We start from the raw sequence: 43,975 nt of genomic DNA, 5'->3' as shown, positions 1-43,975 counted from the left end.
TGCTGCCGACTGCATTGGTGCAGCCCGCCAGCATCAGGGAAGCCGCGCCGCCAGCCAGAAGGCCCCGGCGCGTCAGGATTGGGGAATTGCTCATCTGTCGCCTCATGTCGTTGTCCAAGGCTCTCACCGGCCTGCTGGCGGGCATAATACCCGTCCGCGCGCTATCGCGCCAGCATCTCAGCCACCGTGGGCGCAAAATAGCTGAGAATCCCGTCACATCCTGCCCGGCGGAAGCATAGCAGGCTTTCCAGCATCGCCTCGCGCGACAGCCAGCCGTTGCGGATCGCGCCCTCCAGCATCGCGTATTCACCGCTGACCTGATAGGCAAAGGTGGGGGCGCCGAACTCGTCTTTGACCGCGCGGCAGATGTCCAGATAGGGCATGCCCGGTTTGACCATCACCATATCCGCACCTTCGGCCAGATCGCGGGCGACGCAGCGGATCGCCTCGCCGCGATTGGCGGGGTTGATCTGATAGGTCTTCTTGTCACCCACCAGCCGCCCCGAGGCGCCCACCGCATCGCGGAACGGGCCATAGAAGGCAGAGGCGAATTTGGCCGCATAAGACAGGATCGAGACATGCTTGTGCCCCTCGCTTTCCAGCGCGCGGCGCAGGGCCCCGATGCGGCCATCCATCATGTCGGACGGCCCCAGCACATCGGCGCCACATTCGGCCTGCACCAGCGCCATGCGCACCAGCGCCTCGATCGTTTCGTCGTTCAGGATCTCGCCGTCCACGACCAGCCCGTCATGGCCGTTGGCATTATAGGGGTCCAGCGCGATATCAGTCATCACCACCAGATCGGGGGCGACCTCTTTGACGGCGCGGATGGCGCGGTTGCCGATATTGTCGGGGTCCCATGCCCGCGCGCAATCATCGGTGCGAAGCGCCTGATCGGAATGGGGAAAGATGCAGATCGCAGGAATGTTCAGCGCAGCGGCGCGTTCGGCGGCCCGCTTGGCGCCGTCCAGCGTCAGGCGTTCGACGCCGGGCATCGAGGCGATCTCTCCGTCGGCGCCGGGCACTTCGGTCACAAAAATCGGCCAGATCAGGTTCGCAGGCGTCAGGCTGGTTTCGGCCACCATCGCGCGGATATTGGCGGTGCGACGCAGACGGCGCAGCCGGGTGGCGGGGAAGGGGGCGATGATCGGGCTGGCCATGGGGCCTCCTGTCGGGCTGGGGTTGCGGCGTGAGGGCGGCTTTCCCTTCTGTGCAACCCGTTCTAAGGTCAGCGGCAGCCAAGAACAAGGAACCACCCCTTGCCGCCATTCGACAGCCTGATCGGGGTGCTAGCCAGCCGTTCCTTCAGCACGATCTGGTTCTGGCTGGCGCTGATCGGGATGTGGTCGGCCACCGGGCGCACCGTTCTGGGCGTGCCGGCCGAGGTTCTGACCCGCGCCCGCACAGCGATCCGGCGCGGCACCGCCGAGGGCCCCGAGGTGATCACCCTGCTGGACTGGCTGTCGCTGACCCTGCCGCGCTGGCGCCTTGGCCCGCGCGAGGGGGCGGTTTTTCTGGCCATGACCAGTTTCCTGCTGACCTCGCTGGCGATTTTGGGCTTTGGCTTCGGGCTGGAACTGGCGCAGGCGCTGGTGCTGGTGGGGTTGCCGTTCTGGCTGCTGTTCTGGATGCGGGTCAGGCTGGCGCGGCGCCTTGCGCCCCTGCTGGAAGCCGCGCAAGAGGGGCAGACCCCGCTGGCCGAGGCCGCATCCGGCGCCATGCGGCAGATGGTCCGGCACCGGCTGTGGGTGACGCTGCTGTCGATGGCCGCCGTGCTGGTGACGCTGCTCTGGGGGATGTTGTGGGTTCTTCTGCATCCCTTCGGCATCTAGTGCGCTTGACTTCCCCGACCCGCAGCTTAGGTCAGCGCGAATGACCCAGCAGATCACCCTGTCCGGCGCCCCCGAGGGCTATGATGCCGCCCTGATCGCGCGCGAGGCCGCCCGGCCCGACAATCGCGGCGCGCCCGTCATTCATATCGCCCGCGACGACCGCCGCATGGCCGCGACCCGCGCCTCGCTGGCCTTTCTGGCGCCGGGTCTGCCGGTGCTGGATTTCCCGGCCTGGGACACGACGCCCTATGACCGCGTCTCGCCCGCGCCCGAGATACAGGCGGCGCGGATGGGCCTGCTGGCGGCGCTGGCGCAGGGGCGGATTACCGGGCCGTTCGTGCTGCTGACGACGCTGAGTGCGGTGCTGCAACGGGTGCCGCCGCGCGATCTGGTCCGCGCCACCGCCTTTTCCGCCCGCGTGGGCGAGCGCATCAACGAGGCGGCGTTGCGCGATTTTCTGGTCCGCATGGGGTTTTCGCAAAGCCCGACCGTGACCGAGCCGGGCGATTACGCCATTCGCGGCGGCATTATCGACATCTTTCCGCCCGGCGGGCAGGGGCCGGTGCGGCTGGACCTGTTCGGCGATGTGCTGGACGGGGCGCGCCGTTTTGATCCGGTCACCCAGCGCACCACCGACAAGCTGGACCGGGTCGAGCTGGCCCCCATGTCCGAGATCATCCTGGACGAGCCTTCGATCACCCGGTTCCGCCAGAACTACCGCATGGAATTTGGCGGCGGCACCAGCGATCCCTTGTATGAAAGCGTCAGCGCGGGCCGCAAGACGGCGGGCGCCGAGCATTGGCTGCCATGGTTTCACGACCGGATGGAGAGCCTGTTTGACTATCTGCCGGGCGCCTCGGTCGTGCTGGACGATCACATCGGGCAGGTGACCGACGCCCGGCGCAGGATGATCGAGGAACAGTTCGACGCCCGCCGCGCCGCCATGGCCGCCAAGGGCCGCGCCGATACGGTCTATAAGCCGGTGCCGCCCGATGCGATGTTCCCCTCAGATGCCGAATGGCAGGGCTGGCTGGCGGGCCACCGCGTGTTGCGGCTGTCGGCACTGCACCAGCCCCCCGGTCCGGGGGTTCTGGATGCGGGCGGGCGCGTGGGCCGCAATTTCGCGCCCGAACGGCAGTCCGAACAGATCAACCTGTTCGGCGCGCTGGCGGATCACGTCAAGGCGCTGGCCCGCGACCACCGCGTCGTCATCGCCAGCTTCTCGGACGGCGCGCGCGAGCGTCTGGGCGGGTTGTTGGCCGATGAGGGGCTGACGGGTGCCAGGCCCATCGACGACCTGCGCGGCCTGCCCGATCAGCCCGGCGCCATCGGCCTGACCGTCTGGCCGCTGGATGAGGGCTTTGTGGCGGACGGCACCGCCCTTGGCAAGCTGGCGGTGATCTCGGAACAGGACGTGCTGGGCGACCGGCTGATCCGGGGCGCCAAAAAACGCCGCCGCGCCGAGAATTTCCTGAAGGACACCCAGACCCTCAGCCCCGGCGATCTGGTGGTCCATGTCGAACATGGCATCGGGCGATACACCGGCATCGAGACGATCATGGCGATGAAGGTGCCGCATGACTGCGTGGCGCTGGAATATGCGGGCGGCGACCGGCTGTTCGTGCCGGTCGAGAATATCGAACTGCTGACCCGCTATGGCCATGAAGAGGGCATGCTGGACCGTCTGGGCGGCGGCGCCTGGCAGGCCCGCAAGGCGCGGCTGAAAGAACGCATCAAGCTGATCGCCGACAAGCTGATGCGCATCGCGGCCGAGCGCCTGCTGCGCCCCGCCCCGGTGCTGGAGCCCGACGACCACGACTGGCAGCAATTCGCCGCGCGCTTTCCCTATAGCGAGACCGACGACCAGCTGTCGGCCATCGAGGATGTCGCGGGCGATCTGGCCGCAGGCCGCCCGATGGACCGGCTGGTCGTGGGCGATGTGGGCTTTGGCAAGACCGAGGTGGCGATGCGCGCGGCCTTTATCGCCGCCTCGCAGGGGATGCAGGTCGCGGTGGTGGCGCCGACCACGCTGCTGGCCCGCCAGCACTATCGCAGCTTTGTCGAGCGGTTCCGTGGCACCGCGATCACGGTCCGTCCGCTGTCGCGCTTTGTCAGCACGAAGGATGCGGCGGCGACGCGCACCGGCCTTGGCGACGGGTCGGTCGATATTGTCGTGGGCACCCATGCGGTGCTGGCCAAGGGCGTGCGGTTCAGGAACCTCGGCCTGCTGGTCATCGACGAGGAACAGCATTTCGGCGTCGGCCACAAGGAACGCCTGAAGGAATTGCGCTCCGACATTCACGTCCTGACCCTGACCGCGACGCCGATCCCCCGCACGCTGCAGCTGTCGCTGACCGGCGTGCGCGACCTGTCGGTGATCGGCACGCCGCCGGTGGACCGTCTGGCGATCCGCACCTATGTCAGCGAATTCGACAGCGTCACCATCCGCGAGGCGCTGCTGCGCGAGAAATATCGCGGCGGGCAGTCCTTCTTTGTCGTCCCGCGCCTGACCGATCTGCCCGATGTCGAGCACTGGCTGGCCGAGAACATGCCCGAGATCAACTATATCGTCGCCCATGGCCAGCTGGCGGCGGGCGATCTGGATCAGCGGATGAACGCCTTTTACGACGGCAGCCATGACGTGCTGCTGGCCACGACCATCGTGGAATCCGGCCTCGATATTCCGACCGCCAACACCATGATCGTCTGGCGCGCCGATATGTTTGGCCTGTCGCAGCTGTATCAGATCCGGGGCAGGGTGGGGCGGTCCAAGGCGCGCGCCTATGCCTATCTGACCACCAAGCCACGCGTGCCCCTGACCCCGCAGGCGATGCGGCGGCTGAAATTCCTCGGTTCGATCGACGGGCTGGGGGCGGGGTTCAACCTTGCGTCGCAGGATCTGGATCTGCGCGGCGCGGGCAACCTGCTGGGCGAGGAACAGTCGGGCCATATCAAGGAGGTCGGCTTTGAGCTCTACCAGCAGATGCTGGAGGAAACGATCGCCAAGCTGAAATCCGGCGAGCTGGAGGGCACCCCCGAGGATGAATGGGCGCCGCAGCTGAACCTTGGCGTGCCGGTGACCATCCCCGACAGCTATATCCCCGATCTGGACGTGCGGCTGGGCCTTTATCGCCGTCTGGCCGAGCTGACCACCAAGGTCGAGCTGGAGGGCTTCGCCGCCGAGCTGATCGACCGTTTCGGCCCGCTGCCGCGCGAGGTGAACACGCTGCTGCTGGTCATCCGCATCAAGGCGATGGCCAAACGCGCCAATATCTCGCGCCTCGATGCCGGGCCCAAGGGCGTCACGGTGCAGTTCCACATGGACCGCTTCCCCAACCCCGCCGGTCTGGTCGACTTTCTCACCGACGAGCGGGGCAGCGCCAAGGTCACCGACAACAAGGTGGTGCTGAAACGCGAGTTCGCCAGCGATGCCGAACGGATCAAGGGCGCCTTTGCCGTCGCCCGAGATCTGGCCGCCAAGGTCAAGGCGGGCCGCGCGGCCGACAAGGCCAAGGCCGCGCCGTGATCCGCTTTGACACCGGGCCTCTGCCCGGCGGTACGCTGTTTGACGCGCCGCAGACGATCATCCGCGCCGACACGCCCGCAGGCACCGGCCCGGCGCTGGCCGCGATGCAGGCCGCACAGGCGCGGGGCTGCTGGCTGGCCGGATACCTGTCCTATGAGCTGGGCCATGCGCTGACCCCGCGTCTGGCGCCGCTGATGCCCGCCGCGCGCGCGATGCCGCTGATCCTGATGGGGGTGTTTGACGGGCCGCGCCCGGCGCCCCCCTTGCCCGACCCACAGGGCGTGACGATCGGCCCGGCCCGCCCGCTCTGGGACCGGGCGCGCTATGACCGGGCGATTGCGGCGGTGCACCGCCATATCGAGGCGGGCGACAGCTATCAGATCAACCTGACCTTCCCGCTGGAGGCGCCGGTGACCGGCGACCCGCTGGCGATCCATGCCGCGCTGGCCGCCCGCCAGCCGGTGGGCGAGGGGGCCTTTGTCGATCTGGGCGGCCCGGTCGTGCTGTCGCGCAGCCCCGAGCTGTTCTTTGCCGTCGACACCGCAGGCCGGATCGAGACACGCCCGATGAAGGGCACCGCCGCCCGGCTGGCCGATCCTGTGGCGGACCGGGCGGCCGCAGACGCGTTGCGGGCCTCGGAGAAGAACCGGGCCGAGAACCTGATGATCGTCGATCTGCTGCGCAATGACATCAGCCGCGTCTGCCTGCCCGGCTCGGTCCATGTGCCGCAGCTGTTCGGGATCGAAAGCTACGCGACCCTGCATCAGATGGTCTCGACCGTGGCGGGGCAGTTGCGCCCCGGTGTCGGGCTGGCGCAGATCCTGGGGGCGCTGTTTCCCTGCGGCTCGATCACCGGCGCGCCCAAGATCCGGTCGATGCAGATCATCGCCGAGCTGGAGGGCGCCGCGCGCGAGGTCTATTGCGGCGCCATCGGCTGGGTCGATCCGGCGGGGCCGATGCGGTTCAGCGTGGCGATCCGTTCGCCCTGGATGGTGGCGCCGGGGCGGTTGCGGCTGAATGTCGGTGGTGGCATCGTGCATGACAGCCAGGCGGGGGATGAATGGGACGAGGCACTGTGCAAATCCGCATTCCTGGACCTGTCCCCGAGGGGCTGACGGTCTTCGAGACGATGCGCGCCGGGGCGGATGGCTCCATTGCGCTGTGGCCGCTGCATCTGGCGCGGCTGCGGCGCGGCTGCGCGGCTGTGGGCTTTGCGCTGGACGAGGCACAGGTGGCGCAGGCGCTGGCCGCGTTGCCGCGCGGATCGGTGCTGCGGGCGCGTCTGGCGGTCGATCAGGCAGGCAGGGTGGCCGTGACCCATGCGCCGTTGCCGCCCGCGCCGCCCTTCTGGCGGGTGGCGATCTCGGATCAGCGGCTGCGGGCGGATGATCCCTGGCTGACGCTCAAATCCTCGCACCGCCCGGTCTATGACGCCGCGCGGGCCAGCCTGCCGCCGGGCGCCGATGAGGCGCTGCTGCTGAACGGGCAGGGCGCGCTGTGCGAGGGCACGATCACCAGCCTCTTTGTCGCGCGCGACGGCGTGCTGCTGACACCGCCGCTGTCCTGCGGGCTGTTGCCGGGCGTGCTGCGCGCCAGCCTGCTGCAATCGGGCCGCGCGGTCGAGCGGCGGCTGTCCCTGTCTGACCTGCCAGGCGCTGATGTCTTCGTCGGAAACGCGCTGCGCGGGCTGATTCCGGCGCGAATGCTGTGACGGACCCAGCAACACCCTTGCCGCCACCGCTCTGGCCGCATATTCCTGTGCGCGGCGGCCCCGTGGCTCAACTGGATAGAGCAGCCCCCTCCTAAGGGGCAGGTTACAGGTTCGAATCCTGTCGGGGTCACCAATAAAATCAGTTACTTATGGGAATTTTAGGGGTTTTCCCTCTTGTTCGTTGAACCGAAACTGGTCCACCGAACTCAAGCGCATCCGCTGCGCCGCGCAGATACTCGGGGGAAAACCGGGCATATGTTGAACGGGTGACGGATGGGTTTGTGTGGCCGAGGTACTGCGCAATCTCTTCCATCGGCACACCCGCCTCGGCCATCAGCCGCCCGGCCGTCCGGCGCAGATCGTGCGGGGTGCAGTGATCTATACCGGCGCGCTTCACCGCCGCGTTGAAGCCCGTCTTGATCGATCCGACCTGGTGCCCGCCCCATTCGATGACATAGGGGGAGAGGCTTGCGGCCCGCGCTGCTTGCAGCGCGCCCATGAGGGTATCGTTGATCGGGACGGTTGCGCGGCCCTTGCGGGGGCCGATGTCGTTGGTCGCCAGCTTGATCATGCGGCGGTCCAGATCGACGCGATCCCAAGTCAGTTCCAACAGCGCCCCGATCCGGCCAGCCGTGGTCAGCATCAGAAGCATGGCGAGGCGGATATGCGGATCGCCCGCAGCTGCCAACAGGCGGGCAACCTCATTGCGGTCCAGATAGCGTTCGCGTGGGGGCGGGGTCTGCGGCATCTCGATGCGGGGCGCACTGCGGATCAGCTTGGCGGTGGCGCCCCAAGTCAGGGCGGTGCGCAGGCATCCCATTTCAGTCCGGATCGTGGCGTCCTTGCGGCCTTGGGCGCGCCGTGCCGCGATGTAGCGCCGGCAGTCCTCGACAGTAATCTGATCCGGTGTCAGGTGCCCGAATGTCGGCAGGACGTTCTTTCCGGTTTGCGCGAGCTTCGATTCCTGACGGCGCCCTGCGACCTCTGCCTGATAGGCTGCCCATATCTGCGCAATGGTTATACCGGCGGCGGGTGATGTCTGACGCAGGATCAGGTCGCGGGCTTCGCGCTCTGCATCCTTCTGCGTGTGTGCCGCAAGGCGATAACGTCTCCGGGTTCCGTCCTCGTCATTCCACATGACGACAAAGCGGCCGTTGAGGCGTCCGATTCGATAGTCCCGCATTCGTAATCCTCTACCGCCTTGGCTGTGACCCGCATCATTTTTCCGACTCGGAACGCGGGCAGGGTCCCGCTGCGGATCATGGCCCGGACAGTCTCGGCGCTGCAATCCCAACGCTCGGCCAGCATTTCGGGCGTATAGGGTCTTGCCATCAGATCAGCACCTCTTGCCGCGCTGGAAGGATGCGCCCGATAGCGCGTCGGGTCACCTGTATGGCGCCTTGAACAGTGTCCAGGTGACCGGGCCGGTTCTTCATGGCGTGCTCTCTGTCAGCCGCTTTTCGGCAGCGGCGAGCCAGTTTCTGAAAGCGCCTTGCAGCCCGCTGGTGCTGGACGAGCTGATGCAGTGCATGCTGATGCGGTTGGCGTCGTGTCGCTGGGTGATCCGCGCGCCATAGGTGGCGTGCAGGTATCGGCCGAGATCCTCAGCCGCAGCGCGGTGCCTGCGATGCTGGTCCATCAGGTCGACGCCAGAACTCATTCTGATGGGCGGAAGGGCGTCGAGACGCTGGCGCAGGTCGGTGATGGTGGCGTCGAGGTCAGTCATGCCGCACCGCCGGGGTGAAAGGGCCTGCGGCCATCCTGATCGGTGATCATGAGCGGCATGTCCTTCGGCGCCTCCCGATACGGCATCTGCACCGGCAGCACATTCCGCCCCCGCTCGCGCGCGTCGATGATGCGGCAGACCTCCGCGGTCAACTCGCGGGCCAGCGGCATGTCGATCGGGTCCATGCCGCAGTATCGGTCGATCACGCCGACTATGGCAGCGGTGATGTCGTCGCGGTCGGTTTCGGTCAGGGGCATGGGGTCACCTGCTGGGTCCGGGCGCTGTGCTGCGAGAGGTGGCGGTCGATCTGGGCGCGGGCCTCGGCAAACGTTTCGGCGGTGGCGTGCCCGTCCGTCTCGTCGTGGGTCCATGTCCAGACGCCGCCGGGCATGTCGGTCTGCATGAGGCTGGCGCCGCGATAGGTCAGGGGTGCGGCCGTCACGACGGCACATGCTCTGCCGCTGATCTGCCGCTGACCTCCGGCCAGCGCGTCGCGCGAAGCAGCCGCAGCTTCATCGGGGTGATGTGGCACAATGGCCAAGGCGGCGCGAACCACCTTTGCCATGTGCCGCAGGCCTGTTTCTTCAGGCCAAGGTTCACGGCCAGCGATCAGCGTGTCGGCCCATAAATCCAAAGTGAACGCGACCATTTCCAGATCGCTCCAACCCGCCCTCCGGCGCAGCTCGTGCACCGAGGCCATGCCGCGCTCCCAGCTCGTTTCCGTGGGATTGTCACTCATGACGCAACCCCGACCAGCCGCAGGCCGCAGATGATCAGACTGCCGGTGCCGTCACAGACGACCGGCCAGTGATCGTTGATCGCGACCCGCAACAGGATACCCGCCGCGAACACGATCAGCGCAGCTGTGGCGCCATGGATCATCCCCGAGCTGTGGGCCCGGCGACGAAGGCGCAGCTGATCAGCGGCCAGACGCGACAGATCGTCAGGCGCGGCCCGGATCGCATCACGGGACGCCGCCCGGCGCAGATCGTCGGCTTCTTCGACTGTCCCGGCATCCCAGCCGAGATGGCGGTTGCGGGCGACGGTGTCGGCCTCGGGCGGGGTCAGGGGGCGGCGGAAGGGTGTCGGCACCGGCTTGCCGCTGAACGGGTCGAACCGGGTCATGCCGCTGGCCCGTTCGTGCTGTTGGCCGGGCGGTGGCGCTGAGTGACGCGCAACCCGTGATGGCTGCCGATGATCCGCCAGGCCCACAGGCGCAGGGTTTCAGGCAAAAGGGCGGCGATATCGGGATTGGTGACCACTGCCATCGCGTCTGCGACGGCAGTGGGCGTCACGGGAAGAGAAACGTTGTGGTTCTGGCACATGGCCGGGGTCTCCATCGGGTTGCGATGGAGATAAAATGAATGTCAGGAATATTCTTGTCAACGATTAAAATTCCTATCAGGAATTTGAAGAGGCGCGTAAGCTTCTCTTGGTACAACTTTGGCTTGCAGGGCCTTCTGAGGCCCGGCTATGTGTTCGCATTATGTTCTTGGAGGTTAGTGTGGGTAATGAGGAAAAATTTGCAGAGCTTTTACGCAAGCTGCCGCCCGAAGCGTTCATTTCCTTGCTGGAGATCCTGGCTCATCGCGAGGAACTAAAGTTGCCGCTAGATCTAACCAGCCCTGCTGTCGATCAGCCGGAAGGCGGCGAAAGGCAGCAATAAGTGCGCGTTCTGCGTCTGACCGTTCATCAGATATGAGATCCGAGACATCTACGTTCAGGGCTGCGGCTAGCTGCCTCATGACGCGCAGCGTGACGCCATCGTAGCCTCGCTCGATCTTCGAGATCGTCGACTGCTGGACCCCAGCCATTTCGGCAAGTTCATTTTGCTTCAGGCCGCGAGCGCGGCGCAAGTTCTCAAGGCTCATGCGCTATCTTCCACTGTGCGTGTTCGCAAAGCAAACGCGGGGTGGGAATTTAATTCTTGACGGGCATATTCCTGTAGGGGATATTGCGGAGCTATGAGCGACCTTCATGCATACCTCACGCAAGCCGGTATCCGGCAGGACGAATTTGCGACATCTGTAGGGGTGACGCAGGCCACGATCAGTAAACTCGTGCGCGGGGTCGCTCGACCAAGCCTTGATCTCGCATTTGCCATCTCTCGCGCAACGAACGGGCTTGTGCCTGTCGTTGCATGGGATCGGGAAGCAATTGCCCAACCCCCCAACCAAGAGACCCCTCATGACCCATCCTCTGAAGACTGCACCGACGCAGCCTGACCGGCAGCGTCGTCAAATGTCCCACGGCAATGCCTGCGCCAGTCCCTTTGACGGCCGGGGCCGCACGCCCGCTCAGGCACGTCGCGCCCACGTCCATCACGGCACGGAGCGCGAGGTATTTCTGCGCCGCTGGTCGCTGCTGATGATTGCCAGTTTCGACAGCCGCGAGGCCTGCGCCGTGCATTTCGGTGTCAGCTTTCAGACCGCATGCAACTGGTTCGACGCGCTGAACGCCCCTTATGGGCACCATGTCGATCGCGCCACGCGATCGCTGGACCGCTACGCCCAGATCATGCGGGGGGATCGGTGATGGAGGATCTGAAGCCGCTGATCGGCGCGAAGTTCGTGCGAATGAGCGTCACGCAAGAAGACGAGACGCGGATCAAATCTCTAACTGCTGGCGAACCTCTGCGCGTCCGGCCGACCTTCACTGCTGGGGATGATCAATCCCCACTATCTTCTGCCGGTATGCAGGGGCGCTGACATGCAGATCGGGTCTTCAGGACACCCGAGGGCGGGAGGTTCGGGCAGGCAGCATGACCTGTCCGGGGCGGACCTCGCCCGCACAAGCCGCGATTCCGGCCGCCCTCGGGTGGGCAGCATCGGATGCGGGATCGCGGAACCTGCGGCTGGCCCGGCCGAGAGCCACCTCTCGGTGGCAGGGCAAACACAACACGCTTTCGGTGCCTGTGTCTGCTTCGCACCGATGACTGGCGCGGCGGCCTGATCGCCGCCGCGTCCCTTTCATTCCCATCCGCGCCGCGTGGGGCGCGGCTTCCGGGGCGCCTGCCTTCCTCCTCCCTGCGGGTGCCCCGGATCAATCACAGCCGAGGGACAGATGGCTCATCAAAACCGGATTGCCGCGATGCGGTTCACGCTTGGGCTGGCCATGCGGGCCAAGCTGGCCACCCCCGATGTGACCGCGCTGCGGCTGGCCGTGATCGCCGTCGACAAGAGTTTTGAGGCCGGTGATCCGCTGCGCGTGTCGCTGCACGAGTTCGCCGACCAGTTTCCCCGCGTTCGTCGCGATCCGCCCGCGCTGCAACAGGCGGGCGATGTGCTGTTTGACGCCGTGAGGCGCGCAACCTGGCCCGCATCTGGCGTACGGGCCGATATTGAGGGCTGAGCCATGAAACTGACCCATTTTGACCGCGCCCTGATCCACGGGATGGGGCTGATGTCGCGCCCGCCGATCATCGCGCAGCCGCAGGATCACCGTATGGTGGCGGGGATTGTCACTGCCGCCGCCGAGCGTGCGCAGAGATCAGGTCCGATGGGCGATCTGGTCGGGGCTGCGCGCCATGTGCATGCTGATGAGCGGTTGCATCGCGGCACCGCGCATCTGATCGCGCGCGCCATGGATGATTTCGACCGGTATATGCTGGCGATCCATTGGGATGCCGTGCGGGGGCAGCAATGAGCGCCCGGAAAATCACCAACCCCGATGGGCGCCGGGTTCTGCGGCCCGTGACGCTGCCTGAGGTTCCGTTCGCGATCGATCCGCCATCGGCAGATGAGACCGCTCCGTTGTCGCCGCCGATCCGCAGGACGGTCCACCGCCGTCAGTTCGGCATTGATGAGATTGTCGACACGATCCGCAAAGTGTGCATCGAGGCGCGAAATGAGCGGGCATAGCGGCGGGCGATTACATCCCCGGCATGACCCGCATGCCGCTGCCTGCCGCCGGATGTGGGCCGCCGTCCTGCTGGCTGTGCTGAATGATGCCAATGTCGAATATTGTAAGACGTTGCGAAGGCGCGGTGATGGCGGCGCCGTCATCGACGCGGCGCGCAGGTATCTGACCAGCCGCAGCGGGCGCATGATCGCGGCCTGCGTCGGGATTGAGCTCAACGTCGAGTCGACCCTGCGCACGATCACACTGCCGCGTCCCGAGTTCCGCGCCCGGCTGTGCATCGATGCCCGATCAGCGGGCGGCGATGATGCGTGACGACGGGCGGATCGATCTGGCGCATCAGGTTCCGATGGCGGATCTGGTCGACCGGCTGGCGATCCCGTCGCTGACCCGCGCGGGTGCCGAGCTGGTCGGGCCATGCCCCTCCTGTGGCGGCATCGACCGGTTCGGGATCCATTTGCAAAAGGGCGTATTTCTGTGTCGCCGCTGCGACGCCAGGGGCGATCAGATCGCACTGGTGCAGCTGGTGCTGGGGATGGAGTTTCCCGCCGCGCTGGACTGGCTGGTGGGTGCAAAACAGGATCTGACGCCCGCGCAGCGCGCGGAACAGGCCCGCCGTGCCGAGCAGCACCGCCGCGCGCGGGACGCGGATGCCGCCCGCCGCCGGTCAGAGGCGATCGCGCAGGCCCGCCAGATCTGGGATCGCGCGCAGCCCGCCGATGGCTCGCCAGTGGTCACCTATCTCGCCCTGCGCGGCATCAGGTTGCGCGATGGTGCGCGCCTGCCGCGCTGCTTCCGCTTCGAGCCATCGGCCCGGCTGGTCGTGCCGGATCCGGCCCGGCGGGGCGAGTTCGTCCCGGTGCATGAGGGCCCGGCCATGCTGGCCGCCATTCTCGGCCCTGACGGGGCGCTGACCGGGGTGCATCGCACCTGGCTCGATCTGCGCCAGCCCAAGGGCAAGGTGATTGTCCCCCATCCGCACAAGGCCGGGGAAATCGTCGCATCGAAAAAAGTCTATGGATCAAAGAAAGGCGGCGCGATCCGGATCTACCACCCGCGCGATGCCGACTGGCTGATCATGGCCGAGGGGATCGAGACGACGCTGTCGGCGATGATGGCCCGCAGCATCAAGGGCGCCGCATTCTGGGCGGGGGTGGATCTGGGCAACATGTCCGGATCGCGCAAATTGGGGCCCGGCCTGAAATACGCCGGCATCCCGGATCTCACCGATCTGGATGCGTTCGTGCCGCCGCCATGGGTCCGGCGCCTGATCTTTGTCCAGGACGGCGACAGTGATCCCAGGCTGACCCGCGCAAAACTGCTTTCCGGCCTGCGCCGCGCCAAGGCGCTGCGGCCCGGCCTGACCGCCGCCATCGTCCATCCGGGCCATGGCATCGACATGAACGACCTGCTGCTGGGCGCAGAGCCTGTCGGCGAGGGGGAATGATGAGCGAAGATGGTATCGAAAGGGTGCGCGCCGCTCTGGCCGCGCAGGAAGAGGTTGATCTGCCCGAGGGGATAGATCTGCCACCGGCGGAAGGGGATGCCGAGGCGGATTATCCCGAGGGCTATCTGCCGCCCCCCGCGCCCCCCTCGGATGATCGCCCGGACGGACCCGACGAGCCCCCGAACCCCGTCGCACTGGCCGCGAAAGAGCCTCAGAACGACCTGGGCAATGCCAATCGGTTCGTGATCCATTTCGGGGCCGATGTCCGGCATGTCTCGCAGGTCGGCTGGCATATCTGGGATGGCAGGCGCTGGCGCAAGGACGCCGAGATCAGCAAGGGGCTGTCACCTCGCATCCGCCAGCTGACCCAGATGATTTCGGGCCTGATCGAACAGGAAATCGACTTTCTCGAACCGTCACGTCGCGAACGGAAGCTGCTGGAGGAAGAGCAGGAGCTGCGCCGCCGCCGGATCGCCATCGAGGCCATGCCCGGCTATGCCGGAGACGAGGCGCTGATCACCGAACTGGGCAATATCGAGGCGCGCTTCCGCGCGATCGACGCGGCACTGAAGTCCTACAAAGAGAAGATCAAGCGCCGCCTGACCCACGCCAAGAACGCAGGCAATTCCGGGCCGATGACCAACATGGCCGCCGAGGCGCAGGTCATGCGCTCGGTCACCGTGGACGATCTTGATCAGAGCGACCTGGACGTTAACACCCTGACCGGCGTGTTGCGGTTCCGGATCGACCCCTTCGGCGATCTGGGCATGGGGCCCAAGGCGGTGGTCGAGTTGATCACGCATGCGCGTGAACAGATGCTGAGCAAGCTGGCCCCTGTCGAGTACGATCCCGATGCGACCTGCCCGAACTTTGACGAGTTCCTGCGGCAGATCCAGCCCAATATCGAGATGCGGCAGTTTCTGCAGCGATGGTTCGGCCTGTCGATGAGCGGCATTCCGGTCCAGAAGCTGGCGTTTTTCCACGGCGCCGGTGCCAACGGCAAATCGGTGCTGGTCGACATCATCTCGCGGATCATGGGCGATTATTCCGTCACCGCCAAGATCGAAAGCCTGACTGGCAAGAGCAAGAAATCGGGATCGGATTCGCAGCCCGACCTGATCCCGCTGATCGGCGCGCGCAGCGTGCGCACCTCAGAACCCGAAGAGGGCGAGAAGCTGCAAGAGGCGCTGGTCAAGGCGCTGACCGGCGGCGAGCCGATGATGATCCGGGATCTGTTCTCGGGGATGATCCTGTTCCAGCCCTATTTCAAACTGACCATCTCGGGCAACCACCTGCCCGAGATCCGCGGCGGCGATGACGGGATCTGGCGGCGGGTGCTGCTGGTCAAGTTCCCGATCCAGATCCCCGAACACAAGCGCAGGCCCAAGAAAGACATGGATGCCATGCTCTGGGAAGAGCGGTCGGGCATCCTCAACTGGATGGTCCAGGGCCTGCTGGATTTCCTCGATGGGGGCTTGCAGGAGCCCGACGAGGTTGTCGCGGCTACGGAAAGCTATCGCAAGGACAGCGACCCGATCGGGACGTTCCTTGCCGATGCCACCATCGTCACCGGCTACGAGGGCGATTTCATGACCTCGCGCGAGCTGATCGACGCGTTCAACTTCTGGATCGAGGAACGCGGCGAGCCGCGATGGGGCGGGCGCAAGGTCTCGATGCGGCTCAAAGGCAAGTCCGAGGGCTGGCGCCATCCCGAGACCCAGAAGATGTTCATGCCCGGAAAATCGGGCGTCACCGGCTATCGCGGCATCCGGCTGGCCGAGGAATTCGGGCGGCGCATACGCGAAAGCAAGGATGCCGAAACCAGCAGGGGATGGTCATCATGGGACCGCTAGCCCCGCACCCCATTCTCTGGACAACCGACATGGCGGGCCTTCGGGCCCGTCGCGCATGTCTGGTTGTCGGTGTCCCGGATGGGTCTGACGGGCCTGAACAGCAGAGTTGCCGGGCCGGAAAAGGCAGGGGTTCGGGGGCAGGCTATCGACGTAAAATCAGGTACTTGCATTCCGTTTCTGGGCCTGAGGGTCTGACGGGCCTGAAACTGCGACCCATGTGCGCGCGCGTATCTTACCGGGGTCCGGGGGGAAGTGCTCTTGCGTATAGGTTGAGAAGTCAGGCCCATCAAACCCTCCGGCCCAAAATCACCCGTTAAGCCAGTGATAACATTAACTCTGACCCGCTAAACCCTCTCTTATCTCAAGCCCTTATTGAACAACGATCAAGCCCATCAAGCCCAACTCCAGAACTGATGAAATCAAGGGGTAGTATAAGAATGAAAAAGAGCCACAAAATGCAGATCAAGCAGGCCAGCCAGGGTGATTTCTATCTGGACCGGATGGCGGCGCTGGCGGTGAATGAGCCGGAAAACCGGATGGCGGTCGAGGCGGCGCGCTGCAAGGCGATGCTGTCGGCGGGTGACGTGATCCCGGAAGAGTGCGGCCCGGACATCCGTCCGTCACTGACCAGCGGTAGTTTCGTTCTGGTTCAGAACATCGAACTGCTGCCGGTGGGCAACGACAAGGTCGAGGCCGTGCATCGCGGCTATGGTGGCCGGAAGGCGATCCGCCGCGCCGATGCCTTTGACGCGATGATGGCCGCGTCGGCGCGGCGCAGGCAGCCGTGCCCGCTGACCTTTGGCCAGATCTCGATCGGGCGGCGTTATCACGATCTGGTCGAATTGCTCAGCGCTGACGGCACCAAGCTGTCCAGCCTTCAGGGCGGCGCGGGTGGCCCGGATGGCCGCGACTGGATGGATCGCCGCTTGGAGTTTTCGGCAGAGGTCGAGGGCCTGCGCCGCCGGATCGGTTCGGGGGTTGCTATGAGCGTCCGGCGCGTTCGCCCGTCAGCGCGCGGTGGTCGCGCCGCACGGCAGATCACGGATCTGGCATTGGTCGACGCTGTTTGTCTCAAGGGTCGCGGTCTGGCTGATATCCTGATCTTCCACGGCTGGTCCGTCAAAGGGTCGCACAGAGATGCACTGTCAGAAGCTCTGTGTGGTGCGCTGAACCGCATGATCGGGTATGGGCGGAAAAAAAGTTATTGACCGCTTAGGTCCGTCTATGGCAACAGAATCAATATTATCCAGACGTGCGCCCGCAGGGATCATCCCTCGCGGGCGTTCGTCGTTCTTAAGCTTCGAGGCAGAGGAACAGATGCTCAACCACGTAGTTGGGCAAAGTCCGTGTCGAAGCGTACTCTGCGCGTTTCTTGCTTCCTTTTGCACAGATCCGCTCGGCCTCTGCCTTTGCGGTGGCCTGCGCTTCTTCTGCATTGGCCAGCGAGTTGGTCTGTATCTTCACGCTATCGCCGTTGAAGTCCGATACCGTTGCAGTGCTGGGTGCGCATGCGGCCAGCAAAGCCAGTCCTACGAATGCCATTGGCAGGTATGTTTTTTTCATCTCAATTCCTTAGGTCGATTTCAGGCCAAGGAAGTATGGCCGGATAATCCTCTCACGCAAGCGTGAGGTCGCGTGCGTTTTCGAAGTGTTGCGGTTGTCGCACATACTTCATCGTCCGAAGGTGGGAGAATGCTGAGGATCTCAATCGACGACGCCGACCTTCAACGAAACCTGCGCCAGTTGGCGGACAAGGACGCGCGGGTGGCGGCAAGCTGGGCGCTGAACGATACCGCTGCCGATGTGCTGAAGCATGTGCAGGAGCGGATGGACGATGTCTTTGACCGTCCGACGCGGTTCACCAAAAACGCGCTCATGGTCTGGCGCGCGAAACCGAACAACCTTGAGGCACAGGTGATCGAGCGGCCCTCGGTCGGGCGCCGCCACTATCTGAAGGTTCAGGAGATTGGTGGCCAGCGTGGCAAGACGGGACTGGAGCGGTTGCTCGGATCCCGGCTGGCCTTCGACGGTATCATCCAGTCAGCCATTCCGGGCAAGGGTGCCAGGCTGGACGCATATGGCAACTGGTCGAACGGCGAACGCAATCAGGCACTCTCGGCGGTGCGGGCGCAGCGCGACGGCGCCACCAATACCACGGCGGCATCCAGCCGCCGCAACCGGCGCCGGGCGGGTTTCTTCGTTCCCAAACCCGGCTCAAGGTTGTCGCCGGGGATCTGGAAGCGCGCGCCCGATGGCTCGATCAGCAAGGTGCTGCACTTCAGCGCGGTGGCGCCGGTCTATGATCAGCGCCTCGGGTTTCAGGACGGCGCGGAAGAGGTCTGTCGGGCGCGGTTGCCCGAACATCTGGCCCGGACCTTCGAGCGGATGGTCGCCCGGGTTGCTCAAAAAACAGGCTGAAACCCCGGCGGGTCCTTCCCGGCAAGGGGCCGCACGGGGGTAATTCGCGCCCCGTTACATTTCTGGGAGCAGTTTCAACCGCATGGTGCGGTTGGGGTTGCTGTTGTTCATCATGAGGTTCCCATGTCGTCTTCCATCACGCTGGCTGATGGGAGCGTGCTGGACGTCGCGCGCCATCCGCTGCCAGCGGGTGTCGAGGATGACGGCACGCCCCTGAACCGCGCACAGTTGGCGAAAGCCTTCGTTGTGTCGGAAAACACCATCACCAAATGGCTCAGCCAAGGGATGCCGGTCGATAGCACCGGCGCCAATGGTGTGTCCTATGAGTTCCGCCTGGCGCATTGCTGGGCATGGAAGCAGGACCGGGACGAGCGGTCCCGCGCGGCCAAGTCGCGCGGCGACCAGCTGGCCGCGCAGGCAGCCCTGGCGTTTCGCAACCTCGACGAGGATCAGGCCGAGGACGAGGGCGAGCTGACCGCCGACGATCTGCGCAAATGGTCCGAGGCCGAATATCACCGCAACCGGGTCGCGGAACAGCGCGGCGATCTGCTGCGCGCCGACCGGATGCGGGCGCTGATCGAGGACATGTTCGTCACCTTCGGGGCCGAGATGGACACGCTGCCGGATTTTGCCGAGATGAACTTCGGCCTGTCCGCCGCCCAGGTGGCGCAGCTGGAGGCGCGCTGCGACGAGATGCGGGCCGAGGTGCGCCGCCTGATCGAGGCGCGGCTTGGCCGCACCGGCGCCGTGGTGGCGCTGCCCGGCCGACAGGCGGATCTGGATCTCTGATGGTCGAGATGCCGGACCGGGGTCTCTCGGCCCTGACGCGGATCCCGCCGCTGCCGCCCTTCGTCACGCCAGAAGAGCTGGCGGCGGATGCGCTGCCGCTGCTGGATCCGCCGAGCCGGGTTTCGGTCACCGATGCGGCCGAGCGGTCGCTGCGGGTGCCGGTGGCGGGCAAGTGGTCGGCCTATAACCGCAACGTGGCGCCCTATACGATCGAGCCGCAGGACATCTCGCAGTCGCGGCGCTTCAAGGCTGTGGTCTTTGTCGGTCCGTCGCAGAGCGGCAAGTCGCAGATGCTGCTGTCGGTGGCCTCGCATGCGATCACCTGCGCGCCGGGTCCGGTGCAGCTGATCCACATGACCAGGACGGACGCCGATGCCTGGGTCGAGGAAAAGCTGGATCCGGCGATCTACAACAGTCCGCATCTGCTGGACCGGCTGGGCCGGGCGCGCGAGGACAGCACCTTCAGCCGCAAGCGGTTCAAGGGGATGCGGCTTGGCATCGGCTATCCGGTCGCCAACCAGCTGTCATCGCGCTCGCAGCGCATGGTGCTGCTGACCGATTACGACCACATGCCGCAGCGGCTGGGGCCGAAGGACGCGCCCGAGGCCTCGCCCTTCGGCATGGCGTTGCAGCGGATCAGGACGTTCATGTCGCGCGGCTGCGTCTTTGCCGAAAGCACCCCGGCCTTTCCGGTGGATGAGGCCAAGCTGCGCCCGGCCACCGGGCTCGACCCGCATCTGCTGCCCGCGACCACCGGCGGCATCGTGAACCTCTATAATGAGGGCACGCGCGGGCGCTGGTATTGGGAATGCCCCGATTGCGGCGAGCTGTTCGAACCGGCCTATGACCGGCTGGATTACAACCGCGATCTGGAACCCGGCGAGGCTGCCGACGGCGCCGTGATGGTCTGTCCGCATTGCGGCTGTTGCGACATCGAGCATCGCCATAAGGCCGAGCTGAACCGGCTGGCGGCGGCGGGGCGCGGCGGCTGGCTGCACGAAAGCCGGATCGTGGGCGAGGATGGCAGGCGCCAGCTGTGCCGGATCGACGACGAGCAGATCCGCAACGTGCCTTTCGCCACCTATGCGCTGAACGGCGCGGCAGCGGCCTTCGCCTCCTGGCAGGGTCTGGTCGAGCGATACGAGACCGCCCGGCGCACGCTGGAAGCCTCGGGCGATGAGACGGATTTTGCCGGGGTCCACTACACCGAAATCGGCGTGCCCTATCTGCGTCCGAAGGACGAAGACGAGAATGCCGTCACGGTCGAGACCCTGACGGATCATGCCATGAAGCTGGCGCGCGGGGTCGCCCCGCACTGGGCGCGCTTTGTCACGCTGATGGTCGATGTGCAGGGCAACCGCTTCGAGGTCATGGCCATGGCATGGGGCGAGGATGGCGAGCGCGTCATTATCGACCGCTATGCGATCCATCAGCCGCCCGACGACGCCCCGCGCGCCAGGGGCGAGGATGGCAGGTATCGCGGCATTGATCCGGGGCGCTACGCGCAGGACGCCAATGTCCTGACCGAGCTGGCGGGCCGGGTCTTTCCGGTCGATGGCGCGGCCTGGGGCCTCAAGCCAGTCGGCGTCGTCATCGATTTCAACGGCCCCAAGGGCTGGTCGGACAATGCCGAGAAGTTCTGGCGGGCGCGGGCCCGCGAGGGGTTGGGCGGTCGGTTCTACCTGTCGATCGGCAGATCGGGGCTCAGCCAGCGCGACCGGGTCTGGCACGAGGCGCCCGAGCGGGCCTCGGGCGGCAAGAAGGCGCGCGGCATCAAGCTGCTGAACATGGCCGTGGACCGGCTGAAGGACAGCGTCTCGGCGGCGCTGGCACGGACCGACACGCCGACCAACGCCCAGCATGTGCCGTCCTGGATGGAGGCCGAACATGTGGCCGAGCTGCTGGCAGAACAGCGCGGCGACAAGGGCTGGTCGCTTAAGCCCGGCCAGACCCGGAACGAAAGCCTCGATCATTCGGTGCAGGGCCTCGCCCTGGCCGAGTTTCTGGGGCTGAACCGCGTCAACTGGCAGGCCCCGCCCGCCTGGTGCGTGCTGGGCCCCGACAATGCCAATGCCGTTCCGCTGGAACGGCCCAACGATCCGGACAGCGCGCGCGAGGCGCCTGCGCGTCCCGCCCCCAAACGCATCGGCTATCTGAGGAGATGACATGGCCTATACGCAGGCAGATGCCGATCAGCTGCGCCGCGCCATCGCCAAAGGCGTGTCGTCGGTCGAGATCAACGGCGAAAAGCTGACGTTCCGGTCGCTGGCCGAGATGCGCAGCACCTTGCAGATGATCGAGGCTGAGCTGGCGGGCACAGGCGCAGGCGCCGCGCGCGTCGGCTATCCGCGCACCACGCGGGGTCTGTGATGACCGTTCTGGACCGGGTGATCGGGTACTTCGCGCCCGAGGCGGGGCTGCGCCGCCTGACGGCGCGGGCGCAGACCAATGTCGTGATGAACTATGATGCCGCCTCGCGCGGTCGGCGCACCTATGGCTGGAAGGCGCCCGCCACCTCGGCGGATGCGGCGGCCTTCGGATCGCGCGAGCGGCTGCGCCAGCTGTCGCGCGATATGGTCCGCAACCGCGCCTATGCCGCCCGTGCGCGTGAGGTGGTGGTGGCCAATGTCGTCGGCGAGGGGATCGTGCCTTCTGTCCGCAGCAGCAGCGACAACGTCAAGGCGGTGGTGAACGACCTCGTCCAGCGCCACCTGCTGAGCGTGCGCCTTGATGCGGGCGAGGAATATGACCTGCTGGAAATGCAGCAGATCTGCATGTCCACCGTCTTCACCGATGGCGAGGTGCTGATCCGCAGGCGGATGCGGTCGGGCGGCTACAACCGGCACCTGGCGCTGCCCTACCAGATCGAGCTGGTCGAGGTCGACTGCCTCGATCAGACGATCCAGAGCTATGGCGAGAACCTTGTGGTCGAGGGGGTCGAATACGGACCCACCGGCGCGATCGAGGCCTATCACCTCTTTAACGAACATCCCGGCGCCGTCCGGCACCGCAAGCCGCTGGAATCGACGCGGGTGCACTGGTCCGACATCATTCACCTGCGCCGCTTCGAACGCCCCGGCCAGCTGCGCGGCGTGCCGTGGCTGGCGCCGGTGATGATGACCCTGGGCGAGCTGGCCGATTATCAGGAGGCCCAGATCCTCAAACAGCGGATCTCGGCGCTGATGGCGATCGTGCTCAAATACACCCAGGGCTCGACCCGGCCCGCCACTGCCGGATCGGGGCTGGAGGATCTGCAACCCGGCGCGGTGGTGGAACTGCCCGAGGGGGCCGAGCCCACCGTGGTCAACCCGCCGACGGTCGATGGCTATGACGAGTTCATGGGCCGGGGCCTGCGCACGATCGCGGCGGGGCTGGGGATCACCTACGAGGCGCTGACCGCCGATCTGCGCGGCGTGAACTTCTCGTCGGGTCGCATGGGCCGCAACGAGATGGATCGCCTTGTGCGCATGTGGCAGCGCGGCTTGATGATCATGCAGATGGGCGAAGGGATCGAACGCTGGTTCCGCGAGGGCCTGCTGCTGGCGGGCCATCACGGGCTGGAGTTCACGCTCGACTGGACGCCCCCGCGCCGGATCCTTGTCGATCCGACCAAGGAAATCCCGGCGATGATCGAGGAAATCGACGCCGGGCTGAACAGCCGTCAGGGCGTGCAGCGCGAGCTGGGCCGCGATCCCGACCGCATCCGCGAAGAGCGTCAGCAGGATGCGGAAGCCGATCAGAAGATGAACGCGGCCGCTCCGGCCCTCAAGCCAGCCCCTGAGCCCGCCGCTGCCGGTCCGGACGATTCCGACGACGATGAAAAGGACGATGACGATGCGAACCGGCAGTGATCTGATCTTCAATGGCGAGCTGATCCTCAGCGGCACCGTGATCGGCGACGATAATGTCGGCTGGATGTGGGAAGAGGATATGTTCTACGCCCCCTCGCTTGTCCGTCAGGCTCTGGGGCAGCTGGGCGAAGGCCGGATCACCGCCCGGCTGAATTCTGTCGGCGGCAACGCAGATGCAGGTGAACAGATCCGCGCCATGCTGGCCGCCCATCCCGGCGGCTGCCGGATCATCGTTGAAGGTCAGGCAGCTTCGGCGGCGTCCCTGATCCTGATGGCCGGGGCCGAGCGCGTCATGTCCGCCGGATCGCATATCATGATCCACGATCCCTCTGCCATGATCTGGGGCAATGAAGACGACGCCCGCCGGGCAGCGGATCAGCTGTCGCTGATCGCTGACACCTATGCCGCCGTCTATGCCGCCGCGTCCGGCAAGACCGCCGAGGACGTTCGCCGGATGATGAAGCAGAACGGGCATCAGGGCACCTGGTTCGGCCCGGACGCCGCTGTGGCCGAGGGCTTTGCCGACAGCGTCGAGGCCCCGGTGCAGGCTGTGGCCTCTGCCGCGGCGCGCGATCTGCCCACCGCCCAGCAGCTTTACATGGCGGGTTGCACCCTGCTGCGCGAGCGGCTGGCCGCCAGAACGACACCGGAGCGGGCCGCGCGGCCCGCGCCTTCCCCCACCGCCACCGGCGGTCACCCTTCTATGGAGAATGTCATGGATCCGACCGAGACGACCGCGCCTGCGGCACCCGCGCCGACCCCTCAAACCACCGCCACGCCGGTCGCCCCGGCACCCGGCGCACCCACGCCCAACACACCCACGCCCAACACACCCACGCAGGTCACCATGCAGGCCGATCCGGCCGCCGTTCTGGCCGGGGAACGCGCCCGCGTCCGCGCCATCCGGGAGATGTCGGCCCCGCATGTGGCCTCGGGGCGCCTGATGCAGGCTGACGTCGACGCGCTGATCGATGAGGGCGTGACCGCCGATGTGGCCGGCACACGTCTGCTGTCGACGATGGCCGCGCATGAACCGCTCGGTCGCAGCGCCCCCCAGGGCAGTGGCCCCCGCAGCAGCATGCAGCGCGACGAGGGCGAGACCCGCGTGAACGGCATGATCGGCGCGCTGATGGGTGAGACCGACGGCCCGGCCAGCCAGTTCCGTGGCATGCGCCTGCGCCATCTGGCGATGGAACTGTCCGGATCGGGCCGGGGCTACAACGACACCGACACCATCCGGCGCGGCATGCGCGCCACCACCATGATGGGCGGCGCCTATGGCGTCAGCGATTTTGCCTATATCACGACCGAGGTCATGAACCGCTCGTTGCAGCAGGCCTACCAGCGCCGCAATGCCTCCTGGCAGCTGGTTACCGGCGCGCCGCTGACCGCCACCGATTTCCGCGAGCTGCATTCCGTCCGCTTTGGTGGCGATTTCAGCCTCAAGCCGGTGCTGGAGAATGGCGAATACCAGTCGGCGGTTCTGGCCGACGAGGCCGAGGGCCTGAAGGTCGAGCGCCGTGGCCGCACGATCAAGCTGACCTTCGAGGCGGTCGTCAACGACGATATGGGCGCGTTTCAGCGCATCCCGGCCGAATTCGCCATGGCCGCCCGGACCATGGAGAACAGCATGGTCTGGTCGCTGATCCGCGCCAATGCGCCCCTCAAATCCGATGGCGTGGCACTCTTCCATGCCAGCCATGGCAACCTTGCCGGGTCGGCCGCCGCGATCAGCGCCGCCTCGGTCGGCGCGGCGCGGCGCGCCATGTGGGAACAGCGTGCCTTCGGCACCAGGGACAAGGACGATTTCATGCAGGTTGAGCCCGACCGGCTGATCGTGCCCCCGGCGCTGGAACTGACCGCATTGCAGTTCGCCACGTCGACGACCCCGGCCACGGATGGCAACGTCAACCCGTTCAAGTCCAGCCTGACGCCTGCCGTGGTCCCCAACCTCGGCGCGGCGGCGGGCGGGTCGGACACCGCCTGGTATCTGATTTCCAGCGATCTGCCGCCGATCGCACACGCCTATCTGGAGGGGTATTCGGCCCCGACCGTGCAGACGATCGAGGGCATGAACCCCGATGCCGTGGTCATGAACGCCCGCCACATCTTTGGTGCGGCGGCGGTCGAGTTCAAAGGCAGCTTCAAGAACACCGGCGCGTAACGCGCGGCCCTGATCCCGGATGCAGCAGGGCGGCCCTCGGGTCGCCCGCTGCCGTTCTGACCCCCTCGACAGGAGAGCGAGATGAAAAACTACATTCAGCCGGGTGAGCACCTCACCCTGACGATGGCGGCTGCCGTCACCTCGGGCGCGGGCGTGCTGGTCGGCGCGATCTTCGGCGTGGCCCAGTCCCATGCGGCGGAGAACCAGCAGACGGTTCTGGTTCGTCGCGGTGTGTTCGAACTGCCCAAGACCGCCGCGCAGGCCTGGACAGTCGGGGCGAAGATCTACTGGAACGACACCGACAAGGTCTGCACGACCGCCCCCGAGGAAGACGACATTCTGATCGGTGCGGCAGTCGAGGCGGCACCCAACCCCTCGCCCACCGGGCAGGTGTTGCTGGACGGCGTCATCCGCTGATGGCCAGCTATTTCGACGGGATGGCGGGCACGCTGTCGGACCTGTTCGGGTCCGTGATCCGCTATGAACCCGCCAGCGGCACGGCGCGGGACGTGCAGTCCATCTTTCGCGCCGCCCCGATCGAGGTCACCGCCGCCGACGGGCAGATCCTGCGGATCGACGCGCCCAGCTGGCGGGTGCGGCGCAACCTGGTCCCCGAGTTGGCGCGCGGGGATCTGATCGAGGTGCCCGGCCACGGGCGCTTTAAGGTGATGGTCACGCATAACAGCGGCTCGCCTGCTGAGGATGCCTTTGCGCTCTGCGAGCTGCACCGCGAGGTGGCGCCATGAGCCATTGGCGCAGCGAATACCGCACATCGGTCCGCACGGCGCTGGCGGCGCGGCCCCGGTTTGCGGGTGTCCGCATCCTGAAGGTCTGGCCGGGCAGCATCGATGATGCCTCCCTGCCGGTGATCGGCGTTCTGACCCCGACCGAGCCGGTGGCGCGCGACACGCAGAAAAGCGCCACCCGCCGCACTCTGTTGCAGGTCGCCCTGCGCCGGACCGGCGGCGAGGACATCGAGGACATGCTCGATGCCGACAGTGACGAAATCGAGGCCGTGGTGCTGGCCGCGCTGCGCACGTCCACACGGCGCGCGCAGCTCGAGGAGCTGTCGATCGTCAGCGACAGCCGGTCCGAGACCTATGTCGGCACCTTGGTCATGTCGTTCCGCATTCAATCCTTCCGGTCAGACCCGGTTCTGGCCCCCTGATGGAGAATCCCCATGCCTGATGACGCAGGAAAACTTGGCTACGGCTCGGCCGTCCGCATCGGGCGCACGCCCGAAGGCGGCGGCGCGCCTGTGATGACCGAACTTGAACTGCTGGGCGATATCGAAGCCCCCGACGAACAGGTGGATGAGGTGCAGGTGACGCACCAGAAATCACCCGGACGGCGGCGCCAGTTCGTTGCCGGTCTGATCGACAGCGGCGAAATTTCCTTCCCGATGAACTATATTCCCGGATCGCCCACCCACCTTCTGCTGACCGCGATCAAAGCGACCCGAGAGGAGGTGCTGATCGAGTTCACCCTCAGCGAGGATGGTGAGCCCGAGACATTTTCCGGGTTCCTGAAGGGCTATGGCCGCAGCGCCCCGATCGATGACAAGATGGTGGCAACCGCGACCTTCCGCCTGTCCAGCTTCATCATCCCGGATTGATCGCATGGCTCAGATCACCGGAATCGTGACCGTCCGCCACGCGGGCAAGGATTACAGCCTGATGCTCGGGATGTCAGGGTTGGCGAAGTTGCAGCAGGATTATGGCAAGGATCTGGCGCCGCTGGTCGCCATGTTCGAAGAAAAGGTCATGCCGGATTTTGCGGTGCTGCTGCGGGTGACGCAGATCGCGCTGGAACGGTTTCACCCGGACGCGGATGACTGGCTGGCCGATGACATGCTGCAGCATGATTTCTCGGTCGGCGCGCGGGTCATCCGCGAGGCGTTCGAGAGCCTCCAGAAGGCCACGCCTGCCGTCAGCCCGGATGCGGCGCCCGTGGGGACCACCTCGGGAAACGTCGCAAAGCCTCGCGCAAAAAAGGCAAAACCGGCGCGGCGGGGCTGAATATCCCGGTCATGTACGAGGACTGGCTGATGCTGGGCCTCGACCCCGAGCGCTTCTGGCTGATTACGCCGCGCCTTTACATGATCGAGACGGACGCGGCCATGCGCCGCGCCGCGCGCGCCGACGAACTGGTGCTGACCGCCGCCTGGCTCGCCGCCAGCTTGCAGCGCAGCAAGAAGATCCCGCCGCTCAAGCGGCTGCTGGGGCGGGACAAGGGCAAGCCCGATGCCGGGATGTATCTCGACGGCGCCAAGGAACGCCTGCCGAAAATGACCCTGTCCGAATGGTGCGCGCGCGGGCGCCGCACGGCATCCGCTGAATGAACCCGATAATATGGAGAACGGCCCATGGCATCATCGCAGCTCATCGGCCGCATGCGCGCTGTCCTGGGTCTGGACGATTCCCAGTTTCAGGCGGGTCTGCGCGGTGCGTCCGCATCGATTGAGAATGCCGGGCGCAGCATCCGGCGCGCGGGCCGGAACCTGTCGGTGGCGATCACGGCGCCGCTGGCCGGGTTCGGTGCCCTGTCGCTGCGCACGGCGGGCGATTTCGAGGCGTCCATGAACCGGGTCGAGGCGGCCAGCGGCGCCAGTGCCGATGAGATGCAGCGGCTGGAGGCGGAGGCCCTGAAAATGGGTGAGACCACCCAGTTCAAGGCGTCGCAGGCGGCTGACACGATCGAGGTTCTGGCCAAGAACGGGTTGGATGCCTCGCAGATCCTTGGCGGTGCGCTCAATGCCTCCATGCTTCTGGCCGCAGCGACTGGGGCCGAACTTGCCGAGTCCGGTGATCTGGCCACGGATGTCATGCTTCAGTTCGGCAAGGAGGCGGGCGATCTGACCGGTTTGGTTGACGGCATGACAGGCGTCATGCTGGCCTCGAAGTTCAGCTTTGACGACTACCGACTGGCGATCGCTCAGGCGGGCGGGGTCGCGGGCGGCCTCGGCGTGTCCTTCGAGGATTTCAACGCCGCCATCGCGGGCACGTCCTCGCTGTTTGCCAGCGGCTCGGATGCGGGCACCAGCTTCAAGACCTTCCTCCAGCGGCTGGTTCCGGCCTCGGCCCCGGCGGCGGCGGCGATCCGGGAACTGGGGTTGGAGTTCTTCGAGGCGGACGGCTCGATGAAGGACATGAACGCCATCGCGCAGGAACTGCAAGAGGGTCTGGCCGGTCTGTCCGACGAGGCCAGAAACGATGCGCTCAGCACGATCTTTGGCACCGATGCCCTGCGCACGGCGATCGGCCTGGCCGAACAGGGTGCCGATGGGATCGACCGGCTGAAGGCCAGCATCGCCGATGCCTCGGCCACCGAACAGGCCGAGGCGCGGCTGAAAGGTTTCAACGGCGAGATGCTGAAGTTGCAATCTGCAATGGAGGCGCTGCGTATCGCCATCGGCAACAGCGGCATTCTGGAATTCGCCACCGATCTGGCCAAGCGCATGACCGAGGTCATCCTGCGGCTGAAGGACACCAATCCCGAGTTTCTGAAAACGGCGGTGATCGTGGGCGCCGCCGCTGCGGCCCTCGGCCCGCTGCTGATCGGGTTCGGTCTGTTGCTGTCGGGGCTGGGCCCGCTCATCGCGATCCTGAAAGGCGTGTCCCTGACGGTCGCGGCACTGGGCGCGCCGTTCACGCTGGCGGCGGTGGCCATCGGCGCCGCTGCGGTCGCGGTCGTGGCCAATTGGGACAGCATCGGGCCGTGGTTCAAGGATCTGGCCGGGGCGATCGGGCGCCACCTGGGCGGGATGGTCGATGTCATCGACGGGCTGGTCACCGGCGACATGGCCCGTCTGGTGCAGGGTTTCAAGGACAGCTGGGGCGGGCTGCGCGATTTCTGGTCGCTGCTGTGGAAGGGCATCGTCGGCGTTATCGAATGGGGCTGGGAGGAAATCTTCAAGCCGATCACCGACTGGATCGGGATCACGGAAGAGGTCGAGCGGGGCTGGCAGCGGGTCGAGACGGCCATCGACACCTCGCTCAAGGCCATCGTCGCCGCGTTCGAATGGGCCTGGGAGAAAATTGAACCGATCATCTCGAAGCTGACCACCGCCTGGGACCGGCTGACCGCAAGCCGCGATGGCGCGATCAGCAGCGGCTATGACCCGTCGAGCGATCCCGGTGATGCCGGGCTGATCCTGCCGCCGACGCCGGAAATCGGCCAGGGGCTGGCGGGCGGAACGGCGGGGATCCGGGTGCGGGGCGCGACCGATGGCGCCGCCTATCGCGAGGGGTTCCGCGACGACATGGGAATCCAATCTCCCTCGCGCCGCATGATCGAGTATGGCGAATACATCTCGCAGGGGCTGGGCATCGGCATCGCCAACGGCCAGCCCTATGTTGCGGGTGCCACGGCCAGCGTCGGCCAGTCGATACTTGGCACGATGCAGCCCTATTTTTCGGGCGTCCTGCGGGACGCGCGCAGCCTGACCGACGTGTTCGACAACATCAAATCGGCTTTTGCCAACATGCTGTCGGACATGTCGTCGCGGCTGATGTCCAGCGGGCTGTCGCGGTTGTTCACCGGCATGATCGGTGCGTTCGATCCGCTGGCGGGCGCGCTGCGCGGGGCGGGCCTGCCCGCGATCCCGGCGCTGGCTGGGGGCGGCAAGATCATCAAGTCCGGTCTTTTTCAGATCAACGAGGCGGGCGGGGAAGCGCGGCGGCTTGCATCTGGTGATCTCGTATTCCCGCACGATCTCTCGAAAGAGATGGCGCAGGGCGGCGGTCAGGGCGGCGCGGATATCACCTACGCGCCGACCTACAACATCAGCAGCGACGTCTCATCCGAAGGCCTCGCGCAGCTGCGCGCTGAATTTGACAGGGACCGGCGCATGTTTGCCAGCAAGGTCGCGCGCGTCATGAGCGAACGCCAGGCGAGGATGCTCTGATGGCGCTGATCGAATGGCCGTCCGAACATTTCCGGCTGACGCTGACCAGCTATCACATCGACTGGACCACGCGCAGCGCGGGCCGGGCGCTGTCGGGGCGTGAGCAGCTGATCGGCACCGGCACCAACATCTGGCGGTTTCGTTTCGCATTGGCGCTGGAATACGACCCTGTCCGCCTGCGCCGGTTCGAGGCGCTGGTCTCCGAGATGCGGGGGCGTCTGAACGCGGCGGCGATCCCGCTCTATGACGCCTTTGCCTATGACGGCGCGGTCAGCCCGGTCCAGATCCCGCATGGCGATGGGACCTGGCACACCGATGGCACCGGTGCCTTCGCAGGCAACGGCGTGCAGCCGATGGTGACAGTCGGCGCGGCGGCCGCCGGGGCCTCACAGATCACGGTCGATCTGACCCAGCCGTCCCGGCCATCGTTCCGGGTCGGTGACCTGTTCACCGTTAACGGTTTTTTGTACCGCGTCGTGCGCCGCAATGAGGGTGGCTGGGTCAAGGTCGAGCCGCCGCTGCGCGAGGCGATCCCGGCAGGCACCACGCTGGAGACCGATCCGATCATCGTCCACGCCAGGTTCGCCACCGATGGCGAGGGCGAGCGGGCGCGCGACATCCTGTCCTTCGGCGAGCCGGTGACGCTGACCTTTGTCGAGGAGTTCGACCGATGAGCTTTACCGTCGCCCAGATCGAGCTGCTGGAGGCCAACCGCGACACGGTCGAGGCGCGCCGCACCTTCGAGGTTCAGTTTGCCAGCGGCACCGTGCGGATGATCGAGGGCAGCACGCCCTTCAGCGATGGCACTCACGACTGGTTGCCCGCGCATGCGATCATCGAGACGGGATCGGCGGACCAGACCGCAGAGGGTGTGCTGGCCGCAGCGCCGATGACCTACAAGTTCGGCGCGGTGACACCCGCCCTTGGTCTGGCGTTGACGCAGGACGAGCCGGAATGGCGCGACCGGCTGGTCATCCAGCGGGTACAGCTGTTCGCCGATGGTGACCCGGTCGGCCCTGCGATCCACGTGCATCGCGGTCGGATGGCCGATGCCCGGTGGCGCGATGACGTGGCGGTCGAGCATTTCGAGATCCGCGTCGAGGGCCCGTTCCGGGATCGCAATGAGACCCTGCTGGGCAAATACACCGACCGCGATCAGCAGATGCGATCGCCCGGTGATCGTGGCTGCGAATATGCCGCACAATACGAGACCACGCGCGGCGCAGAGTTCACCGGATGGCTGCAACTCTAGCCGCGTGGCTCACGGTGGGCGCGTCCCTGCCGTGGGTCTGGGGTCAGACGGATTGCACCATCTGGGTCGCGGACTGGTGCTGTGTGCATTTCGGCCACGATCCGGCAGCAGCGTTCCGGGGCATGTACGCCTGCGAGGCGGGCGCCGAGCGGCTGATCGCCGCCGGGCTGGCGCGGACCATCGGGCCATGGATGGCGCCCCTGCGCCCCACAGCGGCGGCGCGGGCCGGTGACGTGGGCGTCGTGACCATCCGGGGCCGCGAGGTCGCGGCCATCTGCACCGGGCCTGCATGGGCGGTCAGGACGCAACGCGGGCTGTTTGAGGGGCCGCTGAAACCAATTATCGCGTGGGGTGACTGATGCCGATGCTCATCCCTGCGGGTCTCATCGCATTTGCTGGCACCACAGTCGGCGGCTTTATCATCAGCACCGCGATCAGCCTCACGGTCAGCGCGGTGGTCGCGCGGATCAACCGCAAATCCGGCCCCAAGCCGCAGGACATCCAGTCCACGGTCGCCAGCGGGTCGGCAGACCGCGCGCAGCATTTCGGGCGGGTCCGCACCAGCGGCGCGCTGATGTATGCCGACTGGGCGACGGTGGGCGGTGACCGGCGCGCCTTTGTGCTGCTGGCGGCATCCACCGGCGGAATCACCAGCGTTGATCAGTGGTTCCTCGATGGCCGCCCTGTCGCGGTCAATTCCGAAGGTTGGGTCCAGACGGCACCCTGGAAAAATCGCGTGCGCCTGCGGGTCCGGACGGGCCGGGGCGCCGAGTTCGCGGGGGGCGACTGGGCCGATCTGCGCGCAGCCTTTCCGATGCGCTGGACGGCGGCGCACCGGCTGGATGGCGTGGCGACGTTCCTGGGCGAGTTCGACGCGGTCGCGCCCGAACAGGTCGCCGACACCTATCCCGGCGGGCGTCCGCCCGAAATCTCGGCTGTCGTGCGCGGCGCCGCCTGCTGGGAGCCTGCGACGGGGAACTTCAGCTTTACCGACAATCCGATCCGCCATTTGCTGCACTATCTCTGCGCCGAGGGCGACGGCTCGATTCCGGCAGACGAGTTCGATCTGGGGATCTGGGATGCCGCCCGGCTGGCCTGCAATGACGGGGTTCCGACGGCGGGTGGCACGCGGCCCCGCTATGTCGCGGGCGGGTCGTATTTCCTGTCCGAGCCGCGCAAGGACGTGGCGGGCCGCATCCTCGATGCCGTCGGCGGCAACCTCTATCTGACCGCCGAGGGCAAGATTGGCGTGCGGGTTGCCAGATACTCGGCCGTCGATGCGCTGGCAGATGCCGTGGATCCGGTGGTGATCACCGCCGACAAGATCGTCAGCATGGATTTCGGGCCGGGCAAATCGCAGCTGGACCGGGTCACGACGCTGGTGCCCGAATATACCGAGCCGTCGCTGGATTATACCGAGACCACGGCAGATCCGTGGGAAGATCCACGCGCCATTGCCCGCTTTGGCGAGCCCAAGCCACGCGAGTTTTCGCTGCCGTTTGTCCAGCATCACGGGCAGGCCCGGCATCTGGCCCGGATCGCGGCGGCGCGGGAAAACCCGGCCATCACCGCCAGCCTGTCACTGCGCTTCTGGGGCCTGCTGCTGATCGGGCGGGAACGGGTGCCGCTGCACCGCCCCGACCGGGGCCTGACCAATCTGCCCATGCGGATCACCGGCCTGTCGCTGGATCTGGGCGCATCCGACGGCGTGGTGAAGGTGCAGCTGGAAAGCAACGATCTGGCCTCGCTGGGGGTATCGGCGGCACTGGATGGCACCAGGGCCACGGCGCCCAACCGCAGCTCGTCAGGGCGCCCGTTGATCCTTGCGCCGGTGATCACCGGCGTGTCGGTCGCAGACCGCGTGATCCGGGGCACCGTATCGCCCGTGGTGGGATATTCGATCCGGGTGCAGTTCCGCGCCACCGGGGACGCGGACTGGGCCGCGCTGGAGGTCAATCAGGCCACCGGGTATTTCCGGACGCCGCCTTTGTCGGACGGGCAGACCTATGCGGTGCGCGCGCGATGGATCATCGGCGGCCTGGCCTCCATCATCGGCGGCATTGCCCCGGCGCTGCTGGCCGATCAGACGCGCTATGGCCCCTGGACCGAGGTCACCGGCATCGTCGTCGTGGCCAACAGCACGCCGCCCGCCCAGCCGGTGCTGGTCAGCGCGGGCCGCGCTGGCGACACCATCACCATCGTGTTCCAGCCGGATCTGGGCGCGAACTATTACCAGACCGGCATCTGGCGCGGCGCGACATTCGGGTCGGCCACGCTGCTGCGCTGGGTCCGCGATCAGTCCAGCACAATCACCGTGCAGCTGACCGACGCCCCCGCACCGGCCACCTACTGGCTGCGATCCGGCAACGGCAGCGGCATCGCCTCGGCCCCCCTCAATATCGGCACCCTGTAAAGGATCCCCCTCATGCCCATCCCCCTCACCCGCACGCCGGGGCAAGTCTATGTGGACAACACGCCGCCCCAGAAGGGCCATATCACGCAGTTGCTGGCGGATATCGTCGCGGGCGTGAACCTCAACAACACCGCGACGGCGCGCATCTATGCCAGCCGCGCTGCAGCGGTGTCGGGGGCCGCAGGGCTGGATGCGCTGGTGTCCTCGGTGATCACGATCGAGGGGCAGTCGCTGGTGTTCCGGGGGCGCGGGGCTGCGGCAGATGATCCGCTGTTTGCCAGCGGCGATCGCTGGGGCGCCACGCTGCGGATCGACCTGGCGGCGATGGATGGCCGGGCCACGCCCAGCTATGCCACCCGCGCGGCGGCGGAGTCCGCAGCGGCCAGTCTGCCCGCAGCCGTGACCCAGATCCTCGTGCGCGAGGGTACTGCGCTGGTGATCCGGTCGCGGACCGCGACGGCGGATGATCCGCTTTACCCCACCGGCAGCCGATGGGGCGTGGTGCAGCGGCAGGATACCGACCGCGCAAATCACACCGGTATGCTGCCGATCAGCGCGGTGGAGGGGCTGGAGGACGCGCTGGCGACCCCGGATCTTGCCACCTTCCCAGCCTCCATCCTGGATGAGCCGGGTGTGATCGCCTTCGACCCGGTTTCCAGTTTGGCGGTTTTCGCAGATGGCGCCGAATTTGATTTCGCTCCTATGCTGCGAGGTCCTTTGCGACTGGCATCTGCGACGGCACCCCGAAAGGCGATTGCAGGGCGCGTGAACGGTCGCCCCGTAGTTGCCGCTCCCATGAATGATGCGGACACGCGCGCGGTCATCGTGCCGGAAACCACCCTGTCGAGCCAGCGGCTCATTCCGGCATCGGGAGACTGGACGCTGGTGATGGCCCATCAGACGCTCGAAAACCCGACGACGGTCCAAGAGGTCTTCCTGCATGGGCGGAACGAGGCGACGGCCATCGCCATACTGGCAAACGGACAGACGGCCACGGGCGCTGTCCCTTTGGTGCCTGATCAGTATTTCCTGCGCTTTCGAGGTTCCACCGACGGCGCGGGCTTTGGAGGGTATCCAGCGCCAGCCCCAGCGCGGTCCGGAAGCCCGCATGTTCTTGCCATTGTCAGGCGCTCAGGGTTTCAGGCATCGGAATGGTGGTGTGACGGGCGTATTGTCGACCGCTTCACTGCGCCCGATGCGGGGCCGCCGAGCCCCTTCTATCTGTTCTCTCATCCGGATGGGAAAATCATCTCGTCCATCGGCAACCCCGATGGCCAACAGGTCGGGAGGTTTGCCATGTGCCCGCGCGCGCTCAATCAGGGCGAGACGCGCTTTGTGTCCGAATGGGTCGGCGCGGGGAGCGGCATTGGTGCGTCTCTCGGTGGCTCAGGTGGCGGGGGCGTTGAGTTTGTGACGTTGACGGCGGCGGAATATGCGGCACTGCCAGAGCCCCAGAAGAATGACCCCAGCAAGATCTATCTGGTAACAGCATGACCGCCGCCCGCTTTGATCTGGCGACGCACGTTCATGCATCCGGGTCGGAGCTGGGCCGGGTCGTCACGCAGCGCAAAAGCCTGTGGCGCAAACTCGGATGGCAGCCCGGCTTTGATGTCACCGCAGCAGGCGCCTGTGCCGTGCGCGTCTCCGATCAGGTGACGATCTGGGGCAAGGACGCCACTGCCCGGCGCACGCAGGCCTCGACCACCAAGGTGATGACGGTCCATCTGGCGCTTCAGGTTCTTGGGCCTTTGTTCGACCTCGACCAGACGATAGCTTTCTTGCCACAGCATGAGGGCAGTGGATCGGGCGATAATTTGGTCGAGGGAGACAATATCTCGTGGCGGCATGCCTTTCTCAACGCGATGCTGACCAGTTCGAACGAAACATGCGACATGATCGGTCACTATATCGGTCGCAATCTTCTGGACGATCCAGCGGCCACCTTTAGTCAGGGCCTGACCCGGTTCTACGCTGAGATGAACGCGGAGGCGGCGCGTCTGGGCCTTGTTGACACCAACTATCTCAGCACCAGTGGCCTCACCTCTGATCCGCAGCACTATACCAGCGCAGCCGATCTGGCACGAATGTGCATTGCGGCGATCCAGGACGCGCGGTTTCAGGCAGCATGGTCGCCTGCGTCGGCGGCGCTGACAGTGACCGGCCCAAATGCGCGCACGATCAATGTCAGCCACACGGTGCCGATGATCTCTGATCCCGACGTGCAGGGCGCGAAATCCGGCACAACATTGGCCGCAGGGGCGTGGGCGGTCATGCTGGCCCAGACCGAGGACAGCGTGCCAGTCATGGTCGTGGTGGCAGCCTCGACAGCAGATGACCGCTATGTCGATGCCCGCCGGATCATTGACATGACCATGGCCTGAACCGCAAATGAGGCGTCAGGTGTGAGTGTGTTGGTGCAATGGTCGACGACGCGGAAAAGTTCAGGGCCTGTTGCACGATGCGGGAGGCCTATGGAGTTCCCGTGGTCGCAGATGCGACCGGTGACTGTTCGCGCCGCCTTCCACCGGCATCGCTCGTGAAAATGCTGACGGCCATGATCTTCGACGAATGGCGGCAGCAAGACCGGCATGCGACTGCGCAGATTGTGATCGCCGAGACTGATCTTTGCCGTGGATCCGGCGCAAATCTGCAAAGCGGGGACATTCTTTCCCCGGAGGCGATTCTTGCCGACATGATGCTGGAATCGTCCAACACGGCGGCGATGGCGGCGGCTCGTGCGGTTTCTGGCAATGTCGCGGCGTTCGCAGAGGTGATGAACAGGCGGGCGGTAGAGCTGGGTATGACCGCTTCGCATTTCACCAGCCCCCACGGCCTTGATGATCCTGCGATGTATTCGACGGCGCGCGATCTGGCTGTGCTGGCGCTGGCGGCAAGTCGGGTGCCGGGGATCGCGGAGGTCTGGCACAGGCCGCGGGCATGGTTTCAGATCGGTGGGCCGAATGCCCGGAAAGCCTGCTTCAACTCGACATTGCGGATCTGGAATGTCGACGGATACCTGGGCGGTAAAACAGGCACGACGCGTGTCTCGGGGTATAATCTGGCGGCCGTCGCTGAGAGACGCGGCCAGCGTGTTGCGACGGTGCTGCTGGGCGCAGGGTCGAACCGAGACCGTTTCTGCATTGGTCGGGCGCGATTGGACGCCGCTCTGTCAGCCGACGTCTGATCACAGGGGGCTGTTCTGAACCTTTTCCCAAGGCCCGCCACGTGCGGGCCTTTCGCATATCCAACACACAACACCGCCCCTGCGGCAAAGGAAAGGATCGCTCATGCCGAGAATCGAGGGTGGGATCACATGGGGCAATATCTGGTCGATCGGGGCCACCATCGTCGCAGTGGCGGTCGCCTATGCCACGCTGCAGGCGGGGCAACTTGAGGGTCAGAGAGAGCTTCGGCGGATCGAGATACAGGCGGGTCAGGCCACTGAGGCACTGCGCATGTCCCACGAAAAACAGCTGACTGACATCCGGGCGGATATTGTGTCGCATCGCCGGTCGATCCAGCAGCTGGAGATCTCGGACGCCCGCAACAGCGAGCGTTACGAGGCGCTGAACAGGTCGATGGAGGAACTGAAGGCGGCGCAGCGCGAGACGAATGAGTTGCTGAGGCAGATCACGAGCCGGGGCGGGAACTGAGGCGGTCGCATAGATCCAACAACCGGGCGGCTGAACTCAGAAACCAACAACACAGAGCCGCCCGGTTGTTGCGGCGCTTATCACTCAACCTGACGTTCTCGTAAACTTGCCCTTTCAGACAGTTTTGTCCCGAGCCCTGCCATCGTGCGGGGCTTTTTGCATGGAGCATGCACATGACCCGCGAACCTATCCGGTCGATCCAGACCGGCCTGAACGCGCTTGGCCACGCGCCGGGCCCGATCGACGGCCTCTATGGCAACCGCACCCGCGAGGCGACCGAACGCTGGCTGGCCGCCGGTGGCCGGGCCGCGCTGACGTCCATCGCACCAACGCCCGCGGTAGCGCCTCTCCGGCCCGCCGCCCGCGCCATGATCTATCAGGGCAATGCGCACTATCCGGTCGACGAGATCATCGTGCACTGCGCCGCGACGCGGCCTGACTGGATGGCCGGGCGGACGCTGGCTGAGAAAGTCGCCGAGATCCGCCGCTGGCACATGTCCGCACCGCTGAACTGGAAGGACATCGGTTATCACTGGATCATGGATCGCGACGGCAAGGTTCTGGCCGGTCGCGCCGAAACGGTCATCGGCGCCCATGCCGGTGCGGTGAAGAATCGCGGCACGCTCGGAATCTGCCTTCTTGGCGGACACGGCTCCTCCGAGAACGATCAGTTCGCGCAGCACTTCACCCGCCAGCAGGGCGTCACCCTGCGCCAGATGATTGACGCCATCAACTCGCGCACGGCAATCACCCGTGTCAGCGGCCACAATAAATATGCCGCCAAGGCTTGCCCCGGTTTCCACGTTCCCACCTGGCTGAAAGGATAAGCCATGCAACTTGCCAAGCAACTGTCCGCCCTGCCCACCAACAAGCTGTTGACCGGCGGCGGCGTCGCCGCCCTTGTATCCGCCGCCTGGAGCGAGGTGATGCCGTCCCTCGCGCCGTCGCTTGCCGGGCCGGGCATGGCCGCGCTGGTCGGCGCGGGCGTCGCCTATGCGGTGGGCTATTGGGTGCCGGATCGGTTGAACGCGCCGAAGTGAGCGGGACCCAGCCTCGCATTTCCGGGGCGATTTTATGCCAATCGGGGCTAAAAAGCCTCGTCCCGGGCCCAAAAGTCAGGTATAGGACGCAAGCATGTAGGAGCAATGAATGGCCAGAAGCGACTTAATACTGAACCTTGTCAAGGCTAGCCTTGCTGGGGATTCAGCGCGGTCGCGAACGATTGCAGAGGAAATTGCAGTCGACGAACGGGCGAAGAAGCATGGTGTCGTAGCAGATCGGATCAGTAGACTAATTCGGCTGCAGGATGAGGCGCCCAGCAATTCAACAAGGACATCTTCCAGATCGCGGGATGGGGACGGGGGAATTTCTCGCCGCGAACCAACGAGGCCCATGGGTAGCCTCCTCCTCCCTTTAGCAGCTGCAAATGCCTGTCACGAACTTATTGAGGAGCAGCGACGTGCGGATTTGCTCCGTGTCCATGGCCTGGAGCCCCGACACAGGATGCTTCTCGTTGGCCCCCCAGGGAACGGCAAGACAAGCCTAGCCGAAGCATTAGCTTACGAGCTCGCGTTGCCGCTTTTCATCGTACGATATGATGCGGTCATCACGAGCTACCTAGGAGAAACAGCCCAAAGGCTCAGAAAGCTCTTCGACTATGTGAAGACTGAGCCATGCGTCCTTTTTTTCGATGAGTTCGACGCGATCGGGAAAGAAAGAGGAGACCTTCACGAATCCGGTGAGATCAAGCGTGTTGTAACCACGCTGCTTTTGCAATTGGATGATCTACCTTCCTATTGCGTTCTTGTTGGAGCCACGAACCATCCAGAACTCCTAGACCGCGCTACTTGGCGACGCTTCGAGGTGAAAATTGAGTTGGGAACGCCGACAGCGGACCTGATGATATCTTTTTTTAGTCGCCAGTTGCAAAGCATTGGCGGAACCGCAGGGTACACGCCCAAGCGCCTGTTTGACGCTGTGCGGCCTCAGAATTTTTCTGAGGCAGAAGATTTTTTTCTTGGCGTACGCAGGCAAATCGTAATGAATAGAGACATTAAGTCAATTCGATCAGTCATAGATGACCGCGTGCGAGCATGGTCAGAACTGACCAAGACGCAATGGGAGGCGGACATAGATGACCGACACACCGATCCTGCGCATGAGGCCCGGCAAGGCGGCAGAGCGAGTAAAAGGTCATCCTGACCGCAGTCCAAGGGGGCTGCAAAGCGGCCCCAGCCGGAAGAGCCAAGTTGAGCGTTTAGGAGAAAAATTCGATAGGATTGAAAAGGGACTTGACCTAACGCTTACCTCAACAAAATTAGCGTCACAACCAGACGCTATTGTGCCTGGGCGCGGCTTAATATTCGAGACCGCTGTTCCAGTTTCATCGTTCATTGCAGCAGCAATTCGTGTCGGTTTAGAGGTTCAATCGGAGTTCGCATCTCCCGCCCCATATCCGAAAGATCTGTTCCAGCCTAAAGTCGGCGCGGATGTCGCGACCATGACACTTTATGCAACATTGCCCAGTGAGACGTCACTTAGAGCCGTTACGAATTTATGGAAAAAATATAAAATTGGCGCCAAGCCGGACCGCGGGGAGACTGCATGGTGGGATCTTTTCGACAGCCTAGTTGAGGTTCGAGCGTGGGGGCCTAAGGATCGCTTGGATCGAGAAGCTAGGCGAGTTATTGCAGCTCGGTTACCTTGCGAGCCGGATGACAGAGTCAGGCTCGAAATAGAAATTTGGCCTACTAGCAATGAAACTCTCCGAAAAAAGTGGAAGACTGAAATTCTAGATACGGTTGAAGATCTAGATGGCTTAGTAGTAGATGAAAGCTCTATCCATCAGCATGGACTTTCATACGAAGCGCTACTTATCGAACTTAGTTCGCATCAGGTTCGGGTTCTCCTTGAAAAGCCTGGCCTTGAATATGGCCTTCCGACCTTGGAGGGAATTCAGTTCATCCTTCCGCAAACGATTGCTCAGTCAGCGCCACTTGAGGAAACCATCCATTCAGAAAGACCAATTAGCTATAATAACTTCGATCCCGCATCTCCATATAGAATAATTCTGATGGACGGCGTGCCAGTAGCCGGCCACAGCGCATTAGATGGCGGAGTCGAAATTGAAGATCCGAATGACATTGTGTCTCGATCGCTTGTATCAATGCGACGCCATGGAACAGCAATGGCTTCTCTGATTGCAAGAGGCGATCTTGTACAAGACGGCGAAGCGTTGAAGAACTCGAGAATTCTTGCTGTTCCAGTACTGGTAGACTCAGCCAATGGTACATCTTCTCGGCCGGATCGACTTTTCATAGATGTCCTGCACAGGAGTTTATTGCATTGCTTTGCCGGTTCGGATCCAGTAGCTCCAGAAGCATTCGTCATTAATCTCTCTCTTGGAATAGAAGACCTACGGTTCTCGGGAAAAGTTAGCGCGCTTGCTCGACTATTAGACTGGTGGGCGTGGAGATATGGATTGCTCTTCGTCGTGTCAGCTGGAAACATAGTGGATCAGGTCGTAGTGGAAAACATCAGGTCCTCCGATTTCGAAGACCTTGACCCAGCATTGCGCCAGAAAAAATTGCGAGAGGCTCTACATTCTCAGTCCTTATGGCGCACTCTCTTGTCGCCTGCTGAGGCTATCAATGTGCTCACAGTAGGAGCTGTCTCAGGAGACTTGAATCCCAAAGCTCTCCCGCGAGTTTCCAGCGTAATATCATGGGAGGCGGACAACGAACTACTTCCACAGATAACTTCAGCTTGTGGACTTGGCCCCGATAAAAGCCTGAAGCCGGACATACTTGCGGAAGGTGGCAAGCAGGAACTGCGCATCAAGCCGAACGGCGCGCATACGACAATCACAAGCGCGCAGTCTCAAAGAACAGGTCTGGTGGTAGCATCTCCCGGAGGTGATCTGAACGCTACCGGACGTTGTGTTGGAACTAGCCCCGCCACGGCGCTAACTTCGCGACGGATTCTCGCTGCTTATGACGCGCTAGTCGGTGAAGATGGCCCCTACGCTGAAACTTCTCTCGAACGCCCGTTTTCGTCTTTGCTTTGCAGGGCTTTAGCAGTTAATTCTGCGCTGTGGCCGCCTGAGCATTCGAAGTTTCTTGAAGATGAGCTGCGTCGCACAGGAGCAAGTTCGCCGAGCACCAACACAAAGCGTCAGGTTTCCCGTTCATTCGGCTATGGTGTTCTTGAGCCATCACGGATGCTAGATTGTCCAGCTAATGGCGCTACGCTGGTCGCTCACGGCGTTATCAACAAGGATACGTCCAGAATATTCGAGCTTCCTCTACCTCCATCAATGTCCGGCCGCGCCTGCCCGCGACAGCTGCGTGTCACAGTCGCATGGTTCTGCCCGGTCACGACGCACAGAACAGTTTATCGCACCGCGGTATTGGGGGCTACTTGCCGGTCACATGACACGGAGGTAGTAGACAAAGAGTGGAAAGTAAAAATGAAAGGCTGGGGGCCCGACCTCAATATGGCCGGAAAAGGAAGTGTTTGGTCGTGGAGATTGACATCCAAGACTCAAAAGATCCCTCAGTTGGATGCGAGGCCAGTTATTCCGATTTGTATTAGCTGCCGTGAAGCGTGGCCGGGGGCTTTGGCGCCGGAGGATGATGTTCCGTTCGCGGTAGCCGTTAGCTTTGAGTTGGAGGAGCAGGTTAGCTTTGACGTCTATCAAGAGATTCAAAGCCAGTTGCGGGTGCGCGTGTCTGGTTCAACCTAATTCATCGGTGCACGGACGCTGTATACCGGTTCGCAGGTTAAGTTACTGTAGGAAGAATTTGAGCAAGGTCGTTCCCTCCCATCGGGTGCATCGGGCAGGAGCCGCATGGAAGGTCGGTCGAAGCGCGCGCGGCGCCTTTGTCCGCTTTGAAGTGGCAGCTGTACCTCCAGAGACCATGCGTGCGGTACTTGCTGGATGACGAATGGCGCGCCTGTCTGGACGGGATACCCGCCCGCGAGTTGCAGCGGCCGCTGCGTTGGTGCGGACGATCGAGGACGGCAAGAGCGAGTTCGAGGCGGACAGAGCTTTCGCTGAGCGGCTGAGGGACGCTGACGACGGCGCCGCAAGCTGCGGGCAAGGTGGCGGATTGACTCCAGCCCATATGTTCCGCATATGTTCTCATTATGACGCGACGCAGCACACCCCAGTCAAAGATCGATGAGAACGCATTCCCGGTGCGGGTATTTCTCGTGGTGCCCGGAATGGGCATCGGGTGGAATTACGAACTGCTCATGTCGTGGATGAAAACCAATTGGGAGAGGAGCGCTTGGGCGACCCATGGTAGCGGGCGCGCCGCCGTTGAAGGTGGTTTGGTTGATCGGATTGCCCTCTATGTCCGGCATCCAGAGCAGGTAGCCGATTTGCTGGCGGCGTTCCCCCAGCTGCAGTTGGCGGACGGTACGCAATCGGTGTGCTATTCCTCCCCTATGCGCTGAGCGCAGCCGATGCCTGCCGTCCCGTCGACCAACTCCTGGCGCAATCGCTCGATCAGTGACTGCGCCAGAGACAACATGCTGATCGCGATGCACTGTTCCGGCTGCCGTCGGACCGCGCACTATTGGGCGGCCGATCTGGTTGTTGTGCTTGGGCCTCACCATCAGGCGCATGTCCCGCCATGGCAGTGCAGCAAGTGCAGGTCGCGTGAGTGGATGAGTATGCGGTGGCGGGTCCCAGGTGCCGAGGAGATGGCGCAGGGCTTGACCGTGCGACGCCCCGTCCGGAAGATCGAGAAATGGATCTGGCGCGACGAGAGGATCTGACATGTGCAATCTCTACAGCAACACCACCACCCAAGAGGCCATGCGCCGGATCGTCGAGGGGCTGAGCGATCGCGCAGGCAATCTCACCCCTGGCAGCATCTATCCCGACCAGCTGGCCCCGATCGTCCGCAATGGCAGTGATGGCCCGGAACTGGTCAAGGCGCGGTGGGGGATGCCGTCGCCGCCGTCCGTGCTGAAAACTGCACGAGATCCGGGCGTGACCAACGTCCGCAACCTGTCATCACCGCACTGGCGTCGCTGGCTGGGCCGTGAGCATAGGTGCCTCGTGCCGCTGACCAGTTTCGCAGAGCTCAGGGGCAAGGGTCAGGGCAACCAGTGGTTTGCTGCTGCCGATGATCGCCCCATGTTTTTCGCAGGCATCGAAGTCCGCGACTGGGCCTCGATCCGCAAGGTCAAGGACGGCGAGACAACCGACGATCTGTTCGCGTTTCTGACTTGCCCACCAAATGCAGAGGTTTCACCGATCCATCCCAAGGCAATGCCGGTGATCTTGATGGAACCGGACGGCTGGCGCGGCTGGCTGGGTGGCATACCCGCGCAAGAGATGCAGCGCGCGCTACCCGACGGAGCGCTCCAGTTGATGGACATGCCTGTCTGAGCAGGCTTACAGGATTTTCTTAGGAAATCAATTTTCTTGACGCTTTAGGGCTTGTTGAGATTCAGCGCGAGTTGATGAGGGCGGCGACGGCATAGATCATGGCCTTGAACGAGGTGTCTGTCTTGTCTGCTCGCATGGGGATGCGCTTGAACTCTTTGAGTTTCATGAAGAAG

The 43,975-nt window shown here is 64.7% G+C and carries 51 protein-coding genes and 1 tRNA gene; 42 read left to right on the top strand and 10 right to left on the bottom strand.

Going from position 1 to position 43,975, the window contains the following annotated elements; all coding sequences use genetic code 11:
* Window positions 1–161 precede the first annotated feature (161 nt).
* Entirely contained in the window at window positions 162–1,160 is a 999-nt protein-coding gene (gene hemB / locus ACK41U_RS12490) for a porphobilinogen synthase (RefSeq protein WP_409680598.1), read from the bottom strand.
* 99 nt (window positions 1,161–1,259) lie between these two features.
* On the opposite strand from hemB, the gene ACK41U_RS12485 reads away from it, so the two are divergent.
* From ACK41U_RS12485 to ACK41U_RS12465, 5 genes are all read left to right on the top strand, one after another.
* Window positions 1,260–1,832: a hypothetical protein gene (locus tag ACK41U_RS12485; RefSeq protein WP_409680597.1), complete on the top strand. Its 573-nt coding sequence runs from the start codon at window positions 1,260–1,262 to the stop codon at window positions 1,830–1,832.
* Window positions 1,833–1,872: 40 nt separating this feature from the next.
* A complete protein-coding gene (gene mfd, locus ACK41U_RS12480) occupies window positions 1,873–5,358 on the top strand; it encodes a transcription-repair coupling factor (RefSeq protein ID WP_409680594.1) in 3,486 nt (1,161 codons plus the stop codon).
* A complete protein-coding gene (locus ACK41U_RS12475) occupies window positions 5,355–6,473 on the top strand; it encodes an aminodeoxychorismate synthase component I (RefSeq protein WP_409680591.1) in 1,119 nt (372 codons plus the stop codon). The genes mfd and ACK41U_RS12475 overlap by 4 nt, the downstream gene beginning before the upstream one ends.
* Window positions 6,434–7,069 (top strand): aminotransferase class IV, encoded by a 636-nt coding sequence (locus ACK41U_RS12470; RefSeq protein ID WP_409680588.1) that lies wholly within the window; start codon window positions 6,434–6,436, stop codon window positions 7,067–7,069. The genes ACK41U_RS12475 and ACK41U_RS12470 overlap by 40 nt, the downstream gene beginning before the upstream one ends.
* A 56-nt stretch (window positions 7,070–7,125) precedes the next feature.
* Window positions 7,126–7,202, top strand: a tRNA-Arg gene (locus ACK41U_RS12465).
* A gap of 6 nt (window positions 7,203–7,208) precedes the next feature.
* Here ACK41U_RS12465 and ACK41U_RS12460 read toward each other — a convergent pair.
* From ACK41U_RS12460 to ACK41U_RS12425, 8 genes are all read right to left on the bottom strand, one after another.
* Window positions 7,209–8,207, bottom strand: coding sequence for a tyrosine-type recombinase/integrase (locus ACK41U_RS12460; protein ID WP_409680604.1), 999 nt, complete (start codon window positions 8,205–8,207; stop codon window positions 7,209–7,211).
* Window positions 8,120–8,377, bottom strand: coding sequence for a helix-turn-helix domain-containing protein (locus ACK41U_RS12455; RefSeq protein ID WP_409680601.1), 258 nt, complete (start codon window positions 8,375–8,377; stop codon window positions 8,120–8,122). Before ACK41U_RS12455 ends, ACK41U_RS12460 begins: the two co-directional genes overlap by 88 nt.
* A gap of 124 nt (window positions 8,378–8,501) precedes the next feature.
* The gene (locus ACK41U_RS12450; RefSeq protein ID WP_409680585.1) at window positions 8,502–8,795 is read right to left on the bottom strand and encodes a hypothetical protein; all 294 of its coding nucleotides are present in this window, start codon (window positions 8,793–8,795) and stop codon (window positions 8,502–8,504) included.
* Window positions 8,792–9,052: a hypothetical protein gene (locus ACK41U_RS12445; protein WP_409680583.1), complete on the bottom strand. Its 261-nt coding sequence runs from the start codon at window positions 9,050–9,052 to the stop codon at window positions 8,792–8,794. The genes ACK41U_RS12450 and ACK41U_RS12445 overlap by 4 nt, the downstream gene beginning before the upstream one ends.
* The gene (locus ACK41U_RS12440; protein ID WP_409680580.1) at window positions 9,043–9,534 is read right to left on the bottom strand and encodes a hypothetical protein; all 492 of its coding nucleotides are present in this window, start codon (window positions 9,532–9,534) and stop codon (window positions 9,043–9,045) included. The genes ACK41U_RS12445 and ACK41U_RS12440 overlap by 10 nt, the downstream gene beginning before the upstream one ends.
* The gene (locus ACK41U_RS12435; protein ID WP_409680577.1) at window positions 9,531–9,920 is read right to left on the bottom strand and encodes a hypothetical protein; all 390 of its coding nucleotides are present in this window, start codon (window positions 9,918–9,920) and stop codon (window positions 9,531–9,533) included. Before ACK41U_RS12435 ends, ACK41U_RS12440 begins: the two co-directional genes overlap by 4 nt.
* Window positions 9,917–10,120, bottom strand: a complete 204-nt coding sequence (locus ACK41U_RS12430) for a hypothetical protein (RefSeq protein ID WP_409680575.1) — start codon at window positions 10,118–10,120, stop codon at window positions 9,917–9,919. The genes ACK41U_RS12435 and ACK41U_RS12430 overlap by 4 nt, the downstream gene beginning before the upstream one ends.
* Before the next feature lie 234 nt (window positions 10,121–10,354).
* Window positions 10,355–10,666 (bottom strand): helix-turn-helix domain-containing protein, encoded by a 312-nt coding sequence (locus ACK41U_RS12425; protein WP_409680572.1) that lies wholly within the window; start codon window positions 10,664–10,666, stop codon window positions 10,355–10,357.
* Window positions 10,667–10,759: 93 nt separating this feature from the next.
* Here ACK41U_RS12425 and ACK41U_RS12420 point away from each other — a divergent pair, with 93 nt between their 5' ends.
* The 10 genes from ACK41U_RS12420 to ACK41U_RS12375 all read left to right on the top strand — a co-directional run bounded on the left by ACK41U_RS12420 (window position 10,760) and on the right by ACK41U_RS12375 (window position 17,161).
* Window positions 10,760–11,020 carry a helix-turn-helix transcriptional regulator gene (locus ACK41U_RS12420; RefSeq protein ID WP_409680569.1) on the top strand — a complete coding sequence of 87 codons (261 nt, stop codon included), beginning with the start codon at window positions 10,760–10,762 and terminating at the stop codon, window positions 11,018–11,020.
* Entirely contained in the window at window positions 10,983–11,330 is a 348-nt protein-coding gene (locus tag ACK41U_RS12415) for a hypothetical protein (protein ID WP_409680566.1), read from the top strand. Before ACK41U_RS12420 ends, ACK41U_RS12415 begins: the two co-directional genes overlap by 38 nt.
* On the top strand, window positions 11,330–11,503 hold the full coding sequence (locus tag ACK41U_RS12410; RefSeq protein ID WP_409680564.1) for a hypothetical protein: 174 nt from the start codon (window positions 11,330–11,332) through the stop codon (window positions 11,501–11,503). Before ACK41U_RS12415 ends, ACK41U_RS12410 begins: the two co-directional genes overlap by 1 nt.
* Window positions 11,504–11,858: 355 nt before the next feature.
* Window positions 11,859–12,146 carry a hypothetical protein gene (locus ACK41U_RS12405; protein ID WP_409680561.1) on the top strand — a complete coding sequence of 96 codons (288 nt, stop codon included), beginning with the start codon at window positions 11,859–11,861 and terminating at the stop codon, window positions 12,144–12,146.
* 3 nt (window positions 12,147–12,149) lie between these two features.
* The gene (locus ACK41U_RS12400) at window positions 12,150–12,440 is read left to right on the top strand and encodes a hypothetical protein (protein ID WP_409680558.1); all 291 of its coding nucleotides are present in this window, start codon (window positions 12,150–12,152) and stop codon (window positions 12,438–12,440) included.
* Window positions 12,437–12,655 carry a hypothetical protein gene (locus ACK41U_RS12395; protein WP_409680555.1) on the top strand — a complete coding sequence of 73 codons (219 nt, stop codon included), beginning with the start codon at window positions 12,437–12,439 and terminating at the stop codon, window positions 12,653–12,655. Before ACK41U_RS12400 ends, ACK41U_RS12395 begins: the two co-directional genes overlap by 4 nt.
* Before the next feature lie 52 nt (window positions 12,656–12,707).
* Complete coding sequence (locus ACK41U_RS12390; protein WP_409680552.1) at window positions 12,708–12,968, top strand: hypothetical protein; 261 nt, start codon at window positions 12,708–12,710, stop codon at window positions 12,966–12,968.
* Window positions 12,958–14,100, top strand: a complete 1,143-nt coding sequence (locus ACK41U_RS12385) for a hypothetical protein (protein ID WP_409680549.1) — start codon at window positions 12,958–12,960, stop codon at window positions 14,098–14,100. The genes ACK41U_RS12390 and ACK41U_RS12385 overlap by 11 nt, the downstream gene beginning before the upstream one ends.
* Window positions 14,100–15,953, top strand: coding sequence for a phage/plasmid primase, P4 family (locus ACK41U_RS12380; protein ID WP_409680546.1), 1,854 nt, complete (start codon window positions 14,100–14,102; stop codon window positions 15,951–15,953). The genes ACK41U_RS12385 and ACK41U_RS12380 overlap by 1 nt, the downstream gene beginning before the upstream one ends.
* A 455-nt stretch (window positions 15,954–16,408) precedes the next feature.
* Window positions 16,409–17,161: a hypothetical protein gene (locus ACK41U_RS12375; protein ID WP_409680543.1), complete on the top strand. Its 753-nt coding sequence runs from the start codon at window positions 16,409–16,411 to the stop codon at window positions 17,159–17,161.
* 85 nt (window positions 17,162–17,246) lie between these two features.
* Here ACK41U_RS12375 and ACK41U_RS12370 read toward each other — a convergent pair whose 3' ends face one another.
* Window positions 17,247–17,516: a hypothetical protein gene (locus ACK41U_RS12370; RefSeq protein ID WP_409680540.1), complete on the bottom strand. Its 270-nt coding sequence runs from the start codon at window positions 17,514–17,516 to the stop codon at window positions 17,247–17,249.
* A 129-nt stretch (window positions 17,517–17,645) separates the two neighbouring features.
* Between ACK41U_RS12370 and ACK41U_RS12365 the strand changes: the two genes are divergently transcribed.
* From ACK41U_RS12365 to ACK41U_RS12235, 27 genes are all read left to right on the top strand, one after another.
* Window positions 17,646–18,371, top strand: a complete 726-nt coding sequence (locus ACK41U_RS12365; protein ID WP_409680538.1) for a hypothetical protein — start codon at window positions 17,646–17,648, stop codon at window positions 18,369–18,371.
* A 123-nt stretch (window positions 18,372–18,494) separates the two neighbouring features.
* Window positions 18,495–19,160: a hypothetical protein gene (locus ACK41U_RS12360; RefSeq protein ID WP_409680535.1), complete on the top strand. Its 666-nt coding sequence runs from the start codon at window positions 18,495–18,497 to the stop codon at window positions 19,158–19,160.
* Window positions 19,160–21,325, top strand: coding sequence for a terminase gpA endonuclease subunit (locus ACK41U_RS12355; protein ID WP_409680532.1), 2,166 nt, complete (start codon window positions 19,160–19,162; stop codon window positions 21,323–21,325). The genes ACK41U_RS12360 and ACK41U_RS12355 overlap by 1 nt, the downstream gene beginning before the upstream one ends.
* Window position 21,326: 1 nt before the next feature.
* Window positions 21,327–21,530, top strand: a complete 204-nt coding sequence (locus ACK41U_RS12350; protein WP_409680529.1) for a phage head-tail joining protein — start codon at window positions 21,327–21,329, stop codon at window positions 21,528–21,530.
* Entirely contained in the window at window positions 21,530–23,011 is a 1,482-nt protein-coding gene (locus ACK41U_RS12345) for a phage portal protein (protein ID WP_409680526.1), read from the top strand. Before ACK41U_RS12350 ends, ACK41U_RS12345 begins: the two co-directional genes overlap by 1 nt.
* Complete coding sequence (locus tag ACK41U_RS12340; RefSeq protein ID WP_409680523.1) at window positions 22,989–25,175, top strand: Clp protease ClpP; 2,187 nt, start codon at window positions 22,989–22,991, stop codon at window positions 25,173–25,175. The genes ACK41U_RS12345 and ACK41U_RS12340 overlap by 23 nt, the downstream gene beginning before the upstream one ends.
* A gap of 81 nt (window positions 25,176–25,256) precedes the next feature.
* The gene (locus ACK41U_RS12335) at window positions 25,257–25,592 is read left to right on the top strand and encodes a DUF2190 family protein (RefSeq protein WP_409680521.1); all 336 of its coding nucleotides are present in this window, start codon (window positions 25,257–25,259) and stop codon (window positions 25,590–25,592) included.
* The gene (locus tag ACK41U_RS12330; protein ID WP_409680518.1) at window positions 25,592–25,921 is read left to right on the top strand and encodes a hypothetical protein; all 330 of its coding nucleotides are present in this window, start codon (window positions 25,592–25,594) and stop codon (window positions 25,919–25,921) included. The genes ACK41U_RS12335 and ACK41U_RS12330 overlap by 1 nt, the downstream gene beginning before the upstream one ends.
* Entirely contained in the window at window positions 25,918–26,343 is a 426-nt protein-coding gene (locus ACK41U_RS12325; RefSeq protein ID WP_409680515.1) for a hypothetical protein, read from the top strand. Before ACK41U_RS12330 ends, ACK41U_RS12325 begins: the two co-directional genes overlap by 4 nt.
* A 12-nt stretch (window positions 26,344–26,355) precedes the next feature.
* Window positions 26,356–26,790 (top strand): phage tail tube protein, encoded by a 435-nt coding sequence (locus ACK41U_RS12320; protein WP_409680512.1) that lies wholly within the window; start codon window positions 26,356–26,358, stop codon window positions 26,788–26,790.
* 4 nt (window positions 26,791–26,794) lie between these two features.
* Window positions 26,795–27,193 carry a hypothetical protein gene (locus ACK41U_RS12315; protein ID WP_409680509.1) on the top strand — a complete coding sequence of 133 codons (399 nt, stop codon included), beginning with the start codon at window positions 26,795–26,797 and terminating at the stop codon, window positions 27,191–27,193.
* Window positions 27,194–27,222: 29 nt separating this feature from the next.
* On the top strand, window positions 27,223–27,516 hold the full coding sequence (locus tag ACK41U_RS12310; RefSeq protein ID WP_409680506.1) for a hypothetical protein: 294 nt from the start codon (window positions 27,223–27,225) through the stop codon (window positions 27,514–27,516).
* Between the two features lie 24 nt (window positions 27,517–27,540).
* Window positions 27,541–30,081 (top strand): phage tail tape measure protein, encoded by a 2,541-nt coding sequence (locus ACK41U_RS12305; RefSeq protein ID WP_409680504.1) that lies wholly within the window; start codon window positions 27,541–27,543, stop codon window positions 30,079–30,081.
* Window positions 30,081–30,755 (top strand): hypothetical protein, encoded by a 675-nt coding sequence (locus ACK41U_RS12300; protein ID WP_409680501.1) that lies wholly within the window; start codon window positions 30,081–30,083, stop codon window positions 30,753–30,755. The genes ACK41U_RS12305 and ACK41U_RS12300 overlap by 1 nt, the downstream gene beginning before the upstream one ends.
* The gene (locus ACK41U_RS12295; protein WP_409680498.1) at window positions 30,752–31,333 is read left to right on the top strand and encodes a hypothetical protein; all 582 of its coding nucleotides are present in this window, start codon (window positions 30,752–30,754) and stop codon (window positions 31,331–31,333) included. Before ACK41U_RS12300 ends, ACK41U_RS12295 begins: the two co-directional genes overlap by 4 nt.
* Window positions 31,318–31,692, top strand: a complete 375-nt coding sequence (locus tag ACK41U_RS12290; RefSeq protein WP_409680495.1) for a DUF6950 family protein — start codon at window positions 31,318–31,320, stop codon at window positions 31,690–31,692. The genes ACK41U_RS12295 and ACK41U_RS12290 overlap by 16 nt, the downstream gene beginning before the upstream one ends.
* Window positions 31,692–33,746: a hypothetical protein gene (locus tag ACK41U_RS12285; RefSeq protein WP_409680492.1), complete on the top strand. Its 2,055-nt coding sequence runs from the start codon at window positions 31,692–31,694 to the stop codon at window positions 33,744–33,746. Before ACK41U_RS12290 ends, ACK41U_RS12285 begins: the two co-directional genes overlap by 1 nt.
* Before the next feature lie 12 nt (window positions 33,747–33,758).
* A complete protein-coding gene (locus tag ACK41U_RS12280; RefSeq protein ID WP_409680489.1) occupies window positions 33,759–35,240 on the top strand; it encodes a hypothetical protein in 1,482 nt (493 codons plus the stop codon).
* Window positions 35,237–36,127, top strand: coding sequence for a D-alanyl-D-alanine carboxypeptidase family protein (locus ACK41U_RS12275; RefSeq protein WP_409680486.1), 891 nt, complete (start codon window positions 35,237–35,239; stop codon window positions 36,125–36,127). Before ACK41U_RS12280 ends, ACK41U_RS12275 begins: the two co-directional genes overlap by 4 nt.
* 38 nt (window positions 36,128–36,165) lie before the next feature.
* Complete coding sequence (locus ACK41U_RS12270) at window positions 36,166–36,930, top strand: D-alanyl-D-alanine carboxypeptidase family protein (RefSeq protein ID WP_409680483.1); 765 nt, start codon at window positions 36,166–36,168, stop codon at window positions 36,928–36,930.
* Between the two features lie 103 nt (window positions 36,931–37,033).
* Window positions 37,034–37,399 (top strand): hypothetical protein, encoded by a 366-nt coding sequence (locus tag ACK41U_RS12265; protein ID WP_409680480.1) that lies wholly within the window; start codon window positions 37,034–37,036, stop codon window positions 37,397–37,399.
* A gap of 173 nt (window positions 37,400–37,572) precedes the next feature.
* On the top strand, window positions 37,573–38,226 hold the full coding sequence (locus tag ACK41U_RS12260) for an N-acetylmuramoyl-L-alanine amidase (RefSeq protein ID WP_409680477.1): 654 nt from the start codon (window positions 37,573–37,575) through the stop codon (window positions 38,224–38,226).
* Between the two features lie 3 nt (window positions 38,227–38,229).
* A complete protein-coding gene (locus ACK41U_RS12255; RefSeq protein WP_409680474.1) occupies window positions 38,230–38,439 on the top strand; it encodes a hypothetical protein in 210 nt (69 codons plus the stop codon).
* Window positions 38,440–38,548: 109 nt separating this feature from the next.
* The gene (locus tag ACK41U_RS12250) at window positions 38,549–39,601 is read left to right on the top strand and encodes an AAA family ATPase (protein WP_409680471.1); all 1,053 of its coding nucleotides are present in this window, start codon (window positions 38,549–38,551) and stop codon (window positions 39,599–39,601) included.
* The gene (locus tag ACK41U_RS12245) at window positions 39,534–42,143 is read left to right on the top strand and encodes a S8 family serine peptidase (RefSeq protein ID WP_409680468.1); all 2,610 of its coding nucleotides are present in this window, start codon (window positions 39,534–39,536) and stop codon (window positions 42,141–42,143) included. Before ACK41U_RS12250 ends, ACK41U_RS12245 begins: the two co-directional genes overlap by 68 nt.
* 404 nt (window positions 42,144–42,547) lie before the next feature.
* Window positions 42,548–42,859, top strand: coding sequence for a hypothetical protein (locus tag ACK41U_RS12240; protein ID WP_409680465.1), 312 nt, complete (start codon window positions 42,548–42,550; stop codon window positions 42,857–42,859).
* 325 nt (window positions 42,860–43,184) lie between these two features.
* Window positions 43,185–43,802, top strand: coding sequence for an SOS response-associated peptidase (locus tag ACK41U_RS12235; RefSeq protein WP_409680461.1), 618 nt, complete (start codon window positions 43,185–43,187; stop codon window positions 43,800–43,802).
* Window positions 43,803–43,975 lie beyond the last annotated feature (173 nt).

It is taken from the genome of Paracoccus sp. (in: a-proteobacteria), from assembly GCF_046289755.1.
Classification (GTDB): Bacteria; Pseudomonadota; Alphaproteobacteria; order Rhodobacterales; family Rhodobacteraceae; genus Paracoccus.
This window is presented reverse-complemented; position numbering and strand designations above follow the sequence as displayed.

What these genes read in the sequence shown, in the direction of transcription:
- hemB (WP_409680598.1), bottom strand. Translation starts at nt 1,160, where the DNA reads ATGGCCAGCCCGATCATCGCCCCCTTCCCCGCCACCCGGCTGCGCCGT.
- mfd (WP_409680594.1), top strand. Translation starts at nt 1,873, where the DNA reads ATGACCCAGCAGATCACCCTGTCCGGCGCCCCCGAGGGCTATGATGCC.
- ACK41U_RS12460 (WP_409680604.1), bottom strand. Translation starts at nt 8,207, where the DNA reads ATGTGGAATGACGAGGACGGAACCCGGAGACGTTATCGCCTTGCGGCA.
- ACK41U_RS12455 (WP_409680601.1), bottom strand. Translation starts at nt 8,377, where the DNA reads ATGCTGGCCGAGCGTTGGGATTGCAGCGCCGAGACTGTCCGGGCCATG.
- ACK41U_RS12450 (WP_409680585.1), bottom strand. Translation starts at nt 8,795, where the DNA reads ATGACTGACCTCGACGCCACCATCACCGACCTGCGCCAGCGTCTCGAC.
- ACK41U_RS12445 (WP_409680583.1), bottom strand. Translation starts at nt 9,052, where the DNA reads ATGCCCCTGACCGAAACCGACCGCGACGACATCACCGCTGCCATAGTC.
- ACK41U_RS12440 (WP_409680580.1), bottom strand. Translation starts at nt 9,534, where the DNA reads ATGAGTGACAATCCCACGGAAACGAGCTGGGAGCGCGGCATGGCCTCG.
- ACK41U_RS12435 (WP_409680577.1), bottom strand. Translation starts at nt 9,920, where the DNA reads ATGACCCGGTTCGACCCGTTCAGCGGCAAGCCGGTGCCGACACCCTTC.
- ACK41U_RS12430 (WP_409680575.1), bottom strand. Translation starts at nt 10,120, where the DNA reads ATGTGCCAGAACCACAACGTTTCTCTTCCCGTGACGCCCACTGCCGTC.
- ACK41U_RS12425 (WP_409680572.1), bottom strand. Translation starts at nt 10,666, where the DNA reads ATGAGCCTTGAGAACTTGCGCCGCGCTCGCGGCCTGAAGCAAAATGAA.
- ACK41U_RS12420 (WP_409680569.1), top strand. Translation starts at nt 10,760, where the DNA reads ATGAGCGACCTTCATGCATACCTCACGCAAGCCGGTATCCGGCAGGAC.
- ACK41U_RS12415 (WP_409680566.1), top strand. Translation starts at nt 10,983, where the DNA reads ATGACCCATCCTCTGAAGACTGCACCGACGCAGCCTGACCGGCAGCGT.
- ACK41U_RS12410 (WP_409680564.1), top strand. Translation starts at nt 11,330, where the DNA reads ATGGAGGATCTGAAGCCGCTGATCGGCGCGAAGTTCGTGCGAATGAGC.
- ACK41U_RS12405 (WP_409680561.1), top strand. Translation starts at nt 11,859, where the DNA reads ATGGCTCATCAAAACCGGATTGCCGCGATGCGGTTCACGCTTGGGCTG.
- ACK41U_RS12400 (WP_409680558.1), top strand. Translation starts at nt 12,150, where the DNA reads ATGAAACTGACCCATTTTGACCGCGCCCTGATCCACGGGATGGGGCTG.
- ACK41U_RS12395 (WP_409680555.1), top strand. Translation starts at nt 12,437, where the DNA reads ATGAGCGCCCGGAAAATCACCAACCCCGATGGGCGCCGGGTTCTGCGG.
- ACK41U_RS12390 (WP_409680552.1), top strand. Translation starts at nt 12,708, where the DNA reads ATGTGGGCCGCCGTCCTGCTGGCTGTGCTGAATGATGCCAATGTCGAA.
- ACK41U_RS12385 (WP_409680549.1), top strand. Translation starts at nt 12,958, where the DNA reads ATGATGCGTGACGACGGGCGGATCGATCTGGCGCATCAGGTTCCGATG.
- ACK41U_RS12380 (WP_409680546.1), top strand. Translation starts at nt 14,100, where the DNA reads ATGAGCGAAGATGGTATCGAAAGGGTGCGCGCCGCTCTGGCCGCGCAG.
- ACK41U_RS12375 (WP_409680543.1), top strand. Translation starts at nt 16,409, where the DNA reads ATGCAGATCAAGCAGGCCAGCCAGGGTGATTTCTATCTGGACCGGATG.
- ACK41U_RS12370 (WP_409680540.1), bottom strand. Translation starts at nt 17,516, where the DNA reads ATGAAAAAAACATACCTGCCAATGGCATTCGTAGGACTGGCTTTGCTG.
- ACK41U_RS12365 (WP_409680538.1), top strand. Translation starts at nt 17,646, where the DNA reads ATGCTGAGGATCTCAATCGACGACGCCGACCTTCAACGAAACCTGCGC.
- ACK41U_RS12360 (WP_409680535.1), top strand. Translation starts at nt 18,495, where the DNA reads ATGTCGTCTTCCATCACGCTGGCTGATGGGAGCGTGCTGGACGTCGCG.
- ACK41U_RS12355 (WP_409680532.1), top strand. Translation starts at nt 19,160, where the DNA reads ATGGTCGAGATGCCGGACCGGGGTCTCTCGGCCCTGACGCGGATCCCG.
- ACK41U_RS12350 (WP_409680529.1), top strand. Translation starts at nt 21,327, where the DNA reads ATGGCCTATACGCAGGCAGATGCCGATCAGCTGCGCCGCGCCATCGCC.
- ACK41U_RS12345 (WP_409680526.1), top strand. Translation starts at nt 21,530, where the DNA reads ATGACCGTTCTGGACCGGGTGATCGGGTACTTCGCGCCCGAGGCGGGG.
- ACK41U_RS12340 (WP_409680523.1), top strand. Translation starts at nt 22,989, where the DNA reads ATGACGATGCGAACCGGCAGTGATCTGATCTTCAATGGCGAGCTGATC.
- ACK41U_RS12335 (WP_409680521.1), top strand. Translation starts at nt 25,257, where the DNA reads ATGAAAAACTACATTCAGCCGGGTGAGCACCTCACCCTGACGATGGCG.
- ACK41U_RS12330 (WP_409680518.1), top strand. Translation starts at nt 25,592, where the DNA reads ATGGCCAGCTATTTCGACGGGATGGCGGGCACGCTGTCGGACCTGTTC.
- ACK41U_RS12325 (WP_409680515.1), top strand. Translation starts at nt 25,918, where the DNA reads ATGAGCCATTGGCGCAGCGAATACCGCACATCGGTCCGCACGGCGCTG.
- ACK41U_RS12320 (WP_409680512.1), top strand. Translation starts at nt 26,356, where the DNA reads ATGCCTGATGACGCAGGAAAACTTGGCTACGGCTCGGCCGTCCGCATC.
- ACK41U_RS12315 (WP_409680509.1), top strand. Translation starts at nt 26,795, where the DNA reads ATGGCTCAGATCACCGGAATCGTGACCGTCCGCCACGCGGGCAAGGAT.
- ACK41U_RS12310 (WP_409680506.1), top strand. Translation starts at nt 27,223, where the DNA reads ATGCTGGGCCTCGACCCCGAGCGCTTCTGGCTGATTACGCCGCGCCTT.
- ACK41U_RS12305 (WP_409680504.1), top strand. Translation starts at nt 27,541, where the DNA reads ATGGCATCATCGCAGCTCATCGGCCGCATGCGCGCTGTCCTGGGTCTG.
- ACK41U_RS12300 (WP_409680501.1), top strand. Translation starts at nt 30,081, where the DNA reads ATGGCGCTGATCGAATGGCCGTCCGAACATTTCCGGCTGACGCTGACC.
- ACK41U_RS12295 (WP_409680498.1), top strand. Translation starts at nt 30,752, where the DNA reads ATGAGCTTTACCGTCGCCCAGATCGAGCTGCTGGAGGCCAACCGCGAC.
- ACK41U_RS12290 (WP_409680495.1), top strand. Translation starts at nt 31,318, where the DNA reads ATGGCTGCAACTCTAGCCGCGTGGCTCACGGTGGGCGCGTCCCTGCCG.
- ACK41U_RS12285 (WP_409680492.1), top strand. Translation starts at nt 31,692, where the DNA reads ATGCCGATGCTCATCCCTGCGGGTCTCATCGCATTTGCTGGCACCACA.
- ACK41U_RS12280 (WP_409680489.1), top strand. Translation starts at nt 33,759, where the DNA reads ATGCCCATCCCCCTCACCCGCACGCCGGGGCAAGTCTATGTGGACAAC.
- ACK41U_RS12275 (WP_409680486.1), top strand. Translation starts at nt 35,237, where the DNA reads ATGACCGCCGCCCGCTTTGATCTGGCGACGCACGTTCATGCATCCGGG.
- ACK41U_RS12270 (WP_409680483.1), top strand. Translation starts at nt 36,166, where the DNA reads ATGGTCGACGACGCGGAAAAGTTCAGGGCCTGTTGCACGATGCGGGAG.
- ACK41U_RS12265 (WP_409680480.1), top strand. Translation starts at nt 37,034, where the DNA reads ATGCCGAGAATCGAGGGTGGGATCACATGGGGCAATATCTGGTCGATC.
- ACK41U_RS12260 (WP_409680477.1), top strand. Translation starts at nt 37,573, where the DNA reads ATGACCCGCGAACCTATCCGGTCGATCCAGACCGGCCTGAACGCGCTT.
- ACK41U_RS12255 (WP_409680474.1), top strand. Translation starts at nt 38,230, where the DNA reads ATGCAACTTGCCAAGCAACTGTCCGCCCTGCCCACCAACAAGCTGTTG.
- ACK41U_RS12250 (WP_409680471.1), top strand. Translation starts at nt 38,549, where the DNA reads ATGGCCAGAAGCGACTTAATACTGAACCTTGTCAAGGCTAGCCTTGCT.
- ACK41U_RS12245 (WP_409680468.1), top strand. Translation starts at nt 39,534, where the DNA reads ATGACCGACACACCGATCCTGCGCATGAGGCCCGGCAAGGCGGCAGAG.
- ACK41U_RS12240 (WP_409680465.1), top strand. Translation starts at nt 42,548, where the DNA reads ATGACGCGACGCAGCACACCCCAGTCAAAGATCGATGAGAACGCATTC.
- ACK41U_RS12235 (WP_409680461.1), top strand. Translation starts at nt 43,185, where the DNA reads ATGTGCAATCTCTACAGCAACACCACCACCCAAGAGGCCATGCGCCGG.